The sequence below is a fragment of the Paenibacillus lacisediminis genome (genome assembly GCF_046567315.2).
The window spans coordinates 1-57,671 of record NZ_JBKIAX020000021.1 but is presented as its reverse complement, the minus strand read 5'-3'; the positions used below and the strand labels follow the sequence as shown (position 1 = coordinate 57,671).

Annotated in this window: 48 protein-coding genes, 1 pseudogene and 2 riboswitches (1 of these 51 running past the window's edge); of the genes and pseudogenes, 32 read left to right on the top strand and 17 right to left on the bottom strand. The window is 53.6% G+C overall.

Annotated features, from left to right (window positions below; all coding sequences use genetic code 11):
• The 3 genes in view from gcvPB to gcvT are tightly spaced (at most 19 nt apart) and all read right to left on the bottom strand, a layout consistent with a single transcriptional unit that may run on beyond the window.
• Window positions 1-138, bottom strand: the 5' end (the start) of a protein-coding gene (gene gcvPB, locus ACLD72_RS27995; protein WP_411002293.1) for an aminomethyl-transferring glycine dehydrogenase subunit GcvPB. 1,383 nt of this gene lie to the left of the window's left edge; the window shows 138 of its 1,521 coding nt (coding positions 1-138); the start codon lies at window positions 136-138; its stop codon lies off the left edge, out of view.
• Window positions 126-1,490, bottom strand: a complete 1,365-nt coding sequence (gene gcvPA, locus ACLD72_RS27990) for an aminomethyl-transferring glycine dehydrogenase subunit GcvPA (protein WP_411002294.1) — start codon at window positions 1,488-1,490, stop codon at window positions 126-128. Before gcvPA ends, gcvPB begins: the two co-directional genes overlap by 13 nt.
• Window positions 1,491-1,509: 19 nt before the next feature.
• Entirely contained in the window at window positions 1,510-2,640 is a 1,131-nt protein-coding gene (gene gcvT, locus ACLD72_RS27985; protein WP_411002295.1) for a glycine cleavage system aminomethyltransferase GcvT, read from the bottom strand.
• A 104-nt stretch (window positions 2,641-2,744) separates the two neighbouring features.
• A riboswitch (glycine riboswitch) is annotated at window positions 2,745-2,887 on the bottom strand.
• A riboswitch (glycine riboswitch) is annotated at window positions 2,888-2,991 on the bottom strand.
• 199 nt (window positions 2,992-3,190) lie between these two features.
• Between gcvT and gcvH the strand changes: the two genes are divergently transcribed.
• Window positions 3,191-3,586: a glycine cleavage system protein GcvH gene (gcvH, locus tag ACLD72_RS27980; RefSeq protein WP_458476306.1), complete on the top strand. Its 396-nt coding sequence runs from the start codon at window positions 3,191-3,193 to the stop codon at window positions 3,584-3,586.
• A gap of 105 nt (window positions 3,587-3,691) precedes the next feature.
• Here the strand turns inward: gcvH and mtnB are convergent, their stop codons facing one another.
• The 5 genes from mtnB to ACLD72_RS27955 form a co-directional block, all read right to left on the bottom strand.
• Complete coding sequence (gene mtnB, locus ACLD72_RS27975) at window positions 3,692-4,345, bottom strand: methylthioribulose 1-phosphate dehydratase (protein WP_411002297.1); 654 nt, start codon at window positions 4,343-4,345, stop codon at window positions 3,692-3,694.
• A gap of 39 nt (window positions 4,346-4,384) precedes the next feature.
• Window positions 4,385-5,245, bottom strand: coding sequence for a pyrroline-5-carboxylate reductase (proC, locus tag ACLD72_RS27970; protein WP_411002298.1), 861 nt, complete (start codon window positions 5,243-5,245; stop codon window positions 4,385-4,387).
• A 68-nt stretch (window positions 5,246-5,313) separates the two neighbouring features.
• Window positions 5,314-6,561, bottom strand: coding sequence for a glutamate-5-semialdehyde dehydrogenase (locus ACLD72_RS27965; RefSeq protein WP_411002299.1), 1,248 nt, complete (start codon window positions 6,559-6,561; stop codon window positions 5,314-5,316).
• Window positions 6,562-6,590: 29 nt separating this feature from the next.
• Entirely contained in the window at window positions 6,591-7,697 is a 1,107-nt protein-coding gene (gene proB, locus ACLD72_RS27960; protein ID WP_411002300.1) for a glutamate 5-kinase, read from the bottom strand.
• 1,148 nt (window positions 7,698-8,845) lie between these two features.
• Window positions 8,846-10,045 (bottom strand): pyridoxal phosphate-dependent aminotransferase, encoded by a 1,200-nt coding sequence (locus tag ACLD72_RS27955; RefSeq protein ID WP_411002301.1) that lies wholly within the window; start codon window positions 10,043-10,045, stop codon window positions 8,846-8,848.
• 148 nt (window positions 10,046-10,193) lie between these two features.
• On the opposite strand from ACLD72_RS27955, the gene ACLD72_RS27950 reads away from it, so the two are divergent.
• Window positions 10,194-11,006, top strand: a complete 813-nt coding sequence (locus ACLD72_RS27950; protein ID WP_411002338.1) for a carbon-nitrogen family hydrolase — start codon at window positions 10,194-10,196, stop codon at window positions 11,004-11,006.
• Window positions 11,007-11,011: 5 nt separating this feature from the next.
• On the opposite strand, the gene ACLD72_RS27945 is transcribed toward ACLD72_RS27950, so the two are convergent.
• Window positions 11,012-11,914, bottom strand: a complete 903-nt coding sequence (locus tag ACLD72_RS27945; protein WP_411002339.1) for a LysR family transcriptional regulator — start codon at window positions 11,912-11,914, stop codon at window positions 11,012-11,014.
• Between the two features lie 174 nt (window positions 11,915-12,088).
• Here ACLD72_RS27945 and lepB point away from each other — a divergent pair, with 174 nt between their 5' ends.
• Window positions 12,089-12,643 carry a signal peptidase I gene (gene lepB, locus ACLD72_RS27940; protein ID WP_411002302.1) on the top strand — a complete coding sequence of 185 codons (555 nt, stop codon included), beginning with the start codon at window positions 12,089-12,091 and terminating at the stop codon, window positions 12,641-12,643.
• Between the two features lie 129 nt (window positions 12,644-12,772).
• Here the strand turns inward: lepB and ACLD72_RS27935 are convergent, their stop codons facing one another.
• Window positions 12,773-13,390 carry a hypothetical protein gene (locus ACLD72_RS27935; RefSeq protein WP_411002303.1) on the bottom strand — a complete coding sequence of 206 codons (618 nt, stop codon included), beginning with the start codon at window positions 13,388-13,390 and terminating at the stop codon, window positions 12,773-12,775.
• Between the two features lie 239 nt (window positions 13,391-13,629).
• On the opposite strand from ACLD72_RS27935, the gene ACLD72_RS27930 reads away from it, so the two are divergent.
• Window positions 13,630-14,550: an AEC family transporter gene (locus ACLD72_RS27930; protein WP_411002304.1), complete on the top strand. Its 921-nt coding sequence runs from the start codon at window positions 13,630-13,632 to the stop codon at window positions 14,548-14,550.
• A gap of 303 nt (window positions 14,551-14,853) precedes the next feature.
• On the opposite strand, the gene ACLD72_RS27925 is transcribed toward ACLD72_RS27930, so the two are convergent.
• Window positions 14,854-15,369 carry a CcdC protein domain-containing protein gene (locus ACLD72_RS27925; protein WP_411002305.1) on the bottom strand — a complete coding sequence of 172 codons (516 nt, stop codon included), beginning with the start codon at window positions 15,367-15,369 and terminating at the stop codon, window positions 14,854-14,856.
• A 154-nt stretch (window positions 15,370-15,523) separates the two neighbouring features.
• Between ACLD72_RS27925 and ACLD72_RS27920 the strand changes: the two genes are divergently transcribed.
• The 3 genes from ACLD72_RS27920 (at window position 15,524) to ACLD72_RS27910 (ending at window position 20,050) form a co-directional block, all read left to right on the top strand.
• Window positions 15,524-16,714, top strand: coding sequence for a sensor histidine kinase (locus ACLD72_RS27920; RefSeq protein WP_411002306.1), 1,191 nt, complete (start codon window positions 15,524-15,526; stop codon window positions 16,712-16,714).
• Window positions 16,711-17,382 (top strand): response regulator, encoded by a 672-nt coding sequence (locus ACLD72_RS27915; protein WP_411002307.1) that lies wholly within the window; start codon window positions 16,711-16,713, stop codon window positions 17,380-17,382. The genes ACLD72_RS27920 and ACLD72_RS27915 overlap by 4 nt, the downstream gene beginning before the upstream one ends.
• Window positions 17,383-17,587: 205 nt before the next feature.
• Window positions 17,588-20,050, top strand: coding sequence for a family 43 glycosylhydrolase (locus ACLD72_RS27910; protein WP_411002308.1), 2,463 nt, complete (start codon window positions 17,588-17,590; stop codon window positions 20,048-20,050).
• 424 nt (window positions 20,051-20,474) lie between these two features.
• Here ACLD72_RS27910 and ACLD72_RS27905 read toward each other — a convergent pair whose 3' ends face one another.
• Complete coding sequence (locus ACLD72_RS27905; protein ID WP_411002309.1) at window positions 20,475-21,860, bottom strand: cohesin domain-containing protein; 1,386 nt, start codon at window positions 21,858-21,860, stop codon at window positions 20,475-20,477.
• A gap of 549 nt (window positions 21,861-22,409) precedes the next feature.
• Here ACLD72_RS27905 and ACLD72_RS27900 point away from each other — a divergent pair.
• From ACLD72_RS27900 to ACLD72_RS27805, 20 genes and pseudogenes are all read left to right on the top strand, one after another.
• Window positions 22,410-23,446 (top strand): annotated as a pseudogene (locus ACLD72_RS27900) (DUF4062 domain-containing protein).
• 796 nt (window positions 23,447-24,242) lie between these two features.
• Window positions 24,243-25,667: a 3-isopropylmalate dehydratase large subunit gene (leuC, locus tag ACLD72_RS27895; RefSeq protein WP_411002310.1), complete on the top strand. Its 1,425-nt coding sequence runs from the start codon at window positions 24,243-24,245 to the stop codon at window positions 25,665-25,667.
• 27 nt (window positions 25,668-25,694) lie between these two features.
• Entirely contained in the window at window positions 25,695-26,285 is a 591-nt protein-coding gene (gene leuD / locus ACLD72_RS27890; RefSeq protein WP_251586228.1) for a 3-isopropylmalate dehydratase small subunit, read from the top strand.
• 269 nt (window positions 26,286-26,554) lie between these two features.
• A complete protein-coding gene (locus tag ACLD72_RS27885; protein ID WP_411002311.1) occupies window positions 26,555-28,090 on the top strand; it encodes an N-acetylmuramoyl-L-alanine amidase in 1,536 nt (511 codons plus the stop codon).
• A gap of 38 nt (window positions 28,091-28,128) precedes the next feature.
• Entirely contained in the window at window positions 28,129-28,722 is a 594-nt protein-coding gene (locus tag ACLD72_RS27880; RefSeq protein WP_411002312.1) for a GerMN domain-containing protein, read from the top strand.
• 268 nt (window positions 28,723-28,990) lie between these two features.
• On the top strand, window positions 28,991-30,439 hold the full coding sequence (locus ACLD72_RS27875; protein ID WP_411002313.1) for an N-acetylmuramoyl-L-alanine amidase: 1,449 nt from the start codon (window positions 28,991-28,993) through the stop codon (window positions 30,437-30,439).
• Window positions 30,440-30,461: 22 nt separating this feature from the next.
• Window positions 30,462-31,067, top strand: coding sequence for a GerMN domain-containing protein (locus tag ACLD72_RS27870; protein WP_411002314.1), 606 nt, complete (start codon window positions 30,462-30,464; stop codon window positions 31,065-31,067).
• A gap of 71 nt (window positions 31,068-31,138) precedes the next feature.
• Window positions 31,139-33,454: an S-layer homology domain-containing protein gene (locus tag ACLD72_RS27865; protein WP_411002315.1), complete on the top strand. Its 2,316-nt coding sequence runs from the start codon at window positions 31,139-31,141 to the stop codon at window positions 33,452-33,454.
• 179 nt (window positions 33,455-33,633) lie between these two features.
• A complete protein-coding gene (gene nth, locus ACLD72_RS27860; RefSeq protein ID WP_411002316.1) occupies window positions 33,634-34,305 on the top strand; it encodes an endonuclease III in 672 nt (223 codons plus the stop codon).
• Between the two features lie 40 nt (window positions 34,306-34,345).
• Complete coding sequence (locus ACLD72_RS27855) at window positions 34,346-34,624, top strand: NAD/NADP transhydrogenase alpha subunit (protein WP_251586214.1); 279 nt, start codon at window positions 34,346-34,348, stop codon at window positions 34,622-34,624.
• A 686-nt stretch (window positions 34,625-35,310) separates the two neighbouring features.
• The gene (gene nifB / locus ACLD72_RS27850) at window positions 35,311-36,747 is read left to right on the top strand and encodes a nitrogenase cofactor biosynthesis protein NifB (RefSeq protein ID WP_411002317.1); all 1,437 of its coding nucleotides are present in this window, start codon (window positions 35,311-35,313) and stop codon (window positions 36,745-36,747) included.
• The gene (gene nifH / locus ACLD72_RS27845; RefSeq protein ID WP_458476295.1) at window positions 36,744-37,607 is read left to right on the top strand and encodes a nitrogenase iron protein; all 864 of its coding nucleotides are present in this window, start codon (window positions 36,744-36,746) and stop codon (window positions 37,605-37,607) included. The genes nifB and nifH overlap by 4 nt, the downstream gene beginning before the upstream one ends.
• Window positions 37,608-37,666: 59 nt before the next feature.
• Window positions 37,667-39,121 carry a nitrogenase molybdenum-iron protein alpha chain gene (gene nifD, locus ACLD72_RS27840; RefSeq protein ID WP_411002318.1) on the top strand — a complete coding sequence of 485 codons (1,455 nt, stop codon included), beginning with the start codon at window positions 37,667-37,669 and terminating at the stop codon, window positions 39,119-39,121.
• Window positions 39,118-40,650 (top strand): nitrogenase molybdenum-iron protein subunit beta, encoded by a 1,533-nt coding sequence (gene nifK / locus ACLD72_RS27835; RefSeq protein WP_411002319.1) that lies wholly within the window; start codon window positions 39,118-39,120, stop codon window positions 40,648-40,650. Before nifD ends, nifK begins: the two co-directional genes overlap by 4 nt.
• A 74-nt stretch (window positions 40,651-40,724) precedes the next feature.
• The gene (gene nifE, locus ACLD72_RS27830) at window positions 40,725-42,092 is read left to right on the top strand and encodes a nitrogenase iron-molybdenum cofactor biosynthesis protein NifE (RefSeq protein ID WP_411002320.1); all 1,368 of its coding nucleotides are present in this window, start codon (window positions 40,725-40,727) and stop codon (window positions 42,090-42,092) included.
• On the top strand, window positions 42,082-43,407 hold the full coding sequence (gene nifN / locus ACLD72_RS27825; RefSeq protein ID WP_458476292.1) for a nitrogenase iron-molybdenum cofactor biosynthesis protein NifN: 1,326 nt from the start codon (window positions 42,082-42,084) through the stop codon (window positions 43,405-43,407). Before nifE ends, nifN begins: the two co-directional genes overlap by 11 nt.
• Window positions 43,382-43,792 carry a NifB/NifX family molybdenum-iron cluster-binding protein gene (locus tag ACLD72_RS27820; protein WP_411002322.1) on the top strand — a complete coding sequence of 137 codons (411 nt, stop codon included), beginning with the start codon at window positions 43,382-43,384 and terminating at the stop codon, window positions 43,790-43,792. The genes nifN and ACLD72_RS27820 overlap by 26 nt, the downstream gene beginning before the upstream one ends.
• A 15-nt stretch (window positions 43,793-43,807) precedes the next feature.
• Window positions 43,808-44,308: a DUF269 domain-containing protein gene (locus tag ACLD72_RS27815; protein WP_411002323.1), complete on the top strand. Its 501-nt coding sequence runs from the start codon at window positions 43,808-43,810 to the stop codon at window positions 44,306-44,308.
• Between the two features lie 41 nt (window positions 44,309-44,349).
• Window positions 44,350-45,150: a HesA/MoeB/ThiF family protein gene (locus tag ACLD72_RS27810; RefSeq protein ID WP_411002324.1), complete on the top strand. Its 801-nt coding sequence runs from the start codon at window positions 44,350-44,352 to the stop codon at window positions 45,148-45,150.
• 91 nt (window positions 45,151-45,241) lie between these two features.
• The gene (locus ACLD72_RS27805; RefSeq protein WP_411002325.1) at window positions 45,242-46,369 is read left to right on the top strand and encodes a homocitrate synthase/isopropylmalate synthase family protein; all 1,128 of its coding nucleotides are present in this window, start codon (window positions 45,242-45,244) and stop codon (window positions 46,367-46,369) included.
• A gap of 310 nt (window positions 46,370-46,679) precedes the next feature.
• Here the strand turns inward: ACLD72_RS27805 and modB are convergent, their stop codons facing one another.
• Together modB and modA are read right to left on the bottom strand one after the other, a co-directional pair.
• Complete coding sequence (gene modB, locus ACLD72_RS27800; RefSeq protein WP_458476289.1) at window positions 46,680-47,339, bottom strand: molybdate ABC transporter permease subunit; 660 nt, start codon at window positions 47,337-47,339, stop codon at window positions 46,680-46,682.
• 24 nt (window positions 47,340-47,363) lie between these two features.
• On the bottom strand, window positions 47,364-48,212 hold the full coding sequence (gene modA / locus ACLD72_RS27795; protein WP_411002327.1) for a molybdate ABC transporter substrate-binding protein: 849 nt from the start codon (window positions 48,210-48,212) through the stop codon (window positions 47,364-47,366).
• Window positions 48,213-48,401: 189 nt separating this feature from the next.
• On the opposite strand from modA, the gene ACLD72_RS27790 reads away from it, so the two are divergent.
• Both ACLD72_RS27790 and ACLD72_RS27785 read left to right on the top strand, forming a co-directional pair.
• The gene (locus ACLD72_RS27790) at window positions 48,402-49,421 is read left to right on the top strand and encodes a substrate-binding domain-containing protein (RefSeq protein WP_411002328.1); all 1,020 of its coding nucleotides are present in this window, start codon (window positions 48,402-48,404) and stop codon (window positions 49,419-49,421) included.
• A 146-nt stretch (window positions 49,422-49,567) separates the two neighbouring features.
• The gene (locus ACLD72_RS27785) at window positions 49,568-50,755 is read left to right on the top strand and encodes a hypothetical protein (RefSeq protein WP_458476286.1); all 1,188 of its coding nucleotides are present in this window, start codon (window positions 49,568-49,570) and stop codon (window positions 50,753-50,755) included.
• A 379-nt stretch (window positions 50,756-51,134) separates the two neighbouring features.
• Here the strand turns inward: ACLD72_RS27785 and ACLD72_RS27780 are convergent, their stop codons facing one another.
• From ACLD72_RS27780 to ACLD72_RS27770, 3 genes are all read right to left on the bottom strand, one after another.
• Window positions 51,135-51,338, bottom strand: coding sequence for an SHOCT domain-containing protein (locus tag ACLD72_RS27780; protein WP_458476284.1), 204 nt, complete (start codon window positions 51,336-51,338; stop codon window positions 51,135-51,137).
• A 340-nt stretch (window positions 51,339-51,678) separates the two neighbouring features.
• Complete coding sequence (locus ACLD72_RS27775; protein WP_411002332.1) at window positions 51,679-52,071, bottom strand: hypothetical protein; 393 nt, start codon at window positions 52,069-52,071, stop codon at window positions 51,679-51,681.
• 139 nt (window positions 52,072-52,210) lie between these two features.
• Entirely contained in the window at window positions 52,211-52,786 is a 576-nt protein-coding gene (locus ACLD72_RS27770; RefSeq protein ID WP_411002333.1) for a hypothetical protein, read from the bottom strand.
• 302 nt (window positions 52,787-53,088) lie between these two features.
• Between ACLD72_RS27770 and ACLD72_RS27765 the strand changes: the two genes are divergently transcribed.
• The 3 genes from ACLD72_RS27765 to ACLD72_RS27755 all read left to right on the top strand — a co-directional run.
• A complete protein-coding gene (locus ACLD72_RS27765; RefSeq protein ID WP_411002334.1) occupies window positions 53,089-55,050 on the top strand; it encodes a hypothetical protein in 1,962 nt (653 codons plus the stop codon).
• A gap of 20 nt (window positions 55,051-55,070) precedes the next feature.
• Window positions 55,071-55,655, top strand: coding sequence for an RBBP9/YdeN family alpha/beta hydrolase (locus tag ACLD72_RS27760; RefSeq protein ID WP_411002335.1), 585 nt, complete (start codon window positions 55,071-55,073; stop codon window positions 55,653-55,655).
• A gap of 465 nt (window positions 55,656-56,120) precedes the next feature.
• Window positions 56,121-57,671 (top strand): dynamin family protein (locus tag ACLD72_RS27755; protein ID WP_458476281.1); only part of this gene is annotated, 1,551 nt, incomplete at its 3' end.

Below are 57,671 nucleotides of genomic sequence, written 5' to 3'. Positions count from 1 at the left end.
CAGCATTTCCGGCGGCACCAGCTCCTCCTTCGGCAAGGCGGGAACGTCACATTCCGGCAGGGAATAACCGATCCTTCCGGGCCGGCTGCGTTCGAAAATAAGCAATTCCTCCGGTTTGGTTTCATTTATTTCGTGCATATCGATTCCTCCATTACACTGACGAATTGGTCGATTTCCGCTTTGCTGCGTTTTTCGGTCACGGCGATCAGCACATGTCCGGCGAGTTCGGGATAGCTGCGCCCCAGATCGTAGCCGCCGATAAATCCGGCCTCGAGCAGCTTTTGTTGAAGCCGCTGCGGATCGGCGCCTTCCGGCAGCCGGATCACGAATTCATTAAAAACCGGGGCCGGGAAGGGAAGGCTTACGCCCGGGATGGAAGCCAGGCGCGTTTTGGCGTAATGTGCTTTTTGCAGGTTCAGCTCCGCGACCTCGGCCATGCCTTGTTTGCCCATCAGCGACATATACACGGACGCGGCGAGAGCGAGCAGCGCCTGGTTGGAGCAGATGTTGGAGGTCGCTTTTTCGCGGCGGATATGCTGTTCCCGGGCTTGCAGGGTCAGCACGAACCCGCGCTTGCCGTTCCTGTCGGTCGTCTGCCCTACGATCCGCCCGGGCATTCGGCGCATGTAGCTGTCGGCTACGGCGAAAAATCCGCAGGTCGGGCCGCCGAAGGAAGGTGCGATGCCGAGCGGCTGCGCGTCGCCAACGACGATATCCGCGCCCAGCTTGCCCGGCGCTTCCAGCAGGCCCAGAGACAGCGGGTTGCAACTGACGATCAAGAGTCCTCCGCGCGCATGAATTAGCTCGCCGATGGAACGGATATCTTCAAGGGAACCGAAGAAATTCGGGTTTTGCACCAGCACGGCGGCGGTGTCTTCCGTAATGGCCGTCTCCAAGGCCTTGCGGTCGGTAACGCCCGCCTCCCAGCCGACCTCCGCGATCTCCAGATTCAGGCCGCGTGCGTAAGTTGCCAGCACCTCACGGGCCTCGGGATGGACGGTCCGGGCCACGATCAGCCGTTTGCGCCGGGTGGCGGCCGCAGCCAGCGAACCGGCTTCAGCGAGGGCTGTCGCCCCGTCGTACATGCTGGCGTTGGCCACCTTGAGGCCGGTCAGCTCGCAGATATAGGACTGGAACTCAAAGATCGCCTGCAGCTCGCCCTGGCTGATCTCCGGCTGGTACGGCGTATAAGCCGTGTAAAATTCGGAACGGGAAATGACATGTTGGACGACGGAAGGAATATGAAGATCGTAAATGCCCGCGCCGAGGAAGCTGGCGTAACGGTCGGTGTCGGCATTGCGCGCGGCAAGTGCGAACATGTGCCGGGTTAAAGTGTATTCGTCGAGCCGTGGGGAAACCGGCAGCTCGCCTTTAAAACGGATCTCCCCGGGAATATCCTGAAACAACGCTTCGAGCGAAGGGACGCCGATCGCTTCCAGCATTTCGTTCCGGTCTTGTTCGGTCAGCGGCAAATAACGGTGTTTTAGCATAGGTTTTCTCGTTCTCCTTTCACGGCTTGGCGAGTGCGTTTCGGCGATAAAATGGCAGGGGGACGACTTGGGCTTTCAGCCGTTTGCCGCGGATTTCCACCTCGAGTATGGTGCCGGCCGCCGCGTGGGCGCTGGCGATCAGTACCAGTCCGAGGCTTTTTTTGAGCGTCGGCGCTTGCGTGCCTGTGGTTACTTCGCCGATTGGGCCCTCGATGCCAGGCGCAAAAACCGGATAATGCGTGCGCGGGATGCCCCGGTCGATCATCTCCAGACCGGCGAGCCGCTGCGGAACGCCTTCTTCACGCTGCTGGAGCAGCGCCTCGCGCCCGATAAACGAGCCAGAGTCCCATTTCACGAACCGGCCGAGGCCGGCTTCCAGCGGCGAAATACGCTGCGACAGCTCCTGCCCGTAGAGGGGGAGGCCGGCTTCAAAACGCAGCGTATCCCGGGCGCCGAGCCCCGCCGGCACGAGCCCGTGGGCCTCGCCGGCTCGCATCAGCGCGTCCCAAAGGGCCGGAGCGTCTTCCGCAGCCGCATAAAGCTCATACCCGTCCTCGCCGGTATAGCCGGTGCGCGAGAGCAGCGTTTTAATGCCGCTGACCCGGGCCTCAGGATAAAACGTGAAGGGGCGCAAAGCGCCGGGATCATGTCCTTCGCACAGCGGGGAGAGGATGGAGGCGGCCAGCGGCCCCTGGACCGCCAGCAGCGCCGTGGCTGCGGAAACGTTGCGCAGGCTGACGCCTTCGGCGGGCAGATGCCGCCGCAGCCATTCCCAATCCTTGTCGATGTTTGCGGCGTTGACGACAAGCATGTATTTGCCTTCGTCCCGTTTATACACCAGCAGATCGTCGACGACACCGCCGTCCGGATAACAGAGCAGGGTGTATTGAGCTTTTCCCGGCCCCAGCAGGCTCACGTCGTTCGTCGTCATCCGCTGCAAAAAACTTTCCGCTCCGGGACCCTCGGCGTAAAACTCGCCCATATGCGATACGTCAAACAAGCCGGCCCGCTCGCGCACGGCCTCGTGCTCCTTTTGAATGCCGCTGAACTGCACCGGCAGCTCCCAGCCGCCGAAATCGATGCAGCGCACGCCTTCATATCGGCCGTAACAAGAGTATAACGGCGTTCGTTGCAGTAGGGGTTCGGACATCTCATCACCTCGTTTGGCCGTAGTGGGCCGTATTTTTACCTGCGCATATCATGAAAAAAATAAAAAGACAGGCCAAGAAATTCCGACTGGCAACGAATCGGATATTTCCGGCTCTGTCCTTTGTACCTGAGAGTTACCCTGCTGCAAAACACCAGGCATCTTGCTCCCCGGCATTTTAAAGAAGAAGCAGGTTTCCCCTTGGGTGATCCGCCTTTAAACCCTAAAAGACGAATTCTCTCCAGAGACGCGTCCGGCAGAAGTCCTTTTGCCTGAGAGATTCACCGCTTCCGTGCGGCTTGCTCCTTCGGCGTTACAATTTGCTGGAATTGTAATCTCTCCCTCTGCCTTCAACCGCTGATTACATCTACATTAATACTCAAAACCGCGAAATATGTCAATAAACTTATCATAAAAATATAAATTTTATTTTGGTTTTGTATACTGCAACGCTTTCATTTTTGCAAATCTATAAATTATGTTAGTAATATTGACATCTTGACTGGGTTGGAATAATCTGAACGAGAAATATCCGGAAAGAGGAGGAATGAGCTTGTCTGCTAATATTAGGGAAAATCTATGGTATAGCGACGAACATGAATGGGTGCTGGATTTGGGGGATGGAACGGCAAAAATCGGCATTTCCGACGTAGCCCAGCATCGCTTGGGCGATATCGTGTTTGTGGAGCTGCCGGACCTTGGAACGGAAGTGGAAGCACAGGACGGGATCGGCACGATCGAATCGGTCAAAACGGTGGCGGATTTGTTTACGCCGGTCAGCGGAACGGTGCTGGAGATTAACAACGAGCTGGAAACGGCGCCCGAGCTGGTGAATGAAGAACCTTACGACGGGGGCTGGATGGTGCGGATTCAACTCCATGAAGACCCCGCCGCCGCTTTTTCCAAATTGATGGATGCTAAAGCTTATGCGGAGTTTCTCGAAAGATAGAGGGCCTGTGACAGGCAAAAATAACCTCGCGTCAGCGATGAGGATGCGGCTTGCTTATCGCATTGCGTATTTTTGCTTTGCTGGCCGCGAGGTTGCTTGGTCCGGTCATTTACGTTTGGGCGGAAGCAGGAGGGAGCGGTAAATCGCCTCGAACATAAATTCGAAGGCCTCCAGGCGGGATACGGCATCGAATGCGGTGGAGCCCCATGCGTAGATGCCATGGCCCCGCAGCAATAAGCCGGGAACGCGGGTGTCGAGCGCGGCGGGAATCCGCCCCGCTATCTCGGCGATGTCGGCGTAATTCGGCACGACCGGGATGCGGACAGCGGCGTCCTCCTCCCAGATGCCCAGCGCTTTGATCAGCTCGTTGCCCTGTATTTGGACGAATCCTTCGTCGCCGAAATATTCGCTGAGCACATTGTTAAACACGGTGTGCACGTGGAGAATCGCGCCGCAGCCGGTCATCCGGTAGATTTTCGCGTGAATCGGCACATCTTCGCCGGGCGTCAGTTTTGTGGCTTCACTTGGCGTACCAGCGGCGTCCACAAACAGAAACTCCTCGGCCGGAAGCTTCGTTTGGCCCTTCATGCCCGACGTCACCGCGAAGTGATAATTGCCCGGCGCGAAGCCGCCGACCCGAACGGACAAGCTGCCGCTCAAGCCCGGAAGCCAGCCGCGGGCGGCAAGCCGTTCCTTGACGCCGCGCAGTTCGCTGAGCGCAGCTTGTTTTTCTTCCAACGGAATGTCCGAAAAATTCATGTTGGCCGTCCTCCTTCGTGCTTCACCCAAAATAATGGCTTACAGAAGCGACTTTCGAACCGCCTCGCCCATTTCCAAAGACCGCTCGGCGGCCCGGTGCACCGCGGCTTTCACGTTTGGCCGGAAGCCGGCCGCTTCGAGCACCTCCAGCGCCGCTTGGGTCGAGCCGTTTGGCGAGGTGATGTCGGCCCGGAGCTTGGCCGGATTTTCGCCGGTTTCCTTCATCATCAGGGCGGCGCCAAGCACCGTTTGCACCGTCAGCTCACGCGCCTGATCGGGGGAAAGACCGCCTTCCATACCCGCTTCGATCATCGCTTCCATCATGTAATAAATATATGCGGGCCCGCTGCCGGAAACACCGGTCAGAATTTCCATCCGTTCCTCCGGAATCACGCTAACCATACCGACCGCTTGAAACATAGACAACACCTGCGCTTTTTGCTCCTTCGATATTTCGGCGGAGAAGGAGATTCCGGTTGCGCCGTGGCCGATGGAGCAGGACGTGTTCGGCATCGTCCGGGCGATCGGGATGTTGCTGCCAAGCAGCGCCTGGATCGTCGCGATCGACAGGCCGGCGATCAGGGAGACGATCATTTGCCCTTCGCGCAGCATCGGGCCGAGTTCGCTAAGCGCTTCGCCGGCATCCTTCGGCTTCATCGCCAGGACGATGATCGAAGCTTCTTGAAGATGCCGGTTTTTAGCGGCTTCCTCGTTTGCAGTTGACACGCGGTAAGTCTGCGATAAATAGGCAAGCCGTTCCTGGCTCGAGCGGTTCAGCATGGCGATCTGGTCCGCGCCGGCGACGCCTTTATGGATCAGTCCGCGCACGATCGCTTCGGCCATCGAACCGGCGCCGTAAAAGCAAATCGAGGCGGAGGCCAGGGATATGTTCGGATTCATGGTCAATTACCTCCTGATGTAGAGAATGGATATTGGCTAAGGGGGATTTTTTTAGGCTAATTGCCGGTTTACTCCCGGATTTGCCCATTCCCCGTAACGATATATTTGCTGGATGTCAGCGCAGGCAGGCCCATCGGCCCTCTGGCATGCAGTTTTTGCGTGCTGATGCCGATTTCGGCGCCAAAACCGAATTCAAAGCCGTCCGTAAACCGGGTGGACGCATTGTGGTACACGGCGGCGGCATCGATTTCCTGCTGGAAAAGCTCCGCGGCGTGCCGGTCTTCAGTAACGATGCATTCCGAGTGTTTGGTGCCGAAACGGCGGATGTGATCCAGCGCTTCCTCCAAATTGCGAACGACCTTCACATTCAAAATATAGTCGTTGTACTCGGTCGCATAGTCTTCATCGGTTGCCGGATTTGCCCAGGCTATAAGGCGTCTCGTCGCTGCGCAGCCTCTTAACTCAACGCCTGCCTCCTTGAAGCGGTCCGCCAATTCGGCCAGATGCCGGGATGCGAAGTCTTCGTGAACAAGCAGCGTTTCCATCGAATTGCATACCGATGGACGCTGTACTTTGGCGTTGAGTGCAATGGAAGCGGCCATTTCCGGGTTCGCGGCGGCGTCCAGATACGTATGACAGATACCTGCTCCTGTCTCGATCACCGGCACGGTGGCGTTTTGCACGACCGTTTGGATCAGCGAGCTGCCGCCGCGCGGGATGATGACATCCAGCAGCCCGTTCAGCTTCAGCATTTCGTCGACGGACGAGCGGCTTGGATCCTCGATAAGTTGCACGGCGTCGACCGGAATGGCGGTGCCGCGCAAGGCCTCATGGATGAGCTCGACGATTTTGCGGTTGGAGGCGAGGGCGGAGGAGCCGCCGCGCAGCACGACCGCGTTGCCGGTTTTGAGGCAAAGTCCCATTGCATCAACCGTAACATTGGGGCGGGCTTCATAAATGATCCCGATGACGCCGAGCGGTACACGCTTCTTCACGATATGCAGCCCGTTCGGGCGGTCGATCGTCTCCAGCACGTCTCCGACCGGATCGGGCAAAGCGACGATTTGCCGCAGCCCTTCGGCGATCCCTTCAATGCGTTGCTCGTTTAAAGCAAGCCGGTCCAGCATCGCCGAAGAAGTGCCGTTCTCCCGGCCGCGCCGCAAATCTTCCTCGTTGGCCGCGATGATCGCGGCGCTGCCGTCCACAAGCGCTTTGGCGGCGGCCAGCAGGGCTTCGTTTTTTTGCTCCGTCGTCAGGCGGTTCAGTGCGGATACGGCACCGGCGGCCCGCTCGGCTTTTTGTCTGACTTCACTCATAGCTTAAGACCTCCTTATAATTCTTCGAATTATGATTTTAACGAAATCCATTCGTCCCGGTGGATAACCTCCAGGCGGTGGACGATATCCAGCTTTTTGATAACCTCGGCGCTGGGCAGCCCGAGAATTTCTTGCAGCTGCTCGGCGTCGTAATTGACGATCCCGCGTCCGAGCACTTCCCCGCCGGCATTGACGACTTCCACGACATCACCCGTATGAAAATGACCGTTCGCGGCTTTGACGCCTACCGGGAGCAGGCTGCGCCCGCCGTGAATAAGCGCTTCTTCGGCGCCGTCGTCAACCGTCAGCGTGCCGAACGGGGTGGAGAAGAAGCCGAGCCACTGTTTTTTGCGCGGCAGGGTGGCCCCGTGCGCTTCGAAGTAGGTGCCGTGGCCGTCGCCCTGCAGTGCGGCCTGAAGGTCGCCGGGCTCCGACACTTTGCCGACGAAGACGGGAACGCCGCCGATCGAGGCGATTTTGGCCGCGTCGATTTTCGAGCGCATGCCGCCCGTACCGACCGCGGAGCCCGCCCCGCCGGCGATCGTGTACAGCTCGTTTGTGATTTCCGTGACGCGGGTGATGCGGGTCGCATTTGGATCAAGGCGCGGATCTTTGGTGTAAAGCCCGTCCATATCCGTCAAAATGAGCAGATGCTCAGCTTTGATCAAATTGGCGACCAGGGCCGACAACGTATCGTTGTCCCCGAATTTCAACTCATCCAGCGAAACGGTGTCGTTTTCGTTGATGATCGGCAGGACGCCCTGACGCAACAGCTCTTCGATCGCCATGCTCGCGTTGCCCGTCCGTTTGCGGTTCTGGAAATCGGAGCGGGTAAGCAGCACTTGGGCCGCGGATACGTGATGCTCGGAGAGCGCTTCGCGGTACGCTTGCATCAGCAGCGCCTGGCCTACCGCGGCGGCCGCCTGTTTCTCATGCAGCAGCTTCGGCCGCTCGGGGTAGCCGATTTCGCGGAAGCCGGCGGCCACGGCGCCGGAGGTGACCAGCAGGGGCTGGAAACCGGCCCGGACGAGCCCGGCCAGCTCGGCGGCGAAATAACGGACAGCGTCCCGGTTTAATCCTCCTTCCGACGAAGTCAGCGAACTGCTTCCGATTTTGACGACGATGCGACGCAGCATGGTGACCACTCCTCCAAAACTTAAAATAATAACGTGTGCGTGCGGGTAACGGATGGTTGTGCGGGCCGCAGGATGTAACGGACATGAGAGCCGCTATTCAAGCAAAAACGGTCTTTTTTCACGATTAACGGACACAGGCGCCGCTATTTTGCTCAATCAGGCGGGTTTTGGGACTTTTTCACGCCAATAAGGTTCCAAGTGTCCGTTAGCCTGGGAAATACCGATAAAACGTTCAAATAGCGGCTTCCGTGTCCGTTAGCGGCAAGTGGCCAGTAGTCAGCACAGAAAGTCGAAGCCGAACGGCTATCGATAGCGGTATCCAGTACCGAATGGCCAGGCAATCAGTTCCCTTTTCCCGCATCCTCCCGCCCCGCAAAATAAAAAAACTTCCGCCTTTGCACGCAAAGGACGAAAGTGTGACTTCCGCGGTACCACCTTTATTGATGAGGTTCTCATCCGACTCGGATTGCCTGGTAACAGGGGCGCTGTCCGGCTTTGGAGCCGGCCGCTCGGGGGTAGGGTTCGGAAAGGGCTAGCATGTAAATTCTCTCAGCCGCTGGAATTTACTCTCTGGGGCGCCGCGTTCTTTCTTACTGGTCCCGTCATTGCGTTTGTAGGGATGTCCGATATGAATATGATTACTGTTAGGATACCATCGTCTTTTCTTTTTTGCAAAAGAAAAAAGCCAAAAGGGGCTAACCTAGAAATCGGCGTTTGGACAGCCGACTACTGGAAGGACCGAGCATCAGCCTGCAAAATAGCGGTACTTTATGTACTTAAGGTCCGGAGCCCAGCATGTTCATCCCCATTAGCAGTATTTTTTGTTCTTATTTTCCTGTGGATGGCCCAAAACGCAGGCATTTCCTTGTGACCGTGGGAAATAACGACATAAAATTCCCCTATTTTAATCATAATGGGGGGGATCGTCGAAATAAAGCCCTGTTTTGTCCTTATGTTCACTAGCGTTGCATTAACTTCTTGCACAAGACAACTTGTAGCCCTGATACATTCAGAATTCCCGCAAAAGCTCAAGTTTTCGAACCGATTCGATTGCCCGCCGGACATCTAACGGTTGTGGCATCCGTTAGAATAGTTTCCCCAATTCAGTACTCTTGCTTAGCTCCACCATTTCTTTAGTTTAACTTATTTTAAAACAAGCCAAGCCGTCCGATTCGCCGCGCGGCTTCCTGAAGGCGGTCTTCGCCGCTGAGCAGTCCGATGCGGACATACCCTTCGCCGTGCTCCCCGAAGCCTATGCCCGGCGCTACCGCGACTTTGGCTTCCCGAAGGAGCAGTTCGGCAAACGCGGTGGAGGTGTATCCTTGCGGAACCGGGAGCCAGCTAAAGAAAGAACCCCGCGGTTTGGAGGCGTGCCAGCCGATTTGCTCCAAAACCTCAAAAAAGGCGTTGCGGCGTGACGCATACCGCGCTATGAGTTCGGTTACACAATCCTGCGACTCGGTCAGCGCCGCCGCGGCCGCCGCCTGAACCGCGCCGAACAGGCTGACATAAATGTGATCCTGCAGCAGGTTGATCAGCGAGATGATCTCGGCGTTGCCAAGCGCAAAGCCGACCCGCCAACCGGCCATGTTGTACGTTTTGGACAAGGTGTAGAATTCGACCCCGACTTCTTTGGCGCCGGGGGCCTGCAGGAAGCTGACCGGGCGATGCCCGTCATAACCGATGGCTCCGTAGGCGAAATCGCTGGCGACGACGATCCGGTTGCGGCTGGCGAATTCCACGGTGTCTTCATAAAAAGAGAGCGGAGCGGTCGCGGCGGTCGGGTTGTTCGGGTAATTCAGGTACATCAGCTTTGCCTGCTTTAAATCGGAGGCCGGGATGGCATTGTAATCGGGCAAAAACGCGTTTTCCCCCGACAAAGGCATAAAGGCCAGCCGCGCCTTGGCCAAGGCCACGCCGGACCAGTAATCCGGGTAACCCGGATCAGGTACCAGGCAGACGTCCCCCGGATTCAAAAGCACCTGGGGCAGTTGGACCAGTCCGGTTTTTCCGCCGAACAAAATGGCCACTTCCCGTTCCGGATCAAGCTGTACGCCGTAATCCTCCAGGTAGCGCCGGGCAACCGCTTCTTTCAGAAACGCATAACCTCTAAAGGGGGAATATTTGTGGTAAAGCGGGTTTTCCGCCGCTTGCTGAAGAGCATGAACGATATGAGGCGGCGTAGGCAGGTCGGGATTTCCCTGTCCCAAGTTAATGACGTCGTGGCCCGCCGAGATTTCTTGATTGACATTCTGCACAAGGCCCGCGAAAAATTGAGTCGGCAACCCCTGCATAACATCGGCAACCAACAGGGGGAAAGCCATGGAAGATGGTTTGACTTCCTTCATCGTGATCACTCCGGTCTGGTTCAAAAATGTTAATGTTAATTTATCATGAGAATTTCGAGGTGTATAGGGGGAATAAATAGCGGCTTATTGCCACCCGTGAAGCAGCAAGCTATCATATCTGGTATAGTGCTCTAAAGGAGTGAATAATATGGCGGAACGGCAGCAAGGAAAATGGCGGGTTGCCCTGGTTCAGAGCGATATCAGATTGGGGGAACCGGAGGAAAACCGTAAACACATGCAGGAACTGTTGGGGCGGACGGTAGCGGAGCATCCTGACCTCGATCTGGCCGTGCTCCCGGAAATGTGGAATACGGGTTACGCCTTGGACCGGATTCACGAATTGGCCGATGCCGAAGGCAAGGCGACGCGGGAGTGGTTGTCGGCGTTTGCCGCCAAACACCGCATTCATATCGTCGGCGGCTCCATTGCCGAGAAACGAGACGGAAAGATTTACAATACTATGTATGTTTTTGATCGCGAAGGAAAAGAGACGGCCCGCTATGCCAAAATCCATCTGTTCCGGTTGATGGAGGAAGAGAAATATCTGGCCTCCGGTGAACGGAACGTCGTCTTTGAATTGGACGGTACGAAAGCCGGGGCGTCGATCTGCTACGATATCCGGTTTCCGGAGCTGGTCCGGACGCTGGCGCTGCAGGGCGCCAAGGTATTGTTCGTCCCCGCGGAATGGCCGCATCCCCGGTTGCACCACTGGCGCACGCTGTTGATGGCCCGGGCGATCGAAAATCAGATGTACGTTGTGGCGTGCAACCGGGTAGGCAGCGGGGGCGGAGCAGACTTTTTCGGGCATTCGATGATCATCGACCCGTGGGGCGAAATCGTAGCGGAAGGCGGGGAAGGGGAGGGAATCGTCACCGGAACCATCGAGCTCTCGCTCGTGGATGAAGTTCGCGGCCGCATCCCGGTTTTCGCCGACCGCCGCCCGGATTGCTACGAATTATAAGCGAGCTAACGTTGCTCCATCGTCGCCTTAAACGTGTCGATAAAAGCCTCCGCCGCTTTGGACAAATAACGTCCTTTTCGGTAAGCGATGACCAGCGTGCGGCTAGGCACGGGATCAGCGAGAGGTAAATAGGCCGGAATCAGCTCGCTGCGTTTGGCCCGGGCGATATAGCGCGGAACGAGCGTAATGCCCATCCCGGCCGCGACCAGCGATTGCACCGTTTCGATGTTGTTGCTCTCGAATACCACGTTCGGTTCAAAGCCCGCGCTGCGGCAAAGGTCGACCGTTAGCTTGCGGAAGCCCTGCCCTTTTTTCAGCACGATAAACGGCTCGTCCCGCAGCTGCTCCAGCTTCACGCCTGTCCTGGCTTCTTCGGTAAAGGCGAGCCGGTGATTCGGCGGCACGGCCAGGTCGATGATTTCTTCGCCGATCGGCTCGTAAGCGAGCGTCGGCTCCTGCAGCGGCAGCGACAGCAAACTGAGGTCGGTGCCGCCGCCGGCCGTCAGTTTCTCCAGATTGAGCGACGTATCCTCCAGCAGGGTGATTTCGATGTCCGGGTACGCTTCCTTGAAGGCGGGCAGCACATAAGGCAGCAGATGGGAGCCGGTGATCGGCATGCTGCCCACGACGACGCGGCCGGCCCGCAGCTGGGAGATGTCGTCCATTTCCTGGCGCAGTTGAGCCACAGCGTCCATGATTTTTTGCGCGTGCTGAATAAAGCTTGCTCCGGCATAGGTCAACTCCACCGTGCTCGTATTGCGCTGAAACAGCTTGACGCCAAGCTCCTGCTCCAGCTTGGACAGCTGCTGGCTTAGGGAGGGTTGGGCGATATGCAGCTTATCGGCGGCGCGGGAAAAGTTTTTCTCCTCGGCGATTTTCAGTGTGTATAGAAGTTGTCTTAGCTCCATTTGATCATCCCTCTTATAAGAAAATCCTATAAACAAGTATACTACATATAGGGAAGGGATGCTCGTTATCGGCGGTAGAATTGGGCTGGGATATTCAGGAAGATTTGTTTTGTGTCCCTATTCCCCGTTATAATAGATGAAAAAGCTAAAGTTATTATTTTGGAGGTTTTACGTTTGAAGAAATGGTTGAAAGAAGTTGTCGGATGGGGCGGATCGATCGCGCTTGGATTTGTGCTAAGCATGATTATCGGCATTTTTGTGATCCAGCCTTACCGGGTAGACGGCCATTCAATGGAACCGACGCTCAACGACAAGCAGCGCATTTATGCCTGGAAGTTCGCGCATGTGCTGGAGAAGCTGCCGGATTACGGCGATATCGTCATTATCGACAGCCGGGTTGACCGCAGCCGTACGCTTTTGGACGATATCAAGGAGCATCCTTTGATAACCTGGTTATCCGGCAGTGGACAGGAAGATTTTTTCTATGTCAAAAGAGTGGTCGGCCTGCCCGGAGATACGATTGAAGTGAAGGACGGGCACGTGTTCCGAAACGGACAACAGCTAGACGAGCCTTATATTAAGGAAAAAATGAATGCAGGGGCCGCTCAGGTTTGGGAAGTTCCGGACGGTGATGTGTTCGTCATGGGCGATAACCGGAATAATAGCAACGACAGCCGCAGCATCGGACCGATTCCGCTCGACCACGTGATGGGGATCGACTCGTTTTAAGGCCGCGGGTTGAACCCGCTGCTGTGTGCACGAACATTCCTATGAAAAAACAGCTCCTCCAGGTGAATTTGCCTGGTGGCGCTGTTTTTTTTCGATTGCCGCAGATTTTCCCAAATCTAACCTTTTTGGCTAGGCCGTTTCGCTTGTCCCGCCGCTCCCGTCTTTAAGGGCTCCTTCTGAGTATTCGGTCAGAAGATCCCATAAGAAGGGAGGGATCCCTTCGGCTTCGGAAGGGGGAGCCGGAGGACGTTCTTCCCCGTTTCCGGGCGGAGCCTGCTCCGGCTTCGGCGGGCGCAGCTCGGCGACGGTCTCGGCAATATCGTCAAACAGCGCGTCGATTTCTTCTTCGCTGGCTGATTCCGCGTCGAATTCGCTCAATTTTTCCTGCAGCGCCGAAAGCAGTTCGCCGAGCGGATCGGCCGCTTCTTCGCCGGAGGCGGCGGAACCGGATGAATAGGAGCTCAGTTTGCTTTGCAACTCCGTCAAAATCGATTTTTTCTCGTCCGTGGTGAGCGGGTCCGTATTTTGTCCGGTTGCTGCGCCGTAGGTGGAGTCTGCGGCGGCTTGATTTTGTAAGTTGGTCAGGTAGGCGAGATATTCCGGGCTTAGTTCAAGGGAATCACCCGTACTAGCCGTTACTTTGCCGCTTTGTCCGGAGTCTGCTTGTTTGTTGGCGGCGGTCGTTTTTCCCCACGAGCCAATGCTGTAAGAATAAGTGCTGCTGTATGGATTTACAGATAATGACATGCTTTTGTTTCATTCCTTTCATGCTTAAATTTTAGATTTGCCGGATCGATTCGGGAAGCCTGCAACAAAGATATCGAATCCGAATCTGAAAATAAGCTGAGGGACGGCTTAAAATACGCGGAAAAGTTATAGGGAATAGCTATCAGCTATATTGTTTTCATGTCTTGGACGCGCCCCGCGGACCGGAGGTACAATAGGGCAAAACAAAGCTATCAAGCGAGCAGAGGAGTCCGGCAACTATGATACAAACGGTTTTATCTACACTGCTTCATGTAATCGTTCCGCTTTCGATTCCGGTGATTGCCGGTGCGCTGCTGGCGCGTTTTCGCGGTTTGGACACCAAGCCGCTGCTGACTTTATATCTATACGTGCTGAGTCCGGCGATCATTTTCGATACGCTAATGAACGCGCATATTTCCTCGGGCGATGTGTTCAGTACGATCGGATTTTCCTTGCTGAACCTGGCGCTGATGTGGGGCATTGCCAAGGTGGGGGGACGGATTCTGAAGCTGGAGGCGCCGGAAGCGGCCGGACTTACGCTTATATCGGCGCTGACGAATAGCGCCAACTACGGATTGCCGCTCGTGCTGCTTGCCTTCGGCCAACTTGGGCTCGACAAAGCCTCGCTTTATGTCATCACGCAGATGATCATCGTTAATACGGTTGGCGTATATTTTGCCGCCCGCTCGCAGTTTTCCGTGCAAAGCGCGATCCGGTCGGTGTTTGCCCTGCCGGCGATCTATGCCGCGGCCGTGGCGTTTTTTCTCCGCATCACGCACCTGCAGCTCCCGGCGGAGATCACCCAGGGTGTTTCCATGGTGGCGGGCGCTTATTCGCCGGTTGTGCTGACGGTGCTGGGCGCGCAGATGGTGAAGGTGGGAAGACCGGCCGCTGTGGCCGCCAAGCGATCCGCGGTTTGGGCCGGCATTGCCGTAAGGCTGGCCGCGGCGCCCATTGCCGCTTATGTCGCATTGACGGTTTTAGGCATTACGGGCACGCTTTTTTCCGTCCTGTTCATTTTGGCTTCGATGCCGGTCGCCGTGAACGCCGTCGTTCTGGCCGAACGGTTTGACGCCGCGCCTGGACTGGTGTCGAGGTGCATCATGTGGACGACGCTGGCTTCGTTTATCGTGCTGCCGGTGTTGCTTGTGCTGGTCTAGTTGGCCAATTCATTCGTTTGGGCTAATGGCCCAGCACTCTCGGATCTCCAGTCGTTCGCTAACGGTTGTGATCGCGCTTATTTAGCTGAAAAGACGGGCTTTCAATTTCTAACGGTTATAACTGCGCTTATTTGGGTAAAAAGGCTAGAATCCGTGAAAATAAGGCAAAATAAGCTCTGCTGCAACCATTAAATTTGATTTCCCCTACATTTTATCGAAATAACAACGCTCACAACCGTTACAACATGGCCTCGCTCGATCCTGCCTCCTACTTTTCCCTTATGCTGTTTTTCCAAGTTTCGCTTATGCGAGCTTATTTCTTTTTACCATTAGGGTGATATTGTAGACGATGTAGTAAACGAACATTATCAGCACCAAGCCGGATAGCCACGGGTTCTGGGAGCTGCCAAACGCGGCCGCCTGATTCATTGGGGCAGTTCCGGCCAAGCCGGCCTGCGGGCCAAAGGTCAATCCGTACAGACGAAAGATGAGCCGTCCGAAAAACAGCGCTGTCACAGCAAAGCTGATCCAGGTGCTGGAACGGTAATAGACGCCGCCGTCCCGCTGTTCAAACCGGGTTGTGGTTACGCTGTAATACGCGAGCAGGCCGCCGATGGCCATTCCCGCCGCATCCGACAGCAAGCTGACCCAGTTAAGTCCCCCCGCGATCAGGAACAGAATTCCTGCAATCCCCAGAAGGGTGGTCGTAAACATGATTTTTTTCGGCTTTAGCTGCTGCCAGCCGATGCTTCTTTTGACGCGAAGATAAATACGGTAGAGGATAAAAATGGCGATCAACAAAGTAATGACGGATTTCAAAATGAAGTTGCCTCCTTTTGTGTTATGGGATCATGGTACCTGTTTTCTTCATAGAAGGCGACCAACCGGGGATGGAAAGCTTGCGCGAAAATATCTATCTCCGGGTAGAGACGTAATCTGGTAGGGTAATGGTACGGGAAAGAGGGTAGTCGCCATGTCATCGGAAAAATATCGCCCTTATGTTAAAACGGCGGTGGTAAGCGGGGTTCTGTTGTATCTGATGCATTTGGCCGGAATGTTTGCGGGGCCGGCGGAAAAAGTAATCCTGAACGTGCTGATCGGATTGTCCTATTGCAGTTTGTTTTTCTTTCCTAAAAATTGGTGGAACAAGCGGAGAGCGGGGATCGCTGTCATTATCGTGACGCTGGAAACCGCGGCCAACCTGATTTGGTATCAAGAAACGGAGCTGCTTTACCTGCTTGTTATCGTCATTTTTTACGCCCGGCTCCAATCCGTTTTGTCCAAGTGGCTTGGGCCGGCAATCGCGGCCCTGCTGATCGCCGCGATGTTTTATGTGAGGTTTGGCCAGCCGAATCCGGCTAATATCATCTCTTATATCCTTTTGACTTTTGCACTATTTTACGCCATCCGGAAAAGAATTTACCGCAAAGAGCTGTTAGAGCTGAACAAGCGGCATTTGGCCGAACTGCAGGAGGCTTATGATCAGTTGCAGGAGGCTACGGCAACGACGATGCGGTTTGCAATTCTCGAAGAAAGGACGCGGATTGCCCGGGACATCCACGATTCGGTCGGTCATAGCATCACCTCGCTGATCGTCCAGCTTCAGGCCATGCGGTACATGATCAAACAGGATCCCGCACAGGCGGAGCGTGCTTTGGACGGCATGCTGGCGGTGGCGCGCCAGGGGCTGGGAGACATTCGTTCCGCCGTCCACGCCCTTGCTGATGATCAATCGCTGTCGGGCGCGGCGTCTTTAAAGGCGCTGCTTTCGCGGATGGAGGCCACGGCGGGGATACGTTATACTTTTCATAATGGACTGCGGGACGAGGATATGGGCGATCTGGAATTCGGAACGCTGTTTAAGGTGCTGCAGGAGGCGATTACCAATGCCATACGGCATTCGCGGGCAACCGAGCTAGAGGTCGGCCTGCGGCGGGAAGCCGGGGACATCGTGATGACCATCCGCGATGATGGGGCGCTGCGATACGGTGGGGGCATCGCCGAAGGATTCGGCTTGCGGGCGATGAAAGCCAGGCTCGAAGAACGCGGGGGCCGCTTGCATTATGGGGCGCGTAAGCCGCACGGGTTCCAGATTGTTGCCCACATTCCGGCGGGAAGCCGGGAGGATATGCTTACATCCGGTGAAAAGGACGGGAAGCCATGACAGAGGAGCAAAACATTAAAGTGCTGCTTGCCGACGACCAGACGATGATCCGCCAAGGATTCGGATATGTGATCGGATTGCAGCCGGATATGAAGCTGATCGGAGAAGCGTGCAACGGAGAAGAGGCGGTGAAGCTGGCCCTGGAATACCGGCCGGATGTCATCCTGATGGATGTTCAGATGCCTTTTCAGAACGGGATTGAGGCGACCCGGGAAATCATGGGCCAGCTTCCGGCCGTGAAAATCGTCATTCTGACCACCTTTGACGATCAGGAGTATGTTCTACAGGGAATCCGTGCCGGTGCGGTCGGGTATTTATTAAAAGATGCGGATATGGAGGACATGCTTGCGGCGATCCGTTCCGCTTTCCGGGGGGAGGCGGTCTACAAAACGAAGCTGGCTTCCGGCGCGCTGTTGGAGGCCGTTTCCGCGGCCGCTCCGCCGGCTATAGACCGCCAAAAGGCCGTTTTGCTTGACACGTTAACCGAGCGGGAGCAGGAAATCCTGCAGGAGATGGCCTACGGGCTCCGCAATGATCAAATCGCCGAAAAACTGTTCATCACTGAGGGGACGGTCAAATCCCATGTTCACCGGATCCTGCAAAAATTCGGCTGTGAGGACCGAACCCAAGTTGTGGTGATGGCGCTGCGCGGCGGTTTGGTGAAGTGATTATATAACTTAAAGTCCTTTTGTTACATTAATATTGTAATAAAAGGACTTTTTAATATTAAATTTCAATATATACGTATGAAAACGTTGACATATCGGATGTATAACCGTATAATCAGCTCTAATAATACAATATTATTGTAATAAACAAACTGTGTGTTTCTCTTGAGTTCGGAATGACCGAATTAGCTTGAGGGGGAGAGCCATGAGAAAAGCGTGCTTGGCGGGACTTTTGATGATTTGTTTGGGGATGGGGGGAGCGGGATGTGATCTTAAGGATCAGGATGCAGTGATTCAGCCCACCACAATCCATACATATACCAACCCGATAACGCTGCCGGATGAATGGGAGGAATATGGATTGGGCGATCCGTTCATATTCTCCTATAACGGATATTATTATCTATATGTCAGTACGAGAGATACGGATTCGGGAGTCAAAGTTTGGAGCTCACCCGATTTGCTTGAGTGGAAGTATGAAGGGCTGTGTACGGAAGATCCGACAACAACGGCCTCCTATGCGCCGGAAGTAAGATACTGGAACGGAAAGTTTTACATGTACACCTCTCCGGCTGGCCAAGGGCATTACGTGCTGGAGAGCGATTTGCCGACCGGGCCGTTCCGCGTGGCGACGGAAAATTTCGGCCGCACGATCGACGGTTCGACTTTTGTGGATGACGATGGGAAGTGGTATTTTTACTACGCCGGTACGAAGGGGATTCAAGCCGCACCTATGACCGACCCGCTCACTGTCGCTCCGGAAGAAACACAAACCGGGGCTTACATGGGCGGATGGACGGAAGGTCCGACGGTGTTCAAGCGGGGTGGAAAATATTACATGACGTATACGGGGAATCATGTGTTTAGCAGCGGCTACCGGGTGGATGCGGCGGTAAGCGCTTCCCCACTTACGGGCTTCGCAGGCTTTGACGGCAATCCTGTCCTCTTGCGAGCGGACGGGCCGACGGTGGGGGTGGGCCACAATTCCATCGTGACCGGACCTGATTTGGACACGCAATATATGATCTATCACAATCTGGAGGGACCCGGTATCGTTGGCCCGCTCCGGCATATGAACATAGACCGTCTAGTCTGGAACGGCAGCCGCTTCAAGGTTTACGGACCGACGGACGGTCCGCAGCCGGCGCCAGATCCGCCGTTTTTCAGCGACCGTTTTGAAAGAAATGAAATCGGGGCAGGGTGGAAAATATCCGGGGAGGGCGAGTGGTCCGTGAGTGCGGGGGGAGGACTGATCGCCGCTGCCCAAGGAAAGCAAGGGCGCTCCATGCTACTGGCGGAACCGGCTGCCGAATCCGACTACACCGCGGAATTTCATGTACAGCTTCGTTCGGAAGGTCAAGGAGGCAAAGCGGGAGTTGTGTTTTCCTATACGGACGATGAGAGCTTCGGTATCGTTCTGCTCGACCAGGATTCCCGCGAAATTACGGCCGAGGTATACAGGGACGGGAAAGCAGTCGGCGTAGAAAAACAGCGGATCCCGGACAGTCTCGATATCCGTTTCCTGCAAAATTTGCGGCTGGAGGTTCAGAACCGCTCGGTCCGTGTGTATACCGCGGGCATGCGCCTGCTTACGCTCCAACTGGCGGAAGCCGTCGGCGGGGGGCGGATCGGTTACGCCGCCCAAAACGCCGAGGCCCGTTTCGGATATGCTGCCTTCAGCAATAAAGTGAACGGAAGCGGCGATCGCCTGGCCTATGCTCCTATGCCAGGCGCAGTGGATGCCATTCATGCGGAGAACGCGGAGGAAGCTGCAGCTTCCTCCGCCGAAGACGGGAAAGGGGGGTATTACCTCGCCAAGCTGGCGAAAGGCACTGCCTTAAGCTACCGGGTGAACGTAACCCGCAGCGGGATCTACAGCATCCACTTTCGCGTGGCTCCCGGACCGGATGGGGTGAAGTTCAGCCTTTCGGACGGAAGCAAGGGGGCGGCACCGGCGATTGAAGTGAATCCGCCCGTAAATCCCGGGCAATGGGAGACGGTATCAATCCACGGAGCGAAGCTGGAAAGCGGCCTGCAAGCCCTGAAGCTGGAAGTGAAGCAAGGCTCCATGGATTTCGCCTGGATGGAAGCCAGCGAATTCACGCCAGTAACGGAAATCAAAGATGGGTTTGAGGGTAAAACCACCTCCGGCTGGTCCCGTTACGAAGGAGTATGGTCCGTGAAGGATGGCCAGCTACGTGCATCGTCGCGGCAGCCGGCGAAAATCGTAACCGGAGAGTACGGCTGGACGGATTATTCGGTGGAAGCTGATCTTACCGTACCGGAGAAAGGCGGACAGACTGGCCTTTTGATCCGGGTCACGGACCCGGCGAACGGGCTGGAATTGAACCAAAACCGCGATGATTTCTTGCGCGGATACTATGTGTATGTAGACGGAACCGGCCTTCATCTCGTGAAGCATAATTACGATACAGTGCCTTTGGCGGACGCCGCTTACCCTCTGCCGCCTGAAGGGGAATGGATTCACTTGAAAGTTGCCGCCGTCGGCACGCGAATTACCGTCTATGACGACAACGGCAGCAAGCCGGTGCTGGAGTATGACGACCGCAGCGATAGGCCGTTCCTTCATGGCAAAATCGGGTTAAAGTCCGTGGCAACGGCTTCGCGGTTTGATGAGGTTGAGATTCGTCCGTTTGATGTTCCGTAACAGGTTCACGATACATTATCGAAATTTTTGCCAAACTGAAAGATCGCTTCCGGTAAAATTAGGTGGCTGCTCCCCGGGAAGACCGGAATGCGGCCGCTTCGTTTAGTGCGTATTTAATTTATCATGAGTATTTATGCATGCCTTCGCCAGGGTAGATAGCCGAAATTAAGAATTAAACGCAATCCAAAGCAAAAAGTACATCAAACCCAAGGTGCCTATTAATCCAAATACGCAAATACAAACGATCAAAAGCACCAGTTTTTTACCACTCATAGGAGCACCTCCAAATAGAATGTAACATGTGGTAAGCTTGGAAGCGCCGGCCTTGTCGATCGTTGCGTTGGCTAGGACGACTCTGAAACGGAAATGAAGCGATAAAAAGCCCTGGAGAGCGATTAAAACTCCAGGGCTTCTACGGTATGGACTATAAATTCGGTGTGTAGTTTGGGTTAATCAACATTCGATTTACAATATAAACAAGGTCGTCATCATTTACAGTATCGTCGATTACTTGGTCAGCTTGGTGGTTGACCGTATCCGTATCGGCAACAGCATTTCCAAAGTAAAACGCATCGATAGCGAGGTCAACCAATGTATACTCCCCCGACTTATTTACGTCCAAAATAGCCGGTGCAACAACGGTTACTGTATCCTGTAAGCAGTTTTCATCGTCCAAATCATATTCTTGCTCTGTATCCGCGATTCTACCCTTTAAGGCGTCTACGTCCCCTGTTCCGACTGCGATTGCTTTGAATTTAAGTTTAACAATAACCGTATCCTCATTTATACCATAGTCCTTGCCTTGGCTGGCGATAATAAAACGGATGTTTCCATTATTGTCTGTGGGATCGTTACATACCTTGTAACCCGTTACTTCTTCATAGCCCAAGTATTCAAACAAATTAGTATCATAATTAATTGTGAAGTCTTCGGCATAAATGTTGTCTGCATTTCTTAGTGCAATGTTCGAGACAAACTCTTGTCCAACGGTTACAGTTTCTTCATCCACTATAACATCAAGAATCGGGTTAGTCACTGCTGCAAATGGTGTTGCTGTTGCTTCGTTTGAGTAGTCCGATTCAACCCCATCTACTGTTGCAGTCACAGCAAAGTAATACGTTGTTCCATTGGTCAAACCTGGAATAACGTAATTATTATAAACGTCTTTGGTCACTGTCATAGTTTCGGTATATTTCCCAGACTCGGTTCCATACCTAACCGTGTAGTTCTCTGCTTCCTGCACCCAATCCCACTTTAAAGCTACTTGGCTGTCTCCAGCAGAAGCTTTGAGAGTGATCGGATTTGCTATATAAATATCAAAAGCATCTATGTTTAAGTGCCAACCACTCTGCACTCTAATAGTAACTGTATGTTTTTCATCTGTTAATCCAGTTTTTTCATAAACAACACTTTGATGCTGCCCTTTATAAGTGTCTTTAGGATTCGTACCAGTAATATTTTCGCTAAACGTTTCCGCAACGCCGTCAATGGCGATAGGAATTGCTTTACCATCAATATTGGATTTGCTTGCTATGAGTCGTATCTTAGTTCCTTTAAAACTAAAATTCATCGTTGAACCTACAGTTTCACTATACGTTAGGGTAGAGTTATAGAAAGCAGGACTAGAACTTTTAACCCAGGTTCCTGTATAAACGATACTACTGTCCCTGTCATCCAATCTTTCCCATCCATATTCAGGAGATTTTAGCTGCTCACCTATTTTAGCAGCATGGGTATTTGTCACTGTAAACCCGAATAATAAAATAACAGTTGCTACAATTGAAAAACTCATTTTTGCAACGTGCTTCAAGAAATCTTCCCCCTTAATTTTACTTAACATTAACACTTAACAAGGTAAATCATTCCTTGCTTAATGTCTAAACATATACTTGCTGATCTATAAATATATACTATAAATTTGCATATTCTTTTATTGGTTTGGAGTTCCGGCATAGTGGGCATTCGCCGGTGCGTAGAACTGAAATTAAATAAGATGCGTAAGATTTACGCTCAATATCACAAGCATGTCATCGCCCCAAAAAGCGAACGTTTGTTTGTGACATATACTAATACACCCTCTATATTCAATGAGAAAATTTTCCTTCAGGGTTCGATGCAATTATTCATATTTAGTAATTTTTGTTTATATATTACTCTTTTCTTTTGGTAATTTACTTAATACAAAATCTTAATGTAGAAGGAGAATAGCAATGAAAAGAAAATCCACTTGATGGTTTTGTTTTAGCATTCGCTTACAAAGATTTCAAATCAAGTTTTGTATTTGGATAAATACTCGATCTTAATTATTTTTGGAAAAAAGTGCTATAATACTCATGCTGGAACAATTATTCTTGTATGCATGGAGGAATTTATGGATAAAAGATATCAAGTGTTTGTAAGCTCAACTTATCAAGACCTTCAAGAAGAAAGAAAAGAAATAATGCAAGCTTTATTAGAATTAGATTGTATTCCATCGGGAATGGAACTTTTTCCAGCTACAAACGATGACCAATGGACTTTGATAAAATAGATGACAGTGATTATTACATTGTAGTTATAGGGGGGAGATATGGTTCTATTGGCAATGAAGGAATTAGTTATACTGAAATGGAGTACAGATACGCACTCGAAGTAGGGAAGCCAATTATAGCTTTTATCCATAAAAATCCTCAAGAATTACCTGTAAATAGAACAGAGCAAGAAAGAGAAGGCAAAGAAAAGCTGGAAGCTTTCCGAGAGTTGACTCAACAGAAATTAGTCCGATACTGGTCGAATCCTGTAGAACTGGGTTCTATTGTTTCTCGAAGTTTAACCAAACTCATTAAATCAAACCCTTCTATTGGATGGGTTCGAGCCGATAAGATGTCCGACGGTGGTGCTACTAAGGAAATATTAAGACTCAAAAATCTAGTAGACCAATTAAAAGATGAATTAGAACAGATCAAAGTAAAAGCTCCTGAAAAAAGTGAGGAGTTTTCTCAGGGTAAAGATATATATCAAATAAAATACTCTTTTATTGGAAGAAAAAAAGGAGCCCAAACATATTACCGGTACCGAAGAAACCTTGAAATGACTTGGAATGGAATGTTTTATAATGTCGGTAATATTCTGATGAACGAAGCCTCTGAAGAGGAAATTATTCAAATAATGAATAAATTAATACAGGACATAGAGTATTTTGAAATTATGAGTGACAAATCGTCAAATTTCAGTGAAGCGAGTGAGTTCAAGATAGATAGCGACTCATTTCAAACTATTAAAGTGCAGTTTAGAGTACTAGGATTAATAACTCGTATTGTAAAACAAAGAAGTGTGAATGATAACTCCACATACTGGACATTAACGCCATATGGGGATGATGCTTTGCTTACACTCAGAGCAATTAGAAGAAAATAGTCATCTGTAGTAACACCGCAATAATCCAATGTTATATTTTATACAGATAAGAGTGACTAAAAGAATCTGGGAAATATTACTACACCTCTTTTTTGTTTACAGGAGGCGTGTCATGGACTTGGTGCAAAAAATGCTCCCGATAACTGTTATGGTCCCTGGATAGACACCAATAAAGGTGACGTGTCATGTAGATTACTTGCAGACCGGCATATTCTCGCCAAAGCGTTGGCGACAAACAGTTTTGCAGGCCTGGTAAGAATTTGATTCTGAGAACACCAAGCGCAGATGCTGTTTGGGTTACATGGAAAGGGACTCGTGATGATGGGTTGGATGCTTTGGAGTGTACAATTTTCCGAAATGAATCTCAGCACTTTGGTTCTGATATGATCAAGGACGCGGTCGCCGCTACCCATTGAATCAAAGGCCGTCATCACAATACAGGCTCTTGTTTTTTAAAGGCAGGATATAAACGAATCGGTAGGAATAAAAACAGAGGTTTGGTTTTACTTCAATAGCAAATTATAAATGGAGGCACAAGAAATCCGTATTATCCAGCCATATTTAAACCATCCCATCGAAATTACATTCCGAAAACCCCTGCCGGGTAAGAGATTTCTCAATTTAGCACATCCATCCTTATAGGCTGACCCTATCACAATTATAGTTATTATATCTTGGAACAATTAACGGGAACGTGCTATATTGAATTCAACATACAAAGCGCTGGCCAATTGGATGTAAAACCATCGGCATTCCGCTTTGTTCCAGGTTCGATTCCTTGTGTGGGGTGAAAAAAATGAGCAGTAAAAAGACGATGTATGAGAAAATTTGGGATAATCACGTGATTTATCAGGAAGAGGGCAAACCGAGCATTATTTATATCGATTTGCAACTCGTGCATGAGGTTACTTCGCCTCAGGCGTTTGAGGGTTTGCGGCTGAGCGGGCGCAAGGTTCGCCGTCCGGATCTGACCTTCGCGACGATGGATCATAACGTACCGACTAAAGACCGCTACAACATCAGCGATCCGATCTCCAAACAGCAGATCGATACGCTCTCGCAAAACTGCCGTGATTTCGGCGTAACTTTGTACGATTTGGACACGATCGATCAAGGCGTCGTTCACGTTATGGGTCCGGAGCTTGGCCTTACGCATCCGGGTAAAACGATCGTTTGCGGCGACAGCCATACGTCGACGCACGGCGCGTTTGGGGCTTTGGCCTTCGGGATCGGCACCAGCGAGGTGGAGCACGTGCTGGCTACGCAATGCTTGCAGCAAGCCAAAGCCAAAACGCTGGAAGTGCGGTTTGTCGGCAAACGCAAGCCTGGCGTAACGGCCAAGGACATGATTCTTGGCGTGATCGCCAAGTACGGCACCGATTTTGCGACCGGGTATGTCATCGAGTATACGGGCGAAGCGATTCGTGAACTGACGATGGAAGAGCGGATGACCGTCTGCAACATGTCGATCGAAGCCGGCGCCAGAGCGGGGCTGATCGCTCCGGACGAAACGACCTTTGATTATTTGCGCGGGCGTCAGCATGTGCCGCAAGACGCAGCGTTCGAGCAAGCGGTAGCCGAATGGAAGAAGCTGGCGACCGACGAAGGCGCGGAATATGACCGTGTGGTCGATTTTGACGTGGATTCGCTGATCCCGCAGGTGACCTGGGGCACAAGCCCGGGCATGGGCACCAGCATCGACGGACGCGTGCCGAATCCGGCCGATTTTACTACCGACAACGAACGCAAAGCAGCCGAGAAGGCGCTTGAATACATGGACCTGACGCCAGGCACGCCGATGACGGACATCGAGATCGACTACGTGTTTATCGGCTCTTGCACGAACGGACGGATTGAAGACTTGCGCGCCGCGGCGCAAATCGCCAAAGGCTACAAGGTTTCCGGCAAAGTTACGGCGATTGTTGTACCGGGCTCCGGCCGCGTGAAATTGCAGGCGGAAAAAGAAGGCCTGGACAAAATCTTCACGGAAGCCGGATTCGAATGGCGTGATGCTGGCTGCAGCATGTGCCTGGCGATGAACCCGGACGTTCTCCAGCCTGGGCAGCGCTGCGCTTCCACCTCCAACCGGAACTTTGAAGGGCGGCAGGGACGCGGCGGCAGAACGCACCTCGTTTCTCCGGCGATGGCGGCCGCGGCTGCGATCAAGGGACGTTTTGTCGATGTTCGCGAGTGGGAAATCAAAAGCGAAGTCCTGAGCTAATCAAGGTAAAAAGGGGAGAATCGATCGATGGAAGCATTTAAAAAACTGACCGGTACCGTTGGTCCTGTGGACCGCGTCAATGTCGATACCGACGCCATTATTCCTAAGCAATTTCTTAAACGCATCGAACGTACGGGGTTTGGACAATTTCTGTTCTACGAATGGCGTTTTGACACCGAAGGCAACGTCAATCCCGATTTTGCTTTAAACAAATCGCGCTATGAAGGCGCGTCGATCCTTATTTCGCGGGCGAATTTCGGTTGCGGCTCTTCGCGGGAGCACGCGCCGTGGGCGATCCTCGATTACGGATTCCGCTGCGTCATCGCGCCGTCTTTTGCCGATATTTTTTACAATAACTGCTTTAAGAACGGCATTTTGCCGATCAAGCTGTCGGAGGAGCAGGTTGAAGAGCTGTTCCAACGTACGGCGGCCCATGAAGGCTACAAGCTGACGGTGGATCTGGAAGAAAAGACGATTAAGGACGAATATGGCCTGAATATCGCGTTTGATCTCGACGAGCACCGCCGCCAATTCCTGCTGCAAGGCCTGGACGATATCGGCCTGACCCTGCAGCACGAGGATTTGATCGCAGCTTACGAGCAAAGAAAATTCGGTTAAACTTTAGCCGTCAAAGTATAGGAGCTCCCGGTTTATGGACCGGGAGTTTTTGCGTTCATAAGGCGGCGGTGATCACGTTTGCGGGATGCCCTTATATTTTTCGTTGGACAGCTCGCGCGGAATCGAATGTCCATTTTTGTCTCTCTATGAAAATATAAGTCTATCAGGTGACGCTATTTTCTGATATTATGGAAGTAATTAGCAGCCTTTTGCGGATAAGGGTTCTTTTTGTCGGTAAATTTTATTAGGGTGAGGTAGGGATGAGGTTCATGAAGAAAATCGGCTTTTTCTTGTTTGCATGGCTTTTTTTGCTTGGGTTACCGGGTTTAAGCCATGCGGCTTCGTCCGGCACGCACATTTATTTGGACGGCCAAGAGCTGGTGCAGCCGGAAAACGCGCAGGCCGGGATTGTCCGAGGAAGCGTGATGGTGCCGATCCGCGTGATCGTCGAAGGGCTTGGCTACGACGTCAATTGGGACAAAGCAAACAGTACGTTGACGATCAAGCAGGGAGAGACCAACCTGAAGCTGAAGATCGGCGAGGAAACGGCCGTTGTGGACGAACGAAAGGTGAAGCTGAACGGCGCTCCTTTTCTGCAGGGCGACACGACTTTGGTGCCGCTGCGGTTCGTCGGTGAACAAATGGGGTTAAATGTAAGTTGGAACAACGAATCCAAATCCGCGTATTTATATAGCCCGGTCGGCGGTTCGGCCGATGGCGTTCTGCCCGGGCATGTCAGCGGAGCCACAGCGTCGGACGATGAAATCAAGGTGCCGGCGGATGAGCTGGAGCAAGACAGTACATACGCGCCTTCCACCGATGATGGAGGCGTGACCGCGGTTTCGCCGGGAGAAGAGGCGTATGGGGAAACGGCAAGCGAGAAGACCGATCCGGCGCTCATTACAGGGATCAGCTTTGGCGAAAACCGTTTGATGTTTGCGGTATCCGGCAGCGTTGAACCAAACGTGTTTACGATGACCGGTCCCGACCGGATCGTCGTAGACGTTCCGAATGCCGGTTTTGACGAGTCTTTTCTGGAGCAATTCCCATTGGACGAGAGCAACAAAGGAGAACTCGCGGTCACCGGATATCCAGACGTGTCGAAAATCCGTTATTCGTTATACAGCGCAGAACCGGGGACGGTCCGCTTCGTGATCGATTTGAACCGCAGCAGCCAGTTTAATGTGACGAATAACGGCGACGGCCTCGTTACCGTTGACTTGACAGCGGACGCCTCATATGGAGGCTGGGATGTTGGGGCGGACGGTAAGCCGATCGTCGTCATCGATGCGGGGCACGGCGGCACTCAGCCGGGAGCGACCAGCATAACGAAGCGGCCGGAGAAGGATTTCACGCTGGCGGTGGCGTTAAAGGTCCAGGCTTTGCTGGAGCAGGAACCGGATCTCGATTTTGTGATGACCCGGGATTCGGATGTGACGTTGTCGCTGCAGGATAGGGTAAAAATAGCCAATGATATCGGCGCCGATGTGTTTGTTTCCATTCACGGCAACAGCATTGATCCGCCGGCGAATCCGAGCGGCTCGGAAACGTATTATACCCGGGAGGAAAGCATTCCCCTCGCCAACGTGATGCACAGTCATCTCGTTCAGGCAACGGGGCTGGCGGATCGCAAGGTGCGTTACAGCAGCCTGCATGTCACCCGCGAGACGACGATGCCCGCCGTTCTTCTTGAAGTGGGATATCTCAGCAACAAGAACGACGAGTCTCTCATGTATACCGAGGAATTGCAACAACGCGTTGCCGAAGGTATCGTGGCGGGGATTAAGGAATATTTGGGTCTGTGATTTTGTCGGAAACACGCAATAAATAAGGGGGTAACGGCATGAGAAAAATGGGATATCTTTTGCTGATCATCGCTTTGCTGGCGCTGGCGGGCTGCGGACAAAAGCCCGCAGCTATGCCGGCGGATACCGGGAATCCTTCGAACGCCGCGGAAGGCGGCGCGGTCGATCCCAGCCAGGGTTCCGGCGGCGAGGGAGCGGGTCAGAGCGATGCAAACGGCCCGCAGCAAACAGCGGAGCAAGTTAAGCTGAAAGTTGAGGTTTATTTCACAGACGATGATCTCATGGAATTGCAGCCGGTTCAAAGGGAGATTGAGGTGCCTGAAGGGCATACCAAATATGAGGAAGCGTTTAAGGCTCTGCAGTCGGCTGATCAAGGGTTGATTTCCTTATGGGAGAAAGTGAAGCTCGACAGCGTCGCTTTTTCCGAGGCGAACGGTGAGCTGGCGCTCGATATTGAGCTGCCGGACGAAGCCCGGCTCGGCGCAGGCGGCGAGGCGTTGGCCATCGAAGCGCTGAAAAAGACGATGTTTCAGTTCGACGAGGTGAAACAAATCGAGGTCACGGTAGGCGGGGAGAAGGTCGAATCGCTTATGGGCCATGCGGACCTCGAGCACCCTATCACGAGAGAATAGAGGAAGTACTTAAAAGCAGAAACGAGGCTGTCTCAAAAGGTCATAAATTTGACTTTAGGGACAGTCTTATTTTTTTGTAGAAAAAGAATAATCAGCCAACTCAGTAGTTTGATAGGAAGCAGTAGTAAATTATGCGCAGAAAAATGCCATAATTTCGCAACTTTTCAGGGCTCAAAGCGTCTAATATGTCGTCTGGTGATGTCGAAGATTCAGGTGAAGTTTTATCGGTCGTCATGAGGCAAAAATACTAGGATGGTAGGGGTGACGGATGAGGAAAAAAAATTTGGCGGCAATGTTGTTCACTTTGATTTTTTTGTTTGCGTTTTCGCAAACGGGACATGCTGCCGCGGGAAGCACCAGTGTTTATCTGGATGGCAGGGCGCTAACCTTGCCCGAAAATGGACAAGTTCAAAATGTAAATGGAAATGTGATGATTCCAATTCGTGTCGTCGCGGAGGAGCTAGGTTTTGACGTCAACTGGGAAAAAAAGACGGGCACGGTAACCATACAGCAACCCGGAACAATTCTCACTTTGGCCGTCAACAAGACGACCGCAACGGTAAACGGCAGTGATGTCAAGCTGGCGGCTGCCCCCATGTTGGCCAAAGATACCACGCTTGTCCCTTTACGATTCGTCGGCGAGCAGATGGGGCTAACGGTATCTTGGGACAATTCCAAGAAAGCGGCTTATTTAACGAGTCCGAGCTCTGGCAGCGGAAGCGGCAGTATCGATAACCCTGAGTCGGGTAACGAATCGGAGCAGCCGGGAACGCCGATCGAGCCGGAAAATGGCGGCGAATTGGCTTCCGTCACCGGCATCAGCTTCGTTGACAATCGTTTGATGATCGCCGTGGACAAAAACGTGGCGCCGAACATTTTTACGATGACTGGCCCCGACCGGTTGGTGGTAGATCTGCCGCAAACCGTTTTTGCCGAGTCGCTCGCGACCGGCCAAACGCTCGACAGCAATCAGAGCGGCGTGATGGAAGTGACCGATTACCCGGATGTATCGGGCGTTAGATACGCTTTGTTCAGCAGTGATCCTTGGACCGTACGCGTCGTGCTGGACCTGAATCGACAGGTGAATTACTCACTGGTAAACGAAAATGACGGACTTATTATCGTTGATTTGAATGCCGAAGCAACGGCTCCATGGGAAGGAACGGACGCAGATGACGGCTTGACTACGGTCGTGATCGATGCCGGGCACGGGGGAAAAGATCCGGGAGCGAGCAGCATAACGAAGAAAAAGGAAAAGGACTTCAACCTTGCCGTTGCTTTAAAAGTACAGCAACTGCTTTTGGAACAAGGGCCGAGCATTAACGTCGTGATGACGCGCGAGAGCGATACATATCCGACGCTGCAGGATCGGGTGAAGATTGCGGAAAATGCCGATGCGGACATTTTTATTTCCATCCATGCGAATTCCGGCTCGGCAACGGCAACCGGGGTTGAGACGTATTACACCCGTTCCGCAAGTGCGGGTTTGGCGAAGGTTATGCACAAGCATCTCGTGGAATCGTCGGGTCTTCCGGACCGTAAGGTACGCACGCAAAGCTTGCATGTCACGCGCGAAACGACCATGCCGGCCGTACTGCTGGAATGCGGATATTTAAGCAACAAAAACGATGAGGCGCTGCTGTACACCGAAGAATTCCAGAACAATGTGGCGCAGGGAATCGTTGACGGAATTAAAGAATATCTCGGCGTAAACTAAACGCGGCGAAGGAGGAACAACCGTGAACAGAAAAGGATGGATCATGGGGATGCTGGTTGTTTTGCTCTTGCTGAGCAGCGGCTGCGGCCAAAAACCGCAGACCGCTCCGACTACCGGAACGGGAAACGCTGATTCGAACGGAGCTGTCGGGGAGCCTGTGGCGGCGGCTCCGCAAAACGCAGGGGAAACGCAGGGCTCGCAAGGCGCGGATAACGGAAAGGAGCCGGAACAACCGCCGCAGCAAACGGCATCGATCGAGGCTTATTACACGGACGATAACATGCTGGAGTTAACGAAGGAAACCCGGCAAATTTCGTTCGTATCCGATAAGGACAAATATTTGGCGGCGTTAAAAACGCTGCAGTCCAGCGAAAAATCCTTGTTTGCCCTCTGGGAGAATGCTGTTTTTCATTCGGCTACGCTTGCGGATGGGGTAGTGACGGTCGATATGTCGCTGCCGGATGAGGCGCACCTCGGCGCCGGCGGTGAGGCGCTGGCGATCGAAGCGCTGACCAAAACGCTGTTTCAATTCCCGGAAGTTAATGCCATCGAGCTGCTCGTTGACGGGGAAAAGGTGGACACCTTGATGGGGCATGTCGAATTAGATCATCCTCTGTCAAGAAATTAAGGAAAATTGAAGGAACTTGTTTGCCTTTCGTCGAACACGATAAAAAGAACTTTTTTAAAGGGGAGAATTGGATGGCATCATTTAAACGCAGTTCTCGAAGAAATGCCCATAGAGCGGTTTCCGCCATGCTCGTGACGGCGATGTGCTTCAGCGGAGGCGCGGCGGTGTTTGCCAATGAGACGTCTTCCACGTCCACGGGGGCTTCGCAAACGATTTCCTCAACTACGGTGTTCAGTGACGTGTCGAACGGTTTTTGGGCGGAAAAACATATATACAAGCTTGCAGCTGAAGGGATCATTCTCGGCGATGCCGGAAAATTCCGGCCGGGGGACGTCGTAACGCAGCAGGAAGCGATCACGATGGCGATTCGGCTGATGAACCTGGAATCCCAATTGGGCGATGGCTCGGGAGTCCCGGCGGACTTGAAAGTCGGCAACTATTTCAAGCCTTATCTGGGGCTGGCGTTGTCCAAAAATCTGCTGGATAAGAACGAAGAAATCGCCGCAACGGCGGACAAAGAATCCTGGGGCGAGAAAAAGGCGACGCGCGAGTGGGTCGCCAAAATTCTTGTTCGGGCCTTGGGCAAAGACGCGGAAGCGAAAGCTTCAGCGACCTTGTCCACGGGTTTTGCCGACCAATCGAGCATTTCCGCGAATGCTCGCGGATACGTGAATGTGGCGGTTCAATTGAAACTTACGACCGGGGTTGAAGGCAAAAAGTTCGACCCGCAAGGGAAAGTGACGCGTGCGCAAATGGCTGCGTTTTTAAGCCGTGGCAGCGAATATGTCAGCGCCAGCTATGAGAACGCATATGAAGGCATTGTTACCAATTTGACGGACAATAGGCTTACTTTATACGCGAATGGACAAACGAAAAGCTTTGCTTTGGACAGCCGTACCGTCTATTTCACGAAAGACTCCGAATCCAGAGTCGGTAAAAGCCAATTGAAGCTGTATACGAAAGTTTTGGCGGTTGATAAAGCGGGTTCGGCCGCTTACGTTGAGATCATCGATCCGGCGGAGCAGTTGGACAGCGCGGAAGGAACGATGCTGCGGATACTCGACGACAATAGGCTGCTGCTGCTCATCGGTAACGAGCCCGAGACGATTACTTATGACGAGAGCACGATTTTCCTGGATCAAAGCGGCAAAGCGATCAAACCGGCCGCGCTCCCGCCGGACACCAAAGTGGTCGTTAAACGGGAAACTTACTCCGGCCAGCACAAACCTATCATCATTCAATCGTCCGTGTTAAGCAAGAATGGAACCGGTGTGATCGAAGCGGTTTATGCGGACGGCAACACCGTTACCATTAAAGATCAAGACGGCACGACAGGGAAGTTTGAAGTCGATAAAAATGCGCTGCTCCAGTATCAAAATCAACTGATGAGCTTAAACGAATTGCAAAAAGGCGCTGCTGTTGAATACACGGTAAAAAACAGTGTTCTCGTCTCCCTCAAAGTGACCGGAAGCACGGAGCGGGCGCTCGAAGGGACGTTGCTGGAAATCGGCTCCGACGCCAACATGCTGACGATCAAAAGAAGCAGCGGTGCGCTGGAAACGAAGCTGCTTGACGATAAGCCTGTGATTAAGATCGCCGGGATTGCCAATCCCGGCATCGGCGATCTGATCGCCGATCTGAACAATGGGGACCAAGTCAAGCTGACGCTGAACAGCACCGATGTTGTAACCGGAATCGAGGTCCTCGGACGCAATGTAAAGCAGCTTAAACAAGCGGCCGTCGTTTCCTATGATACTAAACTGCAGGCCCTGATGGTTATGGACTCGGAAGGAAAACCGCATGCGTTTACGTTGGATGATAAGACGGAAGCGTATTATGATTCCGATTACGATGACCTAGGTTTGGATGGGCTTGAGGAACTTCTGACTAAAAACCGAATTGTTAATATTGCTTATTTGGGTGACCGGGTGGTTTCCGTTATGGTCATTCACAAATACGCCGGCAAGTTTGTGGAGGCGGACACTTCCAACAAAGAGATCGTAATTGAAGTGGAGGGGGAGTTGCTGAGGTTGCCTTACAATTCGAGTTTGGATATGGAGATTTCAGGAAAATCAAAACCTGCCTTTAACGACTTCTCTAAAGGGGATCCGGTTGTAGCTGTTCTGGATTCCAGACAAGACAAGGTTGAATTGCTTGGTCTCAGAATCTCCAAACAATTTGAAGTAGCGTATGTAAATGCTTCGAGTGACCGCATCGGTATAAGCAAAGACAACTTCAGCAACTATATTTATGTGAAGGACGCCCAATTTTTGGATAATAACGGAAATGTCATCAAATTGTCCGATTTGCATGAAGGGGATACGATCAGCATTGATTTTGAAGGCCTGACGGCGGTCAAAGTGAAGAGAGTAAATTCACCAAGGTGACACAACGATTTCCGTGCAATCGCTCCAGGAAAATGATAAAATTGTTTTGTATTTCAACGGAGACAAGCTGGTTGAAATCAAAAAAGCAATAATTGATCATTTTTCGTGAGATTAACCGTCTTGATGCGGGATGTTTCCCGGATTCAAGACGGTTTTTTCTCGGATGAAGGGGTGGAGACATGAATGCTGCAGATGTCCGTCATATTTTGGACACCATCGGTGCCATGTTTCCGGATGCGCGCTGTGAGCTGAACCATAGCAACGCTTTTGAGTTGACGATTGCCGTGCTCCTGTCCGCGCAATGCACCGATGCGACCGTGAACAAAGTCACGGTGGATTTGTTCCGGAAGTATAGAACGCCTGAGGATTACGTTTCGGTTCCGTTGGAAGAGCTGGAGCAGGACATTCGCAAAATCGGTTTGTTCCGCAACAAAGCGAAGCATATTCAAAACCTGTGCCGGATTTTGCTGGAACGATACGGGGGAGAAGTGCCGCACGAACATGAGGAACTGGTGCAGTTGCCCGGTGTCGGAAGGAAAACGGCCAATGTGGTCGTTTCCAATGCGTTTGGCGTCCCGGCGATTGCGGTTGACACTCATGTGGAGCGTGTCAGCAAGCGGCTTGGGCTTGCAGGGTGGGACGACTCCGTCCTGGAAGTCGAAAAAAAGCTAATGAAGCGGGTGCCGCGGGACGAGTGGACATTAACGCATCATCGGCTCATTTTTTTCGGGAGATACCACTGCAAGGCGCAAAACCCGAAATGCGAAGTTTGCCCGCTCCTGGACGTATGCCGGGAAGGCAAGAAACGTATGAAAAAGCCAAGAACCAGGAAAAATAAAGAAGAAGTATGACCCAGCAGACAAAGATAAATAGTAGAGGATGAGAGACCCCATGAAATGCATTTCGGTGTATACCGACAGCTTTGAACAGTTTTCGGATGTGTTTGAGCAAGTGATTGACCTGCAATTAGGCGAAAATGACGAACGTGAAGTGGAAGGTTTAGTCGTCAGCAACTCCGGCGAAGTGCCTGAGCACTATTTGGAACGGATGTCCGCTAAACCGGAAGTCGTCGTGATGAAAGACAAAACCAGAGGCATCACCATTTTGCAGCACGGAAAAGTGTTTGAAATTCTGCTTCCTTCCGATGAAGCTGCGGAGATCGTAAGCTAGACCTGCGACAAATCAACAGAATCCCCTTTGCTTAAGCCGATGAGCGTTCCTCCGGTTTAAGCGGAGGGGATTTTTTTGGCTAGAGGCCGAAGACACAGGTAGAGAGGGAAAGTGAAGAGTCTCTTGAGGCTAAGGGACACCAGAGCCGTTATTTGATGACTCTATTTACCTCGAATCGGCCTTGTTTGGCTCATTCAGAGCGAAATAACGTCATTTGTGTCCGTTAGGTTGGGAAATAGCCGGGAAATGGGCGGCTAACGTCGCTGGAGTCCGTTAGAGCAGCATCCCCAGATCAGAAAGAGCCGAAGTGCTCGGTTCTGCTGATCATGAAAGAAGGAGAAGGGTTCCCGCAGTAGAACCAAAGAGGGAATTCAACGTATGGGTTTGCTAGGGCAAAGGACCTCGCCAGCGGCGAGGTTTTTTTATACCTGCGGGAATTAACGTTTTCTCGGCAATTGAGAATATGAAATGTAACCGGATCCATGTGACTCGTATGTCAACTAATATGACGCGATTTTTGACCGATTTGTTAACTCGACGCAAAATCGGCAGAATTTGGTGATACGTTAATTGACGCAGTTTTGACGTGAAATTATGATATAGATAAATTTTTACAGTTTATTCAAATTATTCGGGCCCGTTGATTTGGAAAGCTGACAATGCAAGAAAAGAAAGGAGAGGAGCGCATGGATTCCATAAGTGAAGCCGCCAGTCCATCCGTAAGTGGGGATGTCGCCAGGCACCCTTGCTACAGCGAAGCGGCGCACCGTTATTTCGCGCGGATGCACGTACCGGTGGCCCCGGCTTGCAATATCGGGTGCCATTATTGCAACCGAAAGTTTGACTGCGTTAACGAGAGCAGGCCCGGCGTCGTCAGCGAGCTGCTGACTCCGGAGGAAGCGGCCCGCAAAGCGGCGGGCGTTGCCGCCCAGCTTCTGCAATTGTCCGTCGTCGGCATTGCCGGTCCGGGCGATCCTCTGGCTAATCCGGATAAGACGTTCGATACGTTCCGCCGGATCCGCAGCGCCATTCCGGATGTCACGCTTTGCCTTAGCACCAACGGCCTGAACTTGATGAAATACCTTGATCAAATCGTTGAACTTGGCATTGCCCATGTCACGATCACGATCAATGCGGTCGATCCGGATATCGGCAGCCAAATTTACGGCTGGGTATATGACGAAGAATCGGGCCGCAAATATGAAGGCCGGGAAGCGGCAAGCTTGCTTATTACCCGGCAACTGCTCGGGCTGAAAGCCTTAAGCGACAAGGGGGTGCTGGTCAAAGTCAACTCCGTGCTGATCCCGGGCGTCAATGATGAGCATATGCCGGTTCTGGCCGGCATGGTGAAGCGCCTGGGGGCTTTTATGCACAACATTATGCCTCTTATCATTGCCCCAGGCAGCCGTTATGAACAAGAAGGCCGCGAGGCGCCGTCGCCGAAGCTGCTGCACGCCGTCCAAGCGGCTTGCGGCGGAGCGGGGGCGCAGATCATGAGGCATTGCCGGCAGTGCCGCGCCGATGCCATCGGCCTGCTTGGCGAGGATCGCAGCGCCGACTTTACGTGGGAAAAGCTCGCGTCGGCGCCGCCGATTGATCCGGCAGCACGGGAACGGCTGCAAGCTGATCTGGAGGAGAAGGTGAAGCGTCTGGAGGAACGTCAAGCGGCGAAAGCAGCTGCCGGACGAAAACCCGTGAGCAGGTGTGCTTGCCCGGCCGCCTCCGCTTCGGGAGCGCCCTCGGAAACTGCCGGCTACAGGCTGCGCGCAGCGGTTGCCTCCCGGGGCGAAGGCCGGGTCAACCTGCATTTCGGCCATGCCAAGGAATTTATGGTGTATGAGACCGATGGACAGAACGTCACCTTTCTCGGGATTCGCAAAGTGCAGGCCTATTGTCACGGCAAAGCGAGCTGCAACGGGGACAAGGCGGCGACGCTGCGGGAAATTATCGCCAGCTTAAGCGATTGTTCAGTGCTTTTTTCGGCGGGCATCGGCAAAGTACCTGAAGCTAAACTAAAGGCGGCCGGCATCATCCCGGTAGTCAAACCCGGCCATATCGAAGAGCTGATTTTGCAGCATGCCAAATATGAAAACAAATTACCTAAATGGAGGTCATTCCTATGAGACAAATCGCATTTTACGGAAAAGGCGGAATCGGTAAATCGACGACTTCGCAAAACACGCTGGCCCAACTGGCCAAAAAATTCAATCAACAAATTATGATTGTCGGCTGTGACCCGAAAGCGGACTCCACCCGGCTGATCCTGAACACGAAAGCGCAGCAAACCGTTTTGCATTTGGCGGCGGAGCGGGGTTCGGTCGAGGATTTGGAGCTGGCGGACGTCATCCAGGAAGGGTTCGCCGGCATTCAGTGCGTGGAATGCGGCGGTCCGGAGCCGGGCGTTGGCTGCGCGGGGCGCGGCATTATAACGGCGATCAATTTCCTCGAAGAGGAAGGCGCCTACGAAGGGCTGGATTTCGTCTCGTACGATGTGCTCGGCGACGTCGTTTGCGGCGGTTTCGCCATGCCGATCCGGGAGAAGAAAGCGGAGGAAATTTACATCGTCTGCTCCGGCGAAATGATGGCCATGTACGCCGCCAACAACATAGCGCGCGGCATTTTGAAATACGCCAACAGCGGCGGCGTCCGTCTCGGGGGCTTAATCTGCAACAGCCGGAACACGGACCGCGAGGATGAGCTGATCACCGAGCTTGCCCGCCGCCTGAACACACAGATGATCCATTTCGTGCCGCGGGATAACGTGGTGCAGCATGCCGAGCTGCGGAGAATGACCGTCACCCAGTATAACGAAAACCATTCCCAAGCCGCCGAATACGAGCAACTGGCCGACAAAATTCTGCACAACGACATGCTGACGATTCCGACACCAATCAGCATGGAGGAGCTGGAAGACCTGCTGATGGAGTTCGGGGTCATCGAAAACGAGGAAGAGGCCATGAAGCGGATGAAAACCGCGCTTTAAGCGCGGCCGCGCGGCTGACTCCAGATTAAGAGATAAATAAAGGAGCGGGAGGTTGGAGAATGGGAACGACGGACGTGATCCAAAAGAAACAACTCGTCGAGGAGATCCTGGAGATTTTCCCGGAAAAGGCGAAAAAAGAGCGCAAACGCCACTACGAAGTCATGGAGGAGGACAACAAGCAGGATTGCAGTAAATGCGCCATTAAATCCAACGTCAAATCGCGTCCGGGCGTGATGACGATCCGCGGCTGCGCCTACGCCGGCTCCAAAGGCGTGGTATGGGGGCCGATCAAGGATATGGTCCACATCAGCCACGGGCCGATCGGCTGCGGCCAATACAGCTGGGGCACGCGGCGGAATTATGCCAGCGGCATGCTGGGCATCAACAATTTTACGGCCATGCAGGTGACTAGCGATTTTCAGGAAACGGATATCGTGTTTGGCGGGGACAAAAAGCTGGAGCTCATTTGCCGGGAAATCAAGGAGATGTTTCCGCTGGCCAAAGGAATTACCATCCAGTCGGAATGCCCGGTCGGCCTGATCGGCGACGATATCGAAGCTGTGGCCAAAAAAATGAGCAAGGAACTGGGCATCCCGATCGTGCCGGTCCGCTGTGAAGGCTTCCGCGGCGTCAGTCAGTCGCTCGGGCATCATATCGCCAATGACGCCATCCGCGACTTTCTGATGGGCCGGGCGGAGCTGAAGGAGTGCGGCCCTTACGATGTCAACGTTATCGGCGATTACAATATCGGCGGGGACGCCTGGGCGTCGCGGATTTTGCTGGAGGAGATGGGTCTGCGCGTTATCGGGCAATGGTCCGGCGACGGCACGCTCCAGGAGATCATGACCGCGCATAAAGCGAAGCTGAACCTCATCCATTGCTTCCGCTCGATGAACTATATGTGCGAAGTGATGGAGAATCAGTACGGAATCCCGTCCTTGGAGTACAACTTCTTCGGTCCGACCAAAACGATCGAAAGCTTGCGCAAGATCGCGGCCTTTTTCGATGAGACGATCCAGGAGAATTGCGAAAAAGTAATCGCCCGCTATAAGGACGAAATGGATGCGGTAATCGCCAAATACCGTCCGCGCCTCGACGGCAAGAAGGTCATGCTCTTGATCGGCGGCTTGCGAGCCCGGCATACAATCGGCGCCTACGAGGACCTGGGTATGGAAATCGTGGCGACCGGTTATGAATTCGCCCACAAGGACGATTATTTAAAAACGATTCCCGAGCTGAAACAAGCGACGATCCTGATGGACGATCCGGGCTCATACGAACTGGAGGAGATCGCCCAGCGGCTTGATATCGATCTGATGGGCGCGGGCGTGAAGGAAAAATACGTTTACCACAAAATGGGTATCCCGTTCCGGCAAATGCATTCCTGGGATTACAGCGGCCCTTATCATGGATTTGACGGGTTTAAGGTGTTTGCCCGGGACATGGATATGGCCATCAACAGCCCGGTATGGAATTTGGTGAAGACCCGGCAAAAAAGGGAGGTGACTGCATGAGCGAACCTAGGACGATTTTGGACCATAACAAGCTGTTCGACAGCGAAAAATACGTCCGGCAGCGGGAAGGGAAACGCGAGTTCGAAAACGCCTGCCCGGAGGAAGAGGTGCTGCAGACCGCGGTATTTACCAGGTCGCAGGAGTATATGGACAAAAACTTTGCCCGCCAGGCGGTGGTTGTGAACCCGGCGAAAGCTTGCCAGCCGCTCGGCGCGGTGATGGCCGCTTTGGGCTTTGAAAAAACGCTGCCGTTCATCCATGGCTCGCAGGGCTGCACCGCTTATTTTCGCAGCCATTTTGCCCGCCACTTCAAAGAGCCGGTTCCCGCAGTGTCCTCGTCGATGACGGAGGACGGCGCCGTGTTCGGCGGGATGCGCAATTTGATCGACGGGCTGGAGACAAGCGTCGCGCTCTACAAACCCGAAATGATCGCAATGAGCACGACCTGCATGGCCGAGGTGATTGGGGACGATTTGTCGGCCTTTATCGGCAACGCCCGGAAGGAAGGCGTGCTGCCGGAGGGGATGCCGATTCCTTTTGCCAATACGCCCAGCTTTTCCGGCTCCCATATTACCGGCTACGACAACATGCTGAAGGCGATTCTTAGTTATCTGTACGAACGTTCCTCAGGGCAAGCCGTCGATCCGGCCAGCAGCGGGAAGCTGAACGTTCTGCTTGGATTCGAGCCGTATACCGGCAACTTCTCCGAACTTAGGCGCATTCTGGAGCTGTTTGGGGCGGACTACACCGTGCTGGGCGATCACAGCGGCAATTTCGATTCCGGAGCGGACGGAACTTATGCGTATTATTACGGCGGAACCCGGCTGGCCGATGTGCCGGACGCGGCGAATGCGCAGGGAACGCTGGCGCTGCAAAAATACAGCCTGCGCAAAACGGCGGAATATATCGGGGAGGCTTGGGGGCAGCCGGTCCAGTCGCTGCACACGCCGCTAGGGGTCGCGGCCACCGACCGTCTGCTCGAAACGATCGGCGAATTGAGCGGCAGACCGGTCCCGGAAGCGCTGCTGCAGGAACGGGCCCGGGTCGTCGACGCGATAACCGATTCCCACAATTATCTGCACGGCAAACGGGTGGCGATGGCCGGAGACCCTGACCTGCTTTTGGGCTTGATCGGCTTTTGTCTGGAGCTGGGGATGGAGCCAGTTCATATCGTTTGCTCCAACGGTGACGCCGAATTCGCACAGGAGGCAAGCTTGGCTTTGTCGTCCAGCCCTTACGGCGCGGAGGGTAAGGTGCATATCGGCCGCGATCTTTGGCATCTGCGCTCCCTATTGTTTAATGAACCGATCGATCTGGCCATCGGCAGCAGCCATCTGAAATACGCGGCCAAAGAGGCCGGGGTGCCGCTGCTCCGGGTGGGCTTTCCGATATTCGACAGGCATCATCTGCAGCGCTATCCGATCATCGGATATCAAGGTACCTTAAATTTGCTGACCTTATTCGTAAATACGGTGCTAGAGCGGTTGGATGAAGACGCTCCGGCCCACAGCTTTGACCTTGTGCGTTAACGCACAGGGTCAAACGGTTATCCGCCGGGATGCCGGGACAGGAACATTTCGGATAGCAGGAGGGATCAGAACGGATGGAAGCGATGAGTATCACAGGTTATGCCGGAATGGGCGATTCCTGCGGCAAAGAGGAACCGCAAACCAAGCCGTGTCCGAGGCCGAAACCCGGTGAAGCGGCGGGCGGTTGTTCGTTTGACGGAGCGCAAATTACGCTTGTCCCGATCGCGGACGCGGCACATCTGGTTCACGGTCCCAGCGCATGCGCCGGGAACAGCTGGGGGACAAGGGGCAGCTTGTCGAGCGGCCCCCGGCTGTCGGCGTACGGCTTTACGACCGATTTGGGCGAACATGACATTATTTTCGGCGGAGAGAAAAAATTGCGCGCGGCGATCGAATACATCGCGAAGCGTTTTTCGCCACCGGCAGTTTTTGTATATTCAACCTGCGTCTCGGCGCTTACGGGGGAAGACATCGATGCGGTATGCAAGCGGGCGGCCGCCGAGCTGGGAATCGCCTGCATTCCCGTCAACAGCCCCGGATTTGTCGGCAGTAAAAACTTAGGCACCCGCCTGGCCGGGGAGGCGCTCCTTCAATATGTGATCGGCACCGCAGAACCTGCCGCAGTCCTAGACACAGCCGTGAATCTGATCGGCGAATACAACATCGCCGGCGAAATCTGGGATATTGAAAAGCTGCTGAATCAGGCCGGCATTCGCATTCATGCCAAAATAACGGGGGACGGAAGATTTAAGGAAATTGCCGGAGCGCACCGGGCCAAAGTCAATATGATCGTGTGCAGCCGGGCGCTGCTGGGCCTCGGGGTCAAAATGGAGCGGAAATACGGGATTCCGTATTTCGAGGGCTCGTTTTACGGAGCCAAGGAAACAAGCTATTCCCTGCGGCAGCTGGCCTATTTGCTGGGCAGCCGCGAGGTGGAGCGGCGCGTCGACCGCCTGGTCGAGCATGAGGAAGCCCGCGTGATGCGCGAACTGGCGCCGCTGCGCAAACAGCTCAAAGGCAAACGGGCAGTGCTGTATACCGGCGGCGTCAAAAGCTGGTCGGTGATCTCCGCGCTGCAGGAGCTCGGGATCAAGGTGGTTGGCGTCGGCACGAATAAAAGCACCGACGGAGAGATCGCCCGGATCGCCGAACGGGTCGGAGACGACGCGGTATACATTTCCGAAGGGGGAGCCGGGCGCATCCTCAAAACGGTGCGCGAACGCAAGGCCGACCTGGTCATCGCCGGCGGACGCAACATGTACATGGCCTTAAAGGAGCAAATTCCATTCGTGGACATTAACCAGGAACGGCATACCGCGTTTGCGGGTTATGACGGGTTAATCCGCCTTGCGAAGCAGGTGGCGTTTGCTCTTGAGCATCCGGTGTGGAACCTGGTGCGGACGCCGGCTCCTTGGGAAAGGGAGGGACATGATGACGATTAACCAAACGAACAAGCCGTTAAGCTGCAATCCCTTGAAAATCGGCCAGCCTCTCGGCGGAGTGCTGGCGCTGCAGGGTATCTACCGTTCGCTGCCGATCATCCACGGGGCATTAGGGTGCACCGCGTTTGCGAAAACGCTGCTGACGCGGCATTACCGGGAGCCGATTGCGGTGCAGACGACCGCGCTGCAGGAGATGGACGTGATTTTCGATGCCGACCGGAATTTGGAGGAGGCGCTGGAGACAGTGCTGGCGAAGCATCATCCGGACTGCGTAGGTGTCATAAGCACCGCGCTCACGGAGGCGTCGGGCGCGGATTACGCCGGAAGAATCAAAACCTTCAAGCGCAAGCGCAATCTCCGCGACACGCTGCTGGTCACCTGTTCGCTGCCCGATTACCGCGGCTCCCTGGAGTCGGGGTATGGTGCGATGGTCGAGTCGATCATCGACGGGCTGCTGGAGCAGACAGGGCGCAAACCGCAGCGTCCGGTAAAACGCCAGGTGACCCTGCTGCCCGGTTCTTTTCTGACAGCGGCGGACGTGATGGAGCTCAAAGAAACGATCGCTTCGTTCGGGCTGGAGGTCATCGCTTTGCCTGATGTGTCCACCTCGTTATCGGGGCATCTGCTGACCGGTTTTTCGCCGCTCACCCGCGGCGGGGTGCCGCTGGATTCCGCCCGGCAAATGCTCCGCTCGGAGCTGACGATCGCCATCGGCTCCAGCATGGAGCGTCCCGCCCGGAGACTGCAAAATGCGGCAGGCGTTCCTTACCGGGTGTTTGACGGCGTATCGGGCCTTGCGGCCAGCGACGAATTTTTTTATTTTCTGCAGGAATTCAGCGGGGAACCCGTCCCTTGGCGTTATCGCTGGCAGCGGGAAAATCTGCTCGATGGCATGTTGGACGCCCATTTCAATTATGCCGGGGTGACGGCGGTTGTTGCTCTGGAGCCGGATCACCTCGGTTCGGCGGTCTCCTGGCTGAAGGAGATGGGCGTCGTCTTTCAAGGTCTGGTCGCCTCCTGTGAGACGCCATTTTTGCAGCAGCGGGACGAGGAAATCTGGATCGGCGATTTGGAGGATGCCGAGCGGCTGGCGGCCGGGGCGGACCTCTGGATTAGCAATTCACACGGAAAGAGCGGGGCCGAACGTTGCGGCGCGGCGTTTATGGCGATGGGGTTTCCGGTCCTCGACGAGCTTGGAGCCTACATGTCCCTGACGGTGGGGTATCGCGGGACGATGGAACTGATCAACAAAGCGGGCAACCGGCTCATCCGAAGGGAGGAGAACCAACATGCGCGTAGCGTTTGCCACGGATGACGGCGTTCATGTGAACGCCCATTTCGGACACAGCCCGATGTTTGCCGTCTATGAAGTCCGCCCCGGCGACGCCAGCTTTATAGAAAACCGGGTCGTTCCCACGCAAATATCCCCGGATGAAACGGGCAAAATCGATGTGCGGATTTCACTGATCGGCGATTGCACGCTGGTGTTCCTGATGCAAATCGGAGCATCGGCCGCGGCGCGCGTGACCCGGCGGAAAATGATGCCGGTAAAGGTGCCGCCCGGCGTTCCGATCAAGGAACAAATCGGCAGGCTCCTGGAAATGCTGCGCGGCAAGCCGCCGATGTGGCTGAGCAAAGTGCTGCTCGCCGAGGAGGAGGCCGCTTCGGAGCAAGAAGAGGAGGGCCGTAACGAGGGATAACAAGGAGGGGGAGGCATGGAAGGAGCCAAACGATGGGAAGGGCGAAATACTGAATTTGCGGGTGAACGGGACCGGCGATTGTTATCGGCTTTTAACCGGTCTCTTTGTCAAATGATCGATGCTTACGATTACTTCGGCAAGGGCAGCGGCCTAAGCGAGGAAGACAAGATCGCCCGGCTGCTGTTATTTACTCCGGAGGAGAAGCAGGCGCTAAGTCAGGATTGCACGCCCAACTCCAAGCTGCGGTTACAGGTCGAGCATGTGTTTCAAGCCATGGCGGTGACGCTCGAGGTGGAGACGGAGCAGCTCATGCAAAGCATGGTTGAAATGAATGGGGAGGGCTTTGGAAGAGCCATCGTGTCCAGCGGCCGGTTGATCCTCTCCTCGGTCACGCTGCGGGCCGGGCTGCGGTTTCCCTTTACATCAGCGGCGAAGCTGGAGAAATTTGCGTTAAACCAGATGCGGGAGGCGCTGGACTGGCTGGACCGGCATGGGGAAGTCGCGGCTGCGCGCTGACGTGGACATCTTTTAATTTTTAAAAAGGGAGGGGGGACGGCATGCCGGAAACTACGGAGCAAAACGCGGTGGAGAAGATGGAAATCCAGCAAAACATGGAGGAGAACCAGCAGCTTGTGAAGGAGCTTCTCCGCTATGACCGCCAGCTCAAATTGCTGGGGCGTGAGGGTCAGCGCAAACTGAAGGAAGCGGTGGTGATGGTTGCCGGCATCGGCGGGTTGGGCGGAACGGCGGCGCTTTACTTGGCGGCCGCAGGGGTCGGCAAGCTGATCCTGGCGCATGAAGGAATAATCCGGCTGCCGGATTTGAACCGGCAAATCCTAATGGATTCCGCTCGCTTAGGGGAGGAGCGGATGGCTGCGGCAGTGGATAGTCTGAAGCGAGTCAATCCCGAGGTGATCGTTGAAGGGTATAATGCCCGGATCACGCTTGCGGAAAGCGGGCCTTGGGTAAGAGCGGCCGATATCGTGATCGACGCGAGGTACGATTTTCCCGAACGGTACGCATTAAACCGCCTGTGCATCGCCGCCGGCAAGCCGCTGGTCGAGGCGGCCATGTACGGGTTTGAGGTTTCCTTGACGACGATCGTCCCGGGAGCGACGCCATGCCTTGCGTGTTTGTACCCGGAGCGCCCGCAGGAATGGGAACCCCTTGGATTCCCCGTTTTGGGCGCCACCGCCGGTCTGGCCGGCTGCTTGGCCGCTTTGGAGGCGGTCAAGTGGATTACCGGGGTTGGCCGTCCATTCATCAATGTCATGCACCGGATCAATACGCTGAATATGAGCAATTACGTAGTTTCGCTCCGCTGCAATCCTGACTGCGAGTGCTGCAAAAACGTTTGAGGGTTTCGGGCACGGGCACATTTCAGATTAGAATATTTCCGATATAACGTGCTGATCATTAAAATGCCGGACGGGAGGAGGGTAACCTTTTATGAAAAACTTGCGGATTTGCGACACGACGCTGCGCGATGGGGAACAGGCGGCTGGTGTAGCATTTACGGCTGCGGAGAAACTGGAAATCGCCAAGTGCCTCGCCGCCGCCGGAGTCGAGCAGGCCGAGGTGGGCATCCCGGCCATGGGCGAAGACGAGTGCCGGGCTATCCGCCGGATCGCGGCGCTGGGGTTGCCCATGCGCCTGCTGGCCTGGAATCGGGCGAGCCGCACCGATATCGACGCCTCTCTCTCGGCAGGCGTGGATGCGGCCCACATTGCCCTGCCCGTATCGCCGATCCAAATGCGCGCCAAGCTGGGAGCGGGGCCGGCCCAAGTTATCGATATGGGCAAAGGCGCCGCAGATTATGCACTAGAAAAAGGGCTTGCCGTATCGATCGGTTTCGAGGATGCTTCCCGCGCCGATTTCGCTTTTTTGCGCGAACTGGTTTGCGGTTTCCGGAAAGAAGGAATCCGGCGCTTCCGTTATGCCGATACCTTGTCCGTTCACCATCCCGGCACGCTGTACGCGAGGGTGTCGGCGTTGCTGGCCACCTGCCCGCCGGACATCGAGCTGGAAATCCACTGCCACAACGATTTTGGCTTGGCCGCAGCGAATACGCTGGCCGGTATCGAGGCGGGAGCCAAGTGGGCCAGCACGACCGTGCTCGGCATCGGCGAACGCGCGGGCAACGCCGCGCTGGAGGAAGTGGTGATGGCCTGGAAGCACTTATACCGCGGGGAATGCGCGGTGTGTCCCGACAAGCTCAAGCCTTTGGCCGAGCTCGTCGCCCGTGCGGCCGGAAGAGACATCCCCGATGCCCGGCCGCTGGTGGGGCGGCTCGCCTTTGCCCATGAATCCGGAATTCATGTGAACGGCCTGATGAAAGACCGCCGGACGTACCAGGCGCTCGATCCTTCCGAGCTCGGCGCGGACCACGTCATCGTGTTGGGCAAGCATTCGGGGCGCAGCTCGGTGCGCCTGGCGCTGGACGGGGAAGGGCTTAGGGTGAGCGAAGGAATTATCGAGGCATTACTGGAGCGGCTGCGGCGGACTGCGGGGGAACGCAAATGCCCTGTGGACAGCCGGGAAATCGGGAAGTGGGCGAAAGAGGAGTTGGCGAAGTAAAGAAGCTGTATTGGGTCCTACTAACATTCTAACGGTTGCCACAAGCGCTATTTGCTCCAAAAACGTTGATTTCAAATTGTAACGGTTGCCTTGACGCTTATTTCGCTTAAATCCGGCTATTTTGCTTAGATTCAGGTAAATAGCGACGCTCGCAACCGTTAGAATCTAGAAAGGGGATTTTTTCGCAAAATTGCCGCTGCTGCAACCGTTAGAATCCCGATTAGCTTTTACGGGAAAGCTAGAACCCCTCTCGTAAACCAACTGGCGGCTTAGCGAGAGGGGGTTTTTGGCATGTGCTTTGAAGAGTACTTTAGTCGCTTTTAAATCTGGAAGAGAGCATCAGCAGCAAAAACGACAGCAGGATCGTGCAGCCCGTCAGCGCCCAGGCGAGCGGCATATTGCCGGCATCAACGGCGAAATAAATGGCCGTCGGAATCGTTTGCGTTCGGCCGGGAATGTTCCCGGCGACCATCAGGGTGGCGCCGAATTCGCCCAGCGCGCGGGCGAAGCCGAGAATAAATGCCGCTTGCAGCGACCGCAAGGAGAGCGGCAGCACGATATGAATAAGGACCTGCCACTCGTTGGCCCCTTGCGCGCGAGCCGCTTCTTTGACGTCTTTGTCCACCGACAGGAATCCGGTTTTCAGCGTTTGATAGATCAGCGGAAAGCTGACAACGCTGGCGGCGACGATCGCTCCGAGCGGCTGAAACACAAAAGACAAGTTAAACCAGGCGGAGGCCGCCTGACCAATCCAGCCGTTTCGCCCAAGCAGCACGAGCAGGATAAAGCCGACGACGCTGGGCGGCAGCACAAGCGGCAGCAGGAACGCCGTCTCCAGCAGCGATTTGCCGTAAAAAACCGCACCCGCCATCCGCCATGCCGCCGCAAGTCCGAGGAGAAACGCAATCACCGTCGCGGCAAGCGATACCTGAAGCGACAGCAGGACCGGCGACCAAAAATGTTCTGACACGAATAATGAATCCATTACGGACCGTTACTCCGCCGGGTTAAATCCGTATTTTTTGAACACTTCCATCGCCTCAGCGGATTGCAAAAACTCGTAAAATGCTTTGGCCTCGTCCGGATGTTGGCTGCCGGTCAGTACGCCGGCCGGATATTCGATCGGGTCATGGCTTGCCGGGTCTGCGGTTAGCGCAATCTTCACTTTGTCGGAGACAGCGGCATCCGTTTTATATACAAAACCCGCATCCGCATTGCCTGTCTCCACATAGGACAACACCTGCTTCACATCTTTGGTCATAACCAGCTTGGGCTGCAAACTGTCCCAAAGCTTAAAATAGGTGAGGGTTTGCTGAGCATATTTGCCGGCAGGCACGGATTCTGGCGTACCGATGGCGATATTTCCGGCCTGCTCCAGATCCTCCAGCGCGTTAATTTGAACGGTGGCGTTCTCCGGCACAATGAGCACCAGGTCGTTGGTCAGCAGGTTTGCCGTTAATTCAGAGTTGATAAGCCCTTTATCCAGTAACGCGTCCATTTGCTTCTTTCCGGCCGACAAAAACAAATCCGCCGGCGCGCCTTGCTCGATCTGCTGCTGAAGCGTCCCGGATGCGCCGTAATTAAAGGTCAAGTTAACATCGTTGTGTGCGGCTTCGTAAATCGTTTTTAGCTCGTCCATGCTTTCGGTAAGGCTGGCCGCAGCGGAAACGAGCAGCTCGACTTTTGAGGAAGCGGTTGAATTTGCGCCGGACGCTTCCGCCTGGGCGGCGGTTCCCTTATTGGTCGAAGCGGTATTGTTTCCCGCGTTTCCGCAGCCGGAGATGATCAGCATAAGCGCGGTCATCATCGCGGCCAGCAAAGGTATCATTTTTCGTTGAAACATGAATCTTCCTCCCTAGATATAACAAATTATATCTAGATTATACTAAACATAACGAAGTGTATAGAGATTTCACGCACATTTCAAAAATAAAAATCGTCCTAACCGCACCGTTCATTGAAAAATAGCGGGAACATCAGTAAGATAAGTCTAGCTGGAACAAATACAGATGACGTGTACAAGGAGAAACTCATGACCGAACCGATCTCTTACACGACCGAAGAAATCGCCAAATTGCTGAAAGTATCCAAACTAACCGTTTATGATCTGATCAAAAAAGGCGAGCTGCCCGCATATCGCGTAGGCAAACAAATGCGGGTGGATTCCACGGATCTCGAAGCGTATAAACTTAAAGCGAAAAGCGGAAGCACAGCCGGCGCTGCTGCACCAGGACGGCTTGGCGGCGGACCCGCCGGCTTTGGCGCGGCGGATGTCCATCTGCCGCCGTTGTCTCCCGTATCGCAGCCGGTAAGCAGCGTTGACGCCAATGATGGAGTAAAACCGCTAGTCATTACGGGGCAGGACCCTGGCCTTGATCTGCTAGCGAAAGCACTGGAAAAGCGAAGCTCCAAATTCCGGCCGCTGCGCTCCTTCGCCAGCAGCATGGACAGCCTAGTGGCCATGTATAACGGCGGGGCGGATATCGTCAGCACGCATTTGTACGATGGCGACACCGGGGAGTACAACCTTCCGTATATCCGCAAATTGTTTATATCACTGCCTTATCTTGTGTTTCATTTCGTGACGCGCAAAGCTGGATTTTACGTGAAACAGGGGAACCCTTTGGGAATTACGGCCTGGGAAGACCTGGCGCGCTCGGATATTCGTTTGATCAATCGGGAAAAAGGCTCGGGCGCCCGGGTTTTGCTTGACGAGCAGCTGCGGCTTAGAGGCATCGTCCCGTCGTCCGTTAACGGCTACGAGCAGGAAGAAACGACCCATATGGGGCTGGGCGGAAGGATTGCGCTGGGGCAGGCCGATGTCGGCGTCGGCAGCGAACGCCCGGCCCGCATCGCCGGCTTGGACTTTATCCCGCTGATCGCGGAGCGGGTTGACCTGGTTGTGCTGAACAAACCCGAAAACCGGGAATGGATTGGCCTGCTTCGCGAAGCGCTGCTGTCAGGGGACCTTCGTGACGTGCTGTTTTCCTTGGGTGATTACGATTTGTCCGCAACCGGACAACTGATCGCAGGCAGCGAAGCCGGGTTATGATATGAAGCGCATAAAGGAGACAAGCAGGAGGGGGATCATGAAATATCGGTGTCTGGGAAAAAGCGGGCTTGAAGTTTCGGTGTACCGGCTGCCGTAAGCCGCTGGCCGGATTAATTTTGCTTTCAGGAAGGACAGAAGTCGCATACATGACTAAGGGGAAATCAACAATTTTCAAAAATGCACTGCTCGTTCTGCTGGTGGCGGGAGCATTGGCAGGATGTCAAAACAAAGATGAGGTCACGGATAAAAATACGGCTCCGCCGGTGCAGACGAACGACACCTTCGCCGAGCGAACGCCGAACTCAAGCGGTGAGGCAGGGGCAACGCCAACGACGGGTTCTCTGGAGCTTCAGACGAACGACGGTAATATCATAGGCCAGCAGCGTATTATTCCGGGCACGTATATCATCGGCAATTATGGTCCTGCGAATGTGGGCATTGCGGAAGTGAAGAAGCTTGGCGGCGGGGAGCAATTTCATTTGAACGTACAGGTTGTCCGGGGCCTGAGCCATCATAACGGGGAAATCGATGGTGATTTTCACGTTGACGGCCAACGGTTGGTGTTCACCGATGAATCATATCGCAACGTATCTTTATCGTTTACGGATAACGCGCTGACGATTGACTACCCGGAGGAAGAAGGTTTCGGCGGTGCCAATGCGGAACCGAGAGGGACGTACTTTTTGCAAAATTCGGGGGCCGAAGACACACCGTTCCTGACCCGACTATATGATCAGGCGGGGGTGGAGAAGGTCTACCGGAACGGGTTTACGGATGTGTACACCTACCCTTTGGACAATGATCAAAATCTGCTGCTGCTGCGTTCTCAAAGCAGTGTCGATCGCTCCGTTACGGCCAGCGAACGCCTCGTCATACATAACCCTAAAGAAGACCGCTTCATCCCGATTGGGGAGGTAGTGTCATATCATCTTGACAGCGTACGGAAGCAATTAAAAATGTATAACATCGATGATGAGCTTGTCTATGAAGTCACTCGCAAGGAATACGCCGATCGTTATAAAGAGGTAATGATGAAGAGGTTTGATCAGGGGCAGACGGAATTTTTGGACGGAGCGGCCAATTTAACCGATGAAGAAGCTTTTTATATCGTCATGGGGATTGAAAATAGCACGGCAGCGGAAAACAACCAGCGGGACGCTCAAAACTTCGGTTCCATCTTCATCCAAGAAGTCGATCATGCGGACGAGCAGTCGGTGACGATTCATATTTACGAGGAAGTCCGCAATGACGAGACCGACACGCATACGGCGACAGCGGATTGGTTGAAGGTGGACCGTCAGACCGGCAGGGTGGTCAGCGAGCTGTTCGATTAGGCGCAGTAATCCGTTGGGGAATGCTGGTATCTGCACATTGGGCGCAATCGCAAGCAAAAAATGGCGGCACAAGGATGCTTTCCCGGTGCCGCCTTTTTTTGTTTTTTACTTGCCATAAGTCAAAACTCATCACAACTAAGGTCGTCCCACCACCTCTCATTGGAAAAATTCCAATAGATTTCCGGATATCGAGTGCCATATTGAACTCTAATTGGAAAATATCCAATAGAATTCGCTCAAGTCGCCCGTTTTACTCCTTGCCGAGCCTAACCTATTGGAAAATCTCCAATCAAGCGGTTGTATTTGCTACGGAATTTCCAATTCTATTGGATATTTCCAATCTAATTTCAGATAGGGGTATGTATTTTTTGTCGTCCAATTATAGGCCAAGAATTTGCTTCTTTTTAGCCTCAAACTCCTCTTGAGTAATAATACCGGAATCTTTAAGCTCGGAGAGTTTCTTTAAGTCCTCAATCTGCCCGGAAACCGAAGATGCTTGGGGAACGGGAGCGGGAACGTGCCGTTGTGATTTGGTCCGTTGGTAGTTAGCTATATAATCGCGAATTTGTTCGGCTTTCTTCATATTGCCCGGTTGTATTGGAACTACATTTGCCGCAGCACCCTTCAAATAATCTTTTTGGTTGGTACCATATTAGGGGTGACAACTTGTAAATAAGGAACTGCTAGAAACGGTTTTGTGATATTGACCGTGACTACGGACTCTAGAGGAATAGTTTGGGTTGGCGTATTGACAAGCTTCTGAATGCCTGGTTTTATTACAAGGTAATCTTCATATAACTCCAACGTAGATGTACCGCCGTTTATGCTTTGTATCATCCTCGCACCTCTAATGTTAAGATAGTATTTCTTTCATCTTACCAAAAACTGTCGTTTTTTGTTTGTGATTTAGTTTTGCATCTAATCTAAATAGTTGCCGCCGACGATACTGCAGCATCAGCAGATGATGGCGCGGGGGCCGAGTTGCTGCTTTCGGGCCGGCTGCTCTCGAATTGCTGTTTGGCGGCGTCGGAAATAAGAACCGTATCTCCATGGGCATTCGACGCCACTTCTTCTCCGTTCACCGGCTCCTCCTGCGGCTTTTCCTCAACTTCCTCTTTAACCTCAGGGATATGTTCGAATAGCGTCCCTACCGTCTCCTGCTCCATCTGCATCTGCATCGCTCTGGCCATCATTCGTTTCTCCGCCGCGGACGCGCCGCTTTGGGCAATTTTCATAAGCTGCTCTAGTCTGGATGGAGAGGACTGCTGAGCGGAGGCGCCCGATCGCAGCATAGATGACATGGATTCAAGTTTCATTTTGGAAATTCCTCCTTCTATTAAAAATGCTTGTTTATATGTATATCGGCCGGATGATCCGTAATCTTTAAAGCAAAGAAATTATACACGCAATATCCCCGCCTTGGAGTGAGTCCGGCTTATTGCTGATACGCCTTGATCAATGCGTCCGGCCCAACTCGCGAATCAGGCGCTGGTATACGGTAAAGGCGGGCTTCGGCGTATAGTCGTCCCGCATGATGCCAAACTGATGGAAAAGATCTGGCTTGCCGCTGTCCGCATCCCGCAGGCCGAAAAGTATATAGTGACTAATATGAAGTTCCATACGCAGGCGGTAAACAGTGCGAATCACTGCCTCGAGGATATTCGCCTGCTGCTCGTATGTTCTCTCGTGTCCGGTAAATGGGTTCTGTCCGGTTGGCCATCCGTTTTCGGTTACCCGAATTGGTACGGTGACGGGAATTCCGGCCGCAACCAAGCTTTTTTCCCTTAGATGTCGAAGCGGCCGTTCCACGGCGGCGGGAATGTCGCGATAGGTTCGCGGGGATAGCGTATTTGAAGCTCCGCGCAGCTCCCGAAGCGCTCCCCCGATTTTGCCGTAATCGTCCTCGGGACCGACGGCCAAGCCGGTCGGGGTACCTGCCGGACTGAGCGGGTAAATGCCGAAAGTGAGATGAGTAGAAGTCATCGTTTGTTCACCGTCCTTTACTATTTTATTGATTTGAAATTGCCCCATAACTCCAGTTAGAACATGGAATAAGGCCGATGGCAACCGTTACATCTCGGAAATCCCCGTTTTTGCCCGAATAACGCCGCTCAGAACCGTTAGATTTTTTTGCACTCTTTTGTGCTCTTGACCAACTCCACCTGTTAAGCACCGGTTTCGGTTTTGAGCCAAATTTCCAGCAGATTCGTAAAAGATATAGTAAACTAAGCTAGTAGTATGGTGCGGATGATAAGTTATTATTTACTTAATGTCAATTTAAAGAGCCGTACTGATGCAAGGGTACATATGAAAATGAATGGAGTTTAGACATAATGAATCATCCATCTCTTCTTTCCGGCATCGTTAAGGAATTTATTCGGCAGTGTCCCAGACGAGAGACCGTCCGCGACCGGACGAAAGTTGCTCAAGTGCTGAGACAAAACGGTATTCCCGCGTTTGAGGCGCTGCTTGATTTTCAGGAAAAATACGGGGGAATGCATTGCGAGTTCGGTGGGCTTAAGGATCAGAGGTTCGTGCTCGATGCCATGGGGCCTTCCCTACCCGGCGGCGGCTTGCCTAAGGTTATGAAGTATGGAGATGAGGAAATTGTTGAATGCCTCTATTTTAGGGACATCTATTGGGGTAGAAGCTGTTACATGGATAGATATGGAACGCTGTATGTTTTGCTGGTGAACGGCGAGCTGAGGTTCTTCGAAAACCGTGCAGAAACGTTCATCGAAGACCAGGCTATTCTATCCAGCTTGCTGGACAAACGGAAACAATGGGTGACAAGCACGGTTTATGAGTCGCAGGTATCGGTCTGGATTTCAAATGCAGGGTATGCTCCTAGCTTGCTTACTCTGAGCGATCAAGAAGCATCGCAATGGTGGAAAAGCCCGGACGAACGGTTATATGTACATATGAAACGGGTTAAAGGAAAAGATGTAACCGGCACCGCCTACGCTGCGGAAGCGGATGATCTTTCACAACTTACCTCCAGGGATGTTTATTCCGCTCAAGGCTTTCCTTTTAATTGCTATTATTACCCGGAAAAAAAGCTTCTGTATACCGACGACATCCGGCAGCAGTATTTGTTTAACCGCAAGCTGTACAACAACGGAGATTATGCCAAGGCAACAATTGCGCATGTGCAGGATACGCAGGAAATGTATCTGTATGTAACCGGGCAGAAAGATTATCCCGTCGAGCGGCCAATAGAAGACTTTTTGTTGCAGCTGCCGGGGCTAGAGCTGCCTACTGGGGATTATGACAATACCTTGATAGGGTATGCGCGGGAGCAGGGAGACGAAATGATCTTAAAGCTGATATCCCGTATCGCCGGTATGGAAAGTTGCGATCTTCCCAGCAGATCGGCCGCGGAACAGATGGTGGACGGCTTGTTGTACCGGGAATTTTTACGGCGGATGGCTTTATTTGCCGACGCCTATTCCATAAACGCGCATCCTCTATACTTTAGCGCTCAAAAACTGGTGGAGCGACCGGACGAATATGAACAGGTTGAAGAGGATTACGCAGTGCTACGGAGAATGAGGGATTCTTCTCCGCGCTTCATCAGCCGGATGGCTTTGTTTTATATGAAACGCGCCCGGGAAGGGAGCGAAGCAGCCCAAAGGGCTTACCGCGTTTATGAACCTTTGCTGTTGATGTACGGCATCGGGGGATATATCATGAAAGAGCATGGCTTCATCGAGGTTGGCGGCGGCGCATTCCATCAAGGGAGTTGGCGCAATCAGATCGGCAAGGAGCCGATAGAGGATCTCTACCGGCGGATAGAGCAAGCTTGGAAGCACCGCAACCGGGAATATGCCTTGGAGGAAATTCGGCGGATCAAATGGGATCAAAAAACGGCCCGACTTGGACGGTTAAGCGCTGAAAACAACGTTGAAAATTCGGAAATGCTGCGAGTCCGGTTCAATCGGTTGGAGCTTCGGCTTGGACTGAGTCCGAATCATGGCGAGGCAGGCGATGATCCTGCTTGGGAAGGCGAGCAATTGGTGCCGACACTGCTCAGGACTCATCCCAAACTGCGCGAGTTTGCGGGAACCGCCGCACCGTTAATATGCGAAAAGTATGTGCGCTGGTCCGTGTTGTTGGATCGGCAGCATCCCGGTGCCTTGCAGAATCCTTGTCTGTACGAGCCATTCCTTGAACTGCTTCGTGAAGATGATAATATAGAGGAATGGGACAAGCGGGCGGCGCACTTGCTGCAGCTTATTGAGCGGGAGCCCATGGTGAATTATGCCGAATATTTACGCAGCAAACATCAAAGCTGATCTGCACTGGAGGGGAGATTATGTCCAATACACCTGCACCTGACCGAAAAAAAGTTTACACCATTCACGGCTATGGGGCATCGCCCGACAGTCACTGGTTTCCTTGGCTGCGCGATCGGCTGACGGAAGCCGGGGCAGATGTCGCCATATTAACGATGCCAAACCCGCAGGAGCCGAATTTTAGTGCGTGGATCAATCAGTTGTCCGCCTCAGTTCCTGATATCGACAGCAATACCTATTTTGTGGCGCATAGCCTGGGCTGCATTACTACGCTGCGATACCTGCTCCGGCAAAATCCCGCCACGCCGATCGGCGGTATCGTCTTGGTATCCGGGTTTGCCAAGCCCTTGCCGGATTTGCCGATTTTGGATAAATTCACGGAGCAGCCGCTTGACTATAACCGCTTAATTCGGTCCGCGAGCGGGCGGGCAGTCATCGCCGCTAAAGACGATACGATCGTCCCGTTTGCCTACAGTAAAGAACTGATGGAGCAAATGGAAGCCGATTTCTATCAGGTTGAACATGGCGGACACTTTTTGGAAAGCGACGGATTTACAACATTGCCGATCGTGTTCGATGTACTGAATAAAATGCTCTGCGCATAAAAAAACAAAGAAAAAGCAGGTTCGGCCTTTATGCCGAGGCCTGTTTTTTTAATAAAAAGGAAGTTGTTGCCTTAAAACCTGCACAAATTGCAGGTTTTTTTGTGGCTCAAGACCAAAATCAGTGCTTGACAAAATAAAAGATGACGGAGATAGGGGGTGTTGTCTCTCCAAATCACTTTGCACGATTATCCCTCTGGTTCAGGAGCCAAGTCACCCGATCAAACGGGATAATCATGCAAAGCCCCCGGATCACGAATCTCACCTCAGGCCACGGTCTGTTGCCGGCTTGACTGTCAAGCACTGATGATTAGGTTGAACCTTTTTTTTGTTTTGCTAAATATTCGCATGTTTTCGGTTTTACTTGCTGATACACCACTGTCTTCCCCAAGCAGGGGAGGAAATGTTAAAATAATGATATTCCAAAATGAAACTAGATTTCGCAGAGTGGAAGGCGGAGATTGTTTTATGAAACCGATTACGGCAGCAACCGTTTACGATATGCAGAGCAAGCTTGAGAAGCTGTGCGGTGTACTGAGTGAAGGCGGGGATGATCAGGCGGCCGGGGAAGTGCGGGAGATTCAGGACAAGCTGGAGCGGAAAGAGCTGACGATCGCTTTTTGCGGACATTTTTCGGCCGGCAAATCGAGCCTGATCAACAGCTTGTGCGGCAAAGTGGTTATGCCTGCAAGCCCCTTGCCGACCAGCGCCAATGTCGTTTTTATTCGCAGCGGGGCGCCCCGCGCGGTATTAAGCCCGTCCGATCCGGCCCAGCCGCCGGTGGAGATGCCCGTGGAGCATGTCGCGGACTACGCCCGCAACGGCAAAGATTATACGCGCGTGGAGCTGTGGGATGAGATTGAGCTGTTGGATCAAGGCGGCGCGCTGCTCGATACGCCGGGGGTCGACTCGAATGATGCCGGGCATGAACTGGCCACGCACTCCGCCTTGCATTTGGCGGACGTCGTTTTTTATGTGATGGACTATAATCATGTATCGTCGGAGACGAACCTAAGCTTTGCCAAGGCGTTAAGCGACTACGGCAAGCCGGTTTACATGGTGGTAAATCAGATCGATAAACACCGGGAGGAGGAGTTGTCCTTCGCCCGCTACCGGGAATCGGTGAGCCAGGCTTTTAAGGTATGGAACATCGGGATGCAGGGCATTTTTTATATTTCTTTGAAGCGGGAAGAACATCCTGACAATATGTTGCCGGCGCTGAAGCGGACGATTCAGGAAATATTGGCGCGGGGCGCCGGGCTGTTGGACTACGGAGCTTACATGTCAGCGGCGCAAACGGTAAACGACCATCTGGCGCGGCTGGCGGAAAAAGAGCGGCCACAGCGGGAGGCTCTGCTTGAGCAGGCGGACGGCGAAACCGAGGTGCCAAAACTGGAAGAGGAATGGGCTAGTCTCAAGCAGGCCGAAGCTTCCGGGGGTGAGACTGTCTGGGAAGAGCGCAGGCAGGAATGGCTCAACCGGATCGGCAAAGTGATCGATTCCGCCCAATTGATGACACCTGCGCTGCGTGAGCAGGCCGGACTGTTCCTCGAAAGCCGGGCGCCGGGTTTCAAGGTGAAGGGATGGTTTGGCGGAGGCGGAAAAACGGAAGCGGAAAAAGCCAAACGCCGGGAGACGTTCCTAAGCGGCCTGGGCGAGCAGACGGAAGCGCAGCTCGGCTGGCATGTCCGCCAGGAGCTGCGGACGATCGGCCAACATTTGCAGCTGTGGGATGAATCCTGGGAGGAGCGGCTCGACGCGCTGCTGCCGCAGCCGGAGGAGGCCTGGATCAGCGAAGCTTTGCCCGGCGGGGCGATGTTGTCCGGCGAGTCGACGCTGCACTACGCCGCGGCGGTAGCGGCGGGCGTCGCCGGACGCTACAAGCGCGCGGCCGCGGCGGTGCTGGACGCGCTGCTGGCGGCGCCGTCGCCGCTGCGCGCGGCGGAAGCGGCCGCGGCCGTGGCCCGGCGCGCCGAGCTGGCGGCGCGCCTGCCGGCCGCCCGCGCGCTGGCGCAGCTC

What these genes read in the sequence shown, in the direction of transcription:
- gcvPA (WP_411002294.1), bottom strand. Translation starts at nt 1,490, where the DNA reads ATGCTAAAACACCGTTATTTGCCGCTGACCGAACAAGACCGGAACGAA.
- gcvT (WP_411002295.1), bottom strand. Translation starts at nt 2,640, where the DNA reads ATGTCCGAACCCCTACTGCAACGAACGCCGTTATACTCTTGTTACGGC.
- mtnB (WP_411002297.1), bottom strand. Translation starts at nt 4,345, where the DNA reads ATGAATTTTTCGGACATTCCGTTGGAAGAAAAACAAGCTGCGCTCAGC.
- proC (WP_411002298.1), bottom strand. Translation starts at nt 5,245, where the DNA reads ATGAATCCGAACATATCCCTGGCCTCCGCCTCGATTTGCTTTTACGGC.
- ACLD72_RS27965 (WP_411002299.1), bottom strand. Translation starts at nt 6,561, where the DNA reads ATGAGTGAAGTCAGACAAAAAGCCGAGCGGGCCGCCGGTGCCGTATCC.
- proB (WP_411002300.1), bottom strand. Translation starts at nt 7,697, where the DNA reads ATGCTGCGTCGCATCGTCGTCAAAATCGGAAGCAGTTCGCTGACTTCG.
- ACLD72_RS27955 (WP_411002301.1), bottom strand. Translation starts at nt 10,045, where the DNA reads ATGAAGGAAGTCAAACCATCTTCCATGGCTTTCCCCCTGTTGGTTGCC.
- ACLD72_RS27950 (WP_411002338.1), top strand. Translation starts at nt 10,194, where the DNA reads ATGGCGGAACGGCAGCAAGGAAAATGGCGGGTTGCCCTGGTTCAGAGC.
- ACLD72_RS27945 (WP_411002339.1), bottom strand. Translation starts at nt 11,914, where the DNA reads ATGGAGCTAAGACAACTTCTATACACACTGAAAATCGCCGAGGAGAAA.
- ACLD72_RS27935 (WP_411002303.1), bottom strand. Translation starts at nt 13,390, where the DNA reads ATGTCATTATCTGTAAATCCATACAGCAGCACTTATTCTTACAGCATT.
- ACLD72_RS27930 (WP_411002304.1), top strand. Translation starts at nt 13,630, where the DNA reads ATGATACAAACGGTTTTATCTACACTGCTTCATGTAATCGTTCCGCTT.
- ACLD72_RS27920 (WP_411002306.1), top strand. Translation starts at nt 15,524, where the DNA reads ATGTCATCGGAAAAATATCGCCCTTATGTTAAAACGGCGGTGGTAAGC.
- ACLD72_RS27915 (WP_411002307.1), top strand. Translation starts at nt 16,711, where the DNA reads ATGACAGAGGAGCAAAACATTAAAGTGCTGCTTGCCGACGACCAGACG.
- ACLD72_RS27910 (WP_411002308.1), top strand. Translation starts at nt 17,588, where the DNA reads ATGAGAAAAGCGTGCTTGGCGGGACTTTTGATGATTTGTTTGGGGATG.
- leuC (WP_411002310.1), top strand. Translation starts at nt 24,243, where the DNA reads ATGAGCAGTAAAAAGACGATGTATGAGAAAATTTGGGATAATCACGTG.
- leuD (WP_251586228.1), top strand. Translation starts at nt 25,695, where the DNA reads ATGGAAGCATTTAAAAAACTGACCGGTACCGTTGGTCCTGTGGACCGC.
- ACLD72_RS27885 (WP_411002311.1), top strand. Translation starts at nt 26,555, where the DNA reads ATGAAGAAAATCGGCTTTTTCTTGTTTGCATGGCTTTTTTTGCTTGGG.
- ACLD72_RS27880 (WP_411002312.1), top strand. Translation starts at nt 28,129, where the DNA reads ATGAGAAAAATGGGATATCTTTTGCTGATCATCGCTTTGCTGGCGCTG.
- ACLD72_RS27875 (WP_411002313.1), top strand. Translation starts at nt 28,991, where the DNA reads ATGAGGAAAAAAAATTTGGCGGCAATGTTGTTCACTTTGATTTTTTTG.
- ACLD72_RS27865 (WP_411002315.1), top strand. Translation starts at nt 31,139, where the DNA reads ATGGCATCATTTAAACGCAGTTCTCGAAGAAATGCCCATAGAGCGGTT.
- nth (WP_411002316.1), top strand. Translation starts at nt 33,634, where the DNA reads ATGAATGCTGCAGATGTCCGTCATATTTTGGACACCATCGGTGCCATG.
- ACLD72_RS27855 (WP_251586214.1), top strand. Translation starts at nt 34,346, where the DNA reads ATGAAATGCATTTCGGTGTATACCGACAGCTTTGAACAGTTTTCGGAT.
- nifB (WP_411002317.1), top strand. Translation starts at nt 35,311, where the DNA reads ATGGATTCCATAAGTGAAGCCGCCAGTCCATCCGTAAGTGGGGATGTC.
- nifH (WP_458476295.1), top strand. Translation starts at nt 36,744, where the DNA reads ATGAGACAAATCGCATTTTACGGAAAAGGCGGAATCGGTAAATCGACG.
- nifD (WP_411002318.1), top strand. Translation starts at nt 37,667, where the DNA reads ATGGGAACGACGGACGTGATCCAAAAGAAACAACTCGTCGAGGAGATC.
- nifK (WP_411002319.1), top strand. Translation starts at nt 39,118, where the DNA reads ATGAGCGAACCTAGGACGATTTTGGACCATAACAAGCTGTTCGACAGC.
- nifE (WP_411002320.1), top strand. Translation starts at nt 40,725, where the DNA reads ATGGAAGCGATGAGTATCACAGGTTATGCCGGAATGGGCGATTCCTGC.
- nifN (WP_458476292.1), top strand. Translation starts at nt 42,082, where the DNA reads ATGACGATTAACCAAACGAACAAGCCGTTAAGCTGCAATCCCTTGAAA.
- ACLD72_RS27820 (WP_411002322.1), top strand. Translation starts at nt 43,382, where the DNA reads ATGCGCGTAGCGTTTGCCACGGATGACGGCGTTCATGTGAACGCCCAT.
- ACLD72_RS27815 (WP_411002323.1), top strand. Translation starts at nt 43,808, where the DNA reads ATGGAAGGAGCCAAACGATGGGAAGGGCGAAATACTGAATTTGCGGGT.
- ACLD72_RS27810 (WP_411002324.1), top strand. Translation starts at nt 44,350, where the DNA reads ATGCCGGAAACTACGGAGCAAAACGCGGTGGAGAAGATGGAAATCCAG.
- ACLD72_RS27805 (WP_411002325.1), top strand. Translation starts at nt 45,242, where the DNA reads ATGAAAAACTTGCGGATTTGCGACACGACGCTGCGCGATGGGGAACAG.
- modA (WP_411002327.1), bottom strand. Translation starts at nt 48,212, where the DNA reads ATGTTTCAACGAAAAATGATACCTTTGCTGGCCGCGATGATGACCGCG.
- ACLD72_RS27790 (WP_411002328.1), top strand. Translation starts at nt 48,402, where the DNA reads ATGACCGAACCGATCTCTTACACGACCGAAGAAATCGCCAAATTGCTG.
- ACLD72_RS27785 (WP_458476286.1), top strand. Translation starts at nt 49,568, where the DNA reads ATGACTAAGGGGAAATCAACAATTTTCAAAAATGCACTGCTCGTTCTG.
- ACLD72_RS27780 (WP_458476284.1), bottom strand. Translation starts at nt 51,338, where the DNA reads ATGAAGAAAGCCGAACAAATTCGCGATTATATAGCTAACTACCAACGG.
- ACLD72_RS27775 (WP_411002332.1), bottom strand. Translation starts at nt 52,071, where the DNA reads ATGAAACTTGAATCCATGTCATCTATGCTGCGATCGGGCGCCTCCGCT.
- ACLD72_RS27770 (WP_411002333.1), bottom strand. Translation starts at nt 52,786, where the DNA reads ATGGGGCAATTTCAAATCAATAAAATAGTAAAGGACGGTGAACAAACG.
- ACLD72_RS27765 (WP_411002334.1), top strand. Translation starts at nt 53,089, where the DNA reads ATGAATCATCCATCTCTTCTTTCCGGCATCGTTAAGGAATTTATTCGG.
- ACLD72_RS27760 (WP_411002335.1), top strand. Translation starts at nt 55,071, where the DNA reads ATGTCCAATACACCTGCACCTGACCGAAAAAAAGTTTACACCATTCAC.